The 57,171-nt window shown below is 70.9% G+C and carries 52 protein-coding genes, 1 tRNA gene and 4 CRISPR repeat arrays (1 of these 57 only partly in view); of the genes, 35 read left to right on the top strand and 18 right to left on the bottom strand.

Going from position 1 to position 57,171, the window contains the following annotated elements; all coding sequences use genetic code 11:
• The 3 genes from ACH4PY_RS35985 to ACH4PY_RS35975 form a co-directional block, all read right to left on the bottom strand.
• Positions 1-899, bottom strand: the beginning of a protein-coding gene (locus tag ACH4PY_RS35985) for a lantibiotic dehydratase family protein (protein ID WP_398192728.1). 1,138 nt of this gene lie to the left of the window's left edge; only the first 899 of its 2,037 coding nucleotides appear in the window; its start codon is at positions 897-899; the stop codon falls past the left edge of the window.
• A gap of 74 nt (positions 900-973) precedes the next feature.
• Complete coding sequence (locus ACH4PY_RS35980) at positions 974-1,156, bottom strand: FxLD family lanthipeptide (RefSeq protein WP_031520580.1); 183 nt, start codon at positions 1,154-1,156, stop codon at positions 974-976.
• Positions 1,157-1,901: 745 nt separating this feature from the next.
• Positions 1,902-2,405: an ATP-binding protein gene (locus ACH4PY_RS35975; protein ID WP_398192727.1), complete on the bottom strand. Its 504-nt coding sequence runs from the start codon at positions 2,403-2,405 to the stop codon at positions 1,902-1,904.
• 265 nt (positions 2,406-2,670) lie between these two features.
• Between ACH4PY_RS35975 and ACH4PY_RS35970 the strand changes: the two genes are divergently transcribed.
• From ACH4PY_RS35970 to ACH4PY_RS35900, 15 genes are all read left to right on the top strand, one after another.
• Positions 2,671-3,561, top strand: coding sequence for a helix-turn-helix domain-containing protein (locus ACH4PY_RS35970; RefSeq protein WP_398192726.1), 891 nt, complete (start codon positions 2,671-2,673; stop codon positions 3,559-3,561).
• A gap of 7 nt (positions 3,562-3,568) precedes the next feature.
• Positions 3,569-3,808 carry a DUF397 domain-containing protein gene (locus tag ACH4PY_RS35965; RefSeq protein WP_398192739.1) on the top strand — a complete coding sequence of 80 codons (240 nt, stop codon included), beginning with the start codon at positions 3,569-3,571 and terminating at the stop codon, positions 3,806-3,808.
• A 161-nt stretch (positions 3,809-3,969) separates the two neighbouring features.
• Positions 3,970-4,791: direct repeats of the CRISPR family, unit length 29 nt; unit sequence CGGGACACCTCCGCTCCCGCGGAGAGGAC.
• A gap of 308 nt (positions 4,792-5,099) precedes the next feature.
• Positions 5,100-5,405, top strand: coding sequence for a MazG-like family protein (locus ACH4PY_RS35960; protein WP_398192725.1), 306 nt, complete (start codon positions 5,100-5,102; stop codon positions 5,403-5,405).
• A 373-nt stretch (positions 5,406-5,778) separates the two neighbouring features.
• Positions 5,779-6,207: a hypothetical protein gene (locus ACH4PY_RS35955; RefSeq protein WP_398192724.1), complete on the top strand. Its 429-nt coding sequence runs from the start codon at positions 5,779-5,781 to the stop codon at positions 6,205-6,207.
• Positions 6,208-6,221: 14 nt separating this feature from the next.
• Positions 6,222-7,208 (top strand): hypothetical protein, encoded by a 987-nt coding sequence (locus tag ACH4PY_RS35950; RefSeq protein ID WP_398192723.1) that lies wholly within the window; start codon positions 6,222-6,224, stop codon positions 7,206-7,208.
• A 249-nt stretch (positions 7,209-7,457) separates the two neighbouring features.
• Positions 7,458-7,985 carry a hypothetical protein gene (locus tag ACH4PY_RS35945; protein WP_398192722.1) on the top strand — a complete coding sequence of 176 codons (528 nt, stop codon included), beginning with the start codon at positions 7,458-7,460 and terminating at the stop codon, positions 7,983-7,985.
• Positions 7,982-8,785 (top strand): hypothetical protein, encoded by an 804-nt coding sequence (locus tag ACH4PY_RS35940; protein WP_398192721.1) that lies wholly within the window; start codon positions 7,982-7,984, stop codon positions 8,783-8,785. The genes ACH4PY_RS35945 and ACH4PY_RS35940 overlap by 4 nt, the downstream gene beginning before the upstream one ends.
• Positions 8,782-10,152, top strand: coding sequence for a CpaF family protein (locus tag ACH4PY_RS35935; RefSeq protein WP_398192720.1), 1,371 nt, complete (start codon positions 8,782-8,784; stop codon positions 10,150-10,152). The genes ACH4PY_RS35940 and ACH4PY_RS35935 overlap by 4 nt, the downstream gene beginning before the upstream one ends.
• Positions 10,149-11,012: a type II secretion system F family protein gene (locus ACH4PY_RS35930; protein ID WP_398192719.1), complete on the top strand. Its 864-nt coding sequence runs from the start codon at positions 10,149-10,151 to the stop codon at positions 11,010-11,012. Before ACH4PY_RS35935 ends, ACH4PY_RS35930 begins: the two co-directional genes overlap by 4 nt.
• A gap of 6 nt (positions 11,013-11,018) precedes the next feature.
• Complete coding sequence (locus ACH4PY_RS35925) at positions 11,019-11,918, top strand: type II secretion system F family protein (RefSeq protein WP_398192718.1); 900 nt, start codon at positions 11,019-11,021, stop codon at positions 11,916-11,918.
• 36 nt (positions 11,919-11,954) lie between these two features.
• Positions 11,955-12,140, top strand: coding sequence for a hypothetical protein (locus tag ACH4PY_RS35920; RefSeq protein WP_398192717.1), 186 nt, complete (start codon positions 11,955-11,957; stop codon positions 12,138-12,140).
• Positions 12,141-12,201: 61 nt separating this feature from the next.
• Entirely contained in the window at positions 12,202-12,564 is a 363-nt protein-coding gene (locus tag ACH4PY_RS35915; RefSeq protein WP_398192716.1) for a TadE/TadG family type IV pilus assembly protein, read from the top strand.
• On the top strand, positions 12,561-12,995 hold the full coding sequence (locus tag ACH4PY_RS35910) for a TadE/TadG family type IV pilus assembly protein (RefSeq protein ID WP_398192715.1): 435 nt from the start codon (positions 12,561-12,563) through the stop codon (positions 12,993-12,995). Before ACH4PY_RS35915 ends, ACH4PY_RS35910 begins: the two co-directional genes overlap by 4 nt.
• Complete coding sequence (locus ACH4PY_RS35905) at positions 12,992-13,420, top strand: pilus assembly protein TadG-related protein (protein ID WP_398192714.1); 429 nt, start codon at positions 12,992-12,994, stop codon at positions 13,418-13,420. Before ACH4PY_RS35910 ends, ACH4PY_RS35905 begins: the two co-directional genes overlap by 4 nt.
• 8 nt (positions 13,421-13,428) lie before the next feature.
• Positions 13,429-16,098, top strand: a complete 2,670-nt coding sequence (locus ACH4PY_RS35900) for a hypothetical protein (RefSeq protein ID WP_398192713.1) — start codon at positions 13,429-13,431, stop codon at positions 16,096-16,098.
• Here the strand turns inward: ACH4PY_RS35900 and ACH4PY_RS35895 are convergent.
• Together ACH4PY_RS35895 and ACH4PY_RS35890 are read right to left on the bottom strand one after the other, a co-directional pair.
• The gene (locus ACH4PY_RS35895) at positions 16,081-16,794 is read right to left on the bottom strand and encodes a hypothetical protein (protein WP_398192712.1); all 714 of its coding nucleotides are present in this window, start codon (positions 16,792-16,794) and stop codon (positions 16,081-16,083) included. The genes ACH4PY_RS35900 and ACH4PY_RS35895 overlap by 18 nt on opposite strands.
• 33 nt (positions 16,795-16,827) lie before the next feature.
• Entirely contained in the window at positions 16,828-17,340 is a 513-nt protein-coding gene (locus ACH4PY_RS35890; RefSeq protein WP_398192711.1) for a winged helix-turn-helix transcriptional regulator, read from the bottom strand.
• 587 nt (positions 17,341-17,927) lie between these two features.
• On the opposite strand from ACH4PY_RS35890, the gene ACH4PY_RS35885 reads away from it, so the two are divergent.
• The 8 genes from ACH4PY_RS35885 (at position 17,928) to ACH4PY_RS35850 (ending at position 24,188) form a co-directional block, all read left to right on the top strand.
• Positions 17,928-18,734: a hypothetical protein gene (locus tag ACH4PY_RS35885; RefSeq protein WP_398192710.1), complete on the top strand. Its 807-nt coding sequence runs from the start codon at positions 17,928-17,930 to the stop codon at positions 18,732-18,734.
• A gap of 415 nt (positions 18,735-19,149) precedes the next feature.
• Positions 19,150-19,524, top strand: coding sequence for a hypothetical protein (locus tag ACH4PY_RS35880; RefSeq protein WP_398192709.1), 375 nt, complete (start codon positions 19,150-19,152; stop codon positions 19,522-19,524).
• 220 nt (positions 19,525-19,744) lie between these two features.
• Positions 19,745-20,377, top strand: a complete 633-nt coding sequence (locus ACH4PY_RS35875) for a hypothetical protein (protein WP_398192708.1) — start codon at positions 19,745-19,747, stop codon at positions 20,375-20,377.
• A 346-nt stretch (positions 20,378-20,723) separates the two neighbouring features.
• Positions 20,724-21,302 (top strand): hypothetical protein, encoded by a 579-nt coding sequence (locus ACH4PY_RS35870; RefSeq protein WP_398192707.1) that lies wholly within the window; start codon positions 20,724-20,726, stop codon positions 21,300-21,302.
• 43 nt (positions 21,303-21,345) lie between these two features.
• Complete coding sequence (locus tag ACH4PY_RS35865) at positions 21,346-22,533, top strand: DUF932 domain-containing protein (protein WP_398192706.1); 1,188 nt, start codon at positions 21,346-21,348, stop codon at positions 22,531-22,533.
• A 73-nt stretch (positions 22,534-22,606) separates the two neighbouring features.
• Positions 22,607-23,122 carry a hypothetical protein gene (locus ACH4PY_RS35860; protein ID WP_398192705.1) on the top strand — a complete coding sequence of 172 codons (516 nt, stop codon included), beginning with the start codon at positions 22,607-22,609 and terminating at the stop codon, positions 23,120-23,122.
• The gene (locus ACH4PY_RS35855; protein WP_398192704.1) at positions 23,091-23,600 is read left to right on the top strand and encodes a hypothetical protein; all 510 of its coding nucleotides are present in this window, start codon (positions 23,091-23,093) and stop codon (positions 23,598-23,600) included. The genes ACH4PY_RS35860 and ACH4PY_RS35855 overlap by 32 nt, the downstream gene beginning before the upstream one ends.
• An 87-nt stretch (positions 23,601-23,687) precedes the next feature.
• Complete coding sequence (locus ACH4PY_RS35850; RefSeq protein ID WP_398192703.1) at positions 23,688-24,188, top strand: hypothetical protein; 501 nt, start codon at positions 23,688-23,690, stop codon at positions 24,186-24,188.
• Between the two features lie 194 nt (positions 24,189-24,382).
• On the opposite strand, the gene ACH4PY_RS35845 is transcribed toward ACH4PY_RS35850, so the two are convergent.
• Positions 24,383-25,003 carry a hypothetical protein gene (locus ACH4PY_RS35845; RefSeq protein WP_398192702.1) on the bottom strand — a complete coding sequence of 207 codons (621 nt, stop codon included), beginning with the start codon at positions 25,001-25,003 and terminating at the stop codon, positions 24,383-24,385.
• Between the two features lie 262 nt (positions 25,004-25,265).
• Positions 25,266-25,384 (bottom strand) — tRNA-OTHER (locus ACH4PY_RS35840).
• Positions 25,385-25,538: 154 nt separating this feature from the next.
• Positions 25,539-26,432: direct repeats of the CRISPR family, unit length 28 nt; unit sequence GGGACACCTCCGCTCGCGCGGAGAGGAC.
• 190 nt (positions 26,433-26,622) lie between these two features.
• Between ACH4PY_RS35840 and cas3 the strand changes: the two genes are divergently transcribed.
• The 10 genes from cas3 to ACH4PY_RS35790 all read left to right on the top strand — a co-directional run bounded on the left by cas3 (position 26,623) and on the right by ACH4PY_RS35790 (position 39,219).
• Positions 26,623-29,481, top strand: a complete 2,859-nt coding sequence (gene cas3, locus ACH4PY_RS35835) for a CRISPR-associated helicase Cas3' (protein ID WP_398192701.1) — start codon at positions 26,623-26,625, stop codon at positions 29,479-29,481.
• 347 nt (positions 29,482-29,828) lie between these two features.
• On the top strand, positions 29,829-31,382 hold the full coding sequence (gene casA, locus ACH4PY_RS35830) for a type I-E CRISPR-associated protein Cse1/CasA (RefSeq protein ID WP_398192738.1): 1,554 nt from the start codon (positions 29,829-29,831) through the stop codon (positions 31,380-31,382).
• A gap of 48 nt (positions 31,383-31,430) precedes the next feature.
• Complete coding sequence (casB, locus tag ACH4PY_RS35825; RefSeq protein WP_398192700.1) at positions 31,431-32,150, top strand: type I-E CRISPR-associated protein Cse2/CasB; 720 nt, start codon at positions 31,431-31,433, stop codon at positions 32,148-32,150.
• A 46-nt stretch (positions 32,151-32,196) separates the two neighbouring features.
• The gene (gene cas7e, locus ACH4PY_RS35820; RefSeq protein ID WP_398192699.1) at positions 32,197-33,399 is read left to right on the top strand and encodes a type I-E CRISPR-associated protein Cas7/Cse4/CasC; all 1,203 of its coding nucleotides are present in this window, start codon (positions 32,197-32,199) and stop codon (positions 33,397-33,399) included.
• Positions 33,400-33,437: 38 nt separating this feature from the next.
• Positions 33,438-34,268, top strand: a complete 831-nt coding sequence (gene cas5e / locus ACH4PY_RS35815; protein ID WP_398192737.1) for a type I-E CRISPR-associated protein Cas5/CasD — start codon at positions 33,438-33,440, stop codon at positions 34,266-34,268.
• On the top strand, positions 34,265-34,939 hold the full coding sequence (gene cas6e, locus ACH4PY_RS35810; protein WP_398192698.1) for a type I-E CRISPR-associated protein Cas6/Cse3/CasE: 675 nt from the start codon (positions 34,265-34,267) through the stop codon (positions 34,937-34,939). The genes cas5e and cas6e overlap by 4 nt, the downstream gene beginning before the upstream one ends.
• Positions 34,936-35,922 (top strand): type I-E CRISPR-associated endonuclease Cas1e, encoded by a 987-nt coding sequence (cas1e, locus tag ACH4PY_RS35805; RefSeq protein WP_398192697.1) that lies wholly within the window; start codon positions 34,936-34,938, stop codon positions 35,920-35,922. Before cas6e ends, cas1e begins: the two co-directional genes overlap by 4 nt.
• 24 nt (positions 35,923-35,946) lie before the next feature.
• Positions 35,947-36,258 carry a type I-E CRISPR-associated endoribonuclease Cas2e gene (gene cas2e / locus ACH4PY_RS35800; RefSeq protein WP_031520660.1) on the top strand — a complete coding sequence of 104 codons (312 nt, stop codon included), beginning with the start codon at positions 35,947-35,949 and terminating at the stop codon, positions 36,256-36,258.
• Between the two features lie 18 nt (positions 36,259-36,276).
• Positions 36,277-37,099: a CRISPR direct-repeat array (repeat unit 29 nt; unit sequence GTCCGCTCCGCGCGAGCGGAGGTAGCCCG).
• A gap of 167 nt (positions 37,100-37,266) precedes the next feature.
• On the top strand, positions 37,267-37,980 hold the full coding sequence (locus ACH4PY_RS35795; protein WP_398192696.1) for a hypothetical protein: 714 nt from the start codon (positions 37,267-37,269) through the stop codon (positions 37,978-37,980).
• Between the two features lie 57 nt (positions 37,981-38,037).
• Positions 38,038-39,219 carry an ISAs1 family transposase gene (locus ACH4PY_RS35790; protein ID WP_398192736.1) on the top strand — a complete coding sequence of 394 codons (1,182 nt, stop codon included), beginning with the start codon at positions 38,038-38,040 and terminating at the stop codon, positions 39,217-39,219.
• 188 nt (positions 39,220-39,407) lie between these two features.
• Here ACH4PY_RS35790 and ACH4PY_RS35785 read toward each other — a convergent pair whose 3' ends face one another.
• The 11 genes from ACH4PY_RS35785 to ACH4PY_RS35735 all read right to left on the bottom strand — a co-directional run bounded on the left by ACH4PY_RS35785 (position 39,408) and on the right by ACH4PY_RS35735 (position 52,618).
• Positions 39,408-40,748, bottom strand: coding sequence for a VanZ family protein (locus ACH4PY_RS35785; protein ID WP_398192695.1), 1,341 nt, complete (start codon positions 40,746-40,748; stop codon positions 39,408-39,410).
• A 66-nt stretch (positions 40,749-40,814) separates the two neighbouring features.
• Positions 40,815-41,243, bottom strand: coding sequence for a hypothetical protein (locus tag ACH4PY_RS35780; protein ID WP_398192694.1), 429 nt, complete (start codon positions 41,241-41,243; stop codon positions 40,815-40,817).
• 466 nt (positions 41,244-41,709) lie between these two features.
• Complete coding sequence (locus ACH4PY_RS35775; protein ID WP_398192693.1) at positions 41,710-42,615, bottom strand: NlpC/P60 family protein; 906 nt, start codon at positions 42,613-42,615, stop codon at positions 41,710-41,712.
• Positions 42,616-42,620: 5 nt separating this feature from the next.
• The gene (locus tag ACH4PY_RS35770) at positions 42,621-43,634 is read right to left on the bottom strand and encodes a replication-relaxation family protein (RefSeq protein ID WP_398192692.1); all 1,014 of its coding nucleotides are present in this window, start codon (positions 43,632-43,634) and stop codon (positions 42,621-42,623) included.
• 22 nt (positions 43,635-43,656) lie between these two features.
• Complete coding sequence (locus tag ACH4PY_RS35765; protein ID WP_398192691.1) at positions 43,657-46,089, bottom strand: type IV secretory system conjugative DNA transfer family protein; 2,433 nt, start codon at positions 46,087-46,089, stop codon at positions 43,657-43,659.
• A 14-nt stretch (positions 46,090-46,103) separates the two neighbouring features.
• Positions 46,104-46,865 (bottom strand): hypothetical protein, encoded by a 762-nt coding sequence (locus tag ACH4PY_RS35760; protein WP_398192690.1) that lies wholly within the window; start codon positions 46,863-46,865, stop codon positions 46,104-46,106.
• A 39-nt stretch (positions 46,866-46,904) separates the two neighbouring features.
• Positions 46,905-48,776 carry a VirB4 family type IV secretion system protein gene (locus ACH4PY_RS35755; RefSeq protein ID WP_398192689.1) on the bottom strand — a complete coding sequence of 624 codons (1,872 nt, stop codon included), beginning with the start codon at positions 48,774-48,776 and terminating at the stop codon, positions 46,905-46,907.
• On the bottom strand, positions 48,773-49,831 hold the full coding sequence (locus ACH4PY_RS35750; RefSeq protein ID WP_398192688.1) for a PrgI family protein: 1,059 nt from the start codon (positions 49,829-49,831) through the stop codon (positions 48,773-48,775). The genes ACH4PY_RS35755 and ACH4PY_RS35750 overlap by 4 nt, the downstream gene beginning before the upstream one ends.
• A complete protein-coding gene (locus tag ACH4PY_RS35745) occupies positions 49,828-51,543 on the bottom strand; it encodes a hypothetical protein (protein ID WP_398192687.1) in 1,716 nt (571 codons plus the stop codon). The genes ACH4PY_RS35750 and ACH4PY_RS35745 overlap by 4 nt, the downstream gene beginning before the upstream one ends.
• 56 nt (positions 51,544-51,599) lie before the next feature.
• On the bottom strand, positions 51,600-51,974 hold the full coding sequence (locus ACH4PY_RS35740) for a pilin (protein WP_398192686.1): 375 nt from the start codon (positions 51,972-51,974) through the stop codon (positions 51,600-51,602).
• Positions 51,968-52,618: a hypothetical protein gene (locus ACH4PY_RS35735; protein WP_398192685.1), complete on the bottom strand. Its 651-nt coding sequence runs from the start codon at positions 52,616-52,618 to the stop codon at positions 51,968-51,970. The genes ACH4PY_RS35740 and ACH4PY_RS35735 overlap by 7 nt, the downstream gene beginning before the upstream one ends.
• Between ACH4PY_RS35735 and ACH4PY_RS35730 the strand changes: the two genes are divergently transcribed.
• Entirely contained in the window at positions 52,608-52,859 is a 252-nt protein-coding gene (locus ACH4PY_RS35730; protein WP_398192684.1) for a hypothetical protein, read from the top strand. The two genes, ACH4PY_RS35735 and ACH4PY_RS35730, sit on opposite strands and share 11 nt — an antisense overlap.
• 324 nt (positions 52,860-53,183) lie before the next feature.
• Positions 53,184-56,130: direct repeats of the CRISPR family, unit length 25 nt; unit sequence CGGGACACCTCCGCTCGCGCGGAGA.
• 586 nt (positions 56,131-56,716) lie between these two features.
• Positions 56,717-57,031, top strand: coding sequence for a hypothetical protein (locus ACH4PY_RS35725; protein WP_398192683.1), 315 nt, complete (start codon positions 56,717-56,719; stop codon positions 57,029-57,031).
• Positions 57,032-57,171: the final 140 nt, after the last annotated feature.

Below are 57,171 nucleotides of genomic sequence, written 5' to 3'. Positions count from 1 at the left end.
GTGCCCGCCGGGTGCATCGCGAGCCGGGCGAGAAGCGTCGCGGCGGTCTCCGCCTCGGTGAGCACCGTCTCGGGTAACCGTACAGTCGCATCCAGCCGCAGATCCGCCGCGGATCGCCCGCGCCGAACCTCGTCGCGCAGGGCGGCCGGCAGCACGTCGGCCGGATCGACGACGGTCGCGGGAGCGCGCAGCGCGGAGCGCAGGAGCCGCACGTGGAGGAGCTGGGCGAGCAGCCGGGACCGAGCGGGCTCGGACGTGCGCGGGTACTCCGCGGCGAGCTTCTCCGCCAGGCCCGCACATCGGATCGGCGCCCGTGCAGCGTCGAGCACCAGGGCGACCGCGGGCGACATCACGAGCGAGATCTCCGCTGCCCCCTCGGAAGGGACGACGACGCGTCCGTCCTGCAGGCGGGCGAGGTTGTTGACGCACACCTCCACATCGGCCATTCGCTCGCTGCTTGCTTCCCACCTGCTGACGGCCTCGTCCAGAACCACCGGATCAGGACGGGCGACGGCCCGGTGCCGGTCCCCGACGCGCACCTCGGCCCCGGCGCCGAAGCGGAGCGGTGCGACCCCGGCGAACAGCCCGAACGGGGTGGAACGGCCGGTGTACCGGATCGCATACCGGGCGAGGGCCAGGGCCGCACGCCGCGCACGGCGTGTCGGCACCGAGTCCCCGGCGACAATCCCCTCGACCTTGCGCGTGAGGTCGGGGCTGGCACCGGTCACGGCCTGCCGGAAGGCGTCATCGCCCCACACCGCGGCCAGCCATGCACGCCAGTCGTCCACGGGAGCGTCAGCCGCCGGCCACGGCGGCACGGTCGGGCCGGCGACGCTCGCCGCGGCCCGCAGCATCCCGTCGGCCACGCCTCGGTAGGTCCTGGCTCGCGCGCGCGTCATCTGGAGCTTTCCTTCCTTGTACGAAGGTGCGTGCTGGGCGGAGGAACCCGCCCAGCACGCACAGACGGACCTTGCTACTCCACCGAGGAGCCGCCGCAGGCGCTCGGGCACGACGAGCCGCAGTTGTCGCCGGTGGTGCACATCAGCACCGACTCGCTGGCCGGGGTGTTCTCGATGAAGGTGATGTCGAGCTCGAACGGGTCGTCGGGGACCTGGGCGCTCGGCGCGGGAGCCGAGGCCTGGGTAGCAGTGGTCATCTGCATGTCCTTCCACTTGAGGTGCGGTGAACCTGGCCTGTGCCTGCTGGCGTGCAGGGCAGGGGCTCGGGGACCGGGCGTCGACGTTCGGACTCGACGCCCGGAGATCATCGGGGATGAAACACAGGAACGGGGTCGGCCACAGCGGGGCGGGGGCCGGCCCGTTGAGCCCGACGGAGCGGAGCGTCGGCGCCGCCGCGGGCCGCCTGATCACGGGGCCTGGGGCAAGGACGGGTCGTCCACCTCGAACGTGTGCCCACCCGGGTGTCCCGCGAATTCGCAACACGGCTCGCTGCCGTGGGCGGACGGGCTGACCGCGTCGCAGTCGTCCCGCACCTCCAGAACCACGGGAAGGTGCCCCTCGGCCCAACTGGTCCAGACGGCGCCGGTCTCGCACCCGTCGAGGTGGAGCACGAAGGCATGGTGGTCGCCGGTGGAGTGAGTGCCGAGAGGGCATCGGAGCTTCCGCTCGACGTCCTCCGCCTTCGCGCTTCCAGGAAGGGCGAAGGAGAGTGCCAGCGTTGCCAGGTGCCGGGGAAGGAGCGTGAGAGCTCCGCAGACGGGGACGCGGGGGTGGGACTGGCCACGGGAAGGTGCCGACATCGGGCTGGAGGGTCCTTATGGGGTTCGAAAGCTCGGCAGTGGTGAGGGGGCTGTCGCACCAGCCCACGGAGGCGGCAGGCCGCGAAGCCGGCGGCAGCGCGGCGGCAGATTCCGTCGGGCGGGGCTCGGATGGAGGCGGCGATCACGGCATGAGCTCTCCGTCCGTGGGGACGCGGGCAGCACACCAGGTTCGTGTGCCGTCCTGGCTGACGCCCCAGTCGTCCGCGAGGGCGTCCACCAGGAGCAGGCCACGGCCGCTCTCCGCATCGGAGTCCGCGGCGCGGATGCTCGGCCGGGTGGGAGACCCGTCCTCGACCTCGACGACGAGGAAGTCGCCGACCAGCACCATGCGGAACGCGATCTGCTGATCGGCCCCGTAACGCAGCCCGTTCGTGACCAGCTCGCTGATCAGCAACAGCGAGCTGTCGATCACCGACGGCAAGCCCCAGAGCGACAGCTTCGCGCGGGCAATTCTGCGCAGTCGAGGGACCCAGGCGGCCGTGGTCTCGGATACCTCGGCTCCCCCTAACAGCGGCTCACGGTCGACCGTCAACGAGAGCATCTGCCGTATGCCCGACAAGGCGGTTGCCGGGTTCCCCGCGCGCAGCTCGGCGAGGATCTCCAGACCGGGGGCAACAGCACCCATTTCCCCTCACCTCTCGGCAACTCACGGGCGACGGCGCGGCTCATGGGCCGCTGGCAGCCGACCCTTCGTCAGGTCTTGTGCGGGCCCAACTACGGTGGCGCAGCCCCTCGTAGAGTTGCAACTGGATCGCCACTGAAATTTCTGCGCAACTCAAAAAAGGACTATTCGTGAGGTTGCGCAGAAGGATGTGGCGGCGACGCAGAGGATGCGACACTCTGCGCACAGTGGTAGAGAGCATGCACAAGTGCTTGGGGGTAGTGCACACATGGCAGCGAAACGCGGTGCGAGCGGCAGGAGGCTGGAGCTCGGCATCCAGCTCAAGCAACTCCGGGAAAACTGCCCGCCCGTCGAGGAGGGCCGAGCCCGCGGGATGACCCGCAAGGCGGCGGTACGCGGCCTCAAGGCGCTCTCCGAGCCGAGCCTTGCCAGGATCGAGAACGGCGAGCTGAACTTTCGCCGGAACCCCGGGGACCTGAGGACGCTGCTGCGGCGGTACGGCGTCATCGACGAGTCGCTCGTCGAGCAGTTGCTGGAGCTGAACCGGGAGAGCGCGAACGACGAGTGGCTCACGCAGTACCGCAGCTTCATGCCGACCGGGATGCCGCACTACGTCGGCCTAGAAGCCGAGGCGATGATGATCAGCGCCTACCACCCGACGGTCGTGTACGGCCTGCTCCAGACCGAGGCGTACGCTCGGGCGCTCTTCGAAGTGCAGCGGCCCGTCGAGGACACCACGGCAGAGTTCGTACGGCGCAACGTGGAACTTCGGATGGAGCGCAAGCGCCGCGTCCTGGGGCGCGACGACTCGGTCCGGCTGCGCGTCATCCTCGGAGAAGCGGCGCTCAGGATTCCCGTCGGAGACGACGAGGTGATGCGCGAGCAGTACACCGAGATCGTCAAGCTGGCCCGGCAGGACCACGTCTCGATCCAGATACTGCCCTTCAAGCGCGGCTACCGGTCAAGCAACGACTTCACGATCCTCGACCTCGGTGAGCTGCCTGCGCGGGTGCAGACGGACAATGCTTGGGGCGCGGTGTCGACTTCGGACAAGCCCCGCGAGGTCGATCGGTTCACCCGCCGGTTCGACGCGATGGTGGGTGTGGCCCTGGGCCTCGAAGACACCATCGACTTCCTGGAAGAACTAGCAAGAAGGTAGTAGAGCCATTAACACTCACGTTCCGGCCAACGAACTGCTTCCCGACGAGGCCTGGCGCAAGTCGTCCTACAGCGACGGCACCGGCAACAACTGCGTCGAGTTCGCCGACGCGCTCGCTGTTCTCGGCGGCATCGGAGTACGCGACTCGAAGGACCCGAGCGGCCCGGCCCTTACCTTCAGCCCGGCCGCCTGGGCCGAGTTCGTCGACCTGATCCGCACAGGCCGGGCCGACTTCGGCACAGTCTGAGGCCCGACTGCGCTACGGGGCAGCGGCGCCGGGGAAGAGCGCCGCGCCGTACCCGCCGGTGGGGCAACAACCCCGTGCGCAGCCTCGGAGTCCGGGCCGCCGCCGGGGCCATCCCCGTCCTCGCCTCAACGGCCGGCGCCCCGGGCCGGGTGCCCAGGGGGTGGGGTGCCTCCGCTCGCGCGGAGAGGACGGCCCGACCAGCCAGGCCGGGGCCATCTACCCCGGGACACCTCCGCTCGCGCGGAGAGGACGGTGCGCTGGCCAGCCATGCCTCCACCTCCTCCGGGACACCTCCGCTCGCGCGGAGAGGACGCCGAGGCCCTCCTCGCCACCATCGCCGACATCGGGACACCTCCGCTCCCGCGGAGAGGACGACGTGCACATCAACAGCCCAGGCGGCGACGTCGGGACACCTCCGCTCCCGCGGAGAGGACTTCGAAGCGCCGTTGGCGGTGAAGCGGACGGCCGGGACACCTCCGCTCCCGCGGAGAGGACACCCGCACGCGACACCGGTCGCGATGGGAATGCGGGACACCTCCGCTCCCGCGGCGAGGACCCTTCGAAGGTGCGGCCGTGGCAGTGGCCATCCGGGACACCTCCGCTCCCGCGGAGAGGACGATACCCCTGTGAGACCTGACCGCAGCGAGACCGGGACACCCCCGCTCCCGCGGAGAGGACCTCGCCGAGCACGACGACGGGCTCGCCGGCGCCGGGACACCTCCGCTCCCGCGGAGAGGACACAGGCCGCCGGGATTCATACGTTCACCGCGCCGGGACACCTCCGCTCCCGCGGAGAGGACGGCGGAACCGCATGACCGTGTACTTGGCGCACCGGGACACCTCCGCTCGCGCGGAGAGGACGCGCCCGCGGCGTACACCGCGGGCGCCGGGACCGGGACACCTCCGCTCGCGCGGAGAGGACGGGAGCGGGGTGACAAGCAGGGGCGTGTCCAGCGGGACACCTCCGCTCGCGCGGAGAGGACACTTCGTGACCTGCGGCGTCAGAGGGGCTTTGCAATCTCTTTGCTCGGATCCAGCCGCGTCTGAGCGCTGCGGGCGCAGGCCGGGTCAGGTCGGTACATGGAACGTCAGCCTACGGCTGCGGAGGCCATCAGCACCACGCGGGCAGCTGCCGTAGTGAACCCGCGCGGCGGGTTCCCGCAATTGGCTTTCGGCCCTCATCGTCACCGGGCTGCGCACGACCGGTGACGGCTGACGCTTCCGCCCGGGGCTCCCGGACGGCGTCGCTAGGGCTGCGGGTCGCAGCCAACTCAGAGCCGCCGGAGGGGCCGTGGACATCGCAGAGGCGCAGAAGCTCGCCTGGGAGAACAAGAACGCCAAGGGTTTCAACACCACTAACGTGGCACTGGAGTTCGGCCTGCTCACCGCTGAGGTGGGGGAGGCGTTCACTGCGTGGCGTAAGCGGCTTCCTGACTTCGGCGAAGAGCTGGCGGACGTCGTGCTCTACGCTGCGGCGCTCGCCGAGATGAACGGGGTGGACCTCGACGCCGAGCTGGCGCGCAAGATCGAGAAGAACGTCCGCAGGACGTACGAGCGGAATGCGGACGGGGTGCCGATCAGGTCCAGCGACGACTGAACTCGTACGTTCCGGTTCCGGAGACCGCGCCTGCCGGATTCAGCCACGAAGGCTTCTGGAGCGCAGGCTTTTCGCCAAGTCGGCGTTCCCACACAAAAGTGGGAGCGTGCATAGCCCCGTTCCCACCTTGCAGCGGGAACGGGGCGGGGGGATAGGGATTGCTGACCGCAAGGTGAGCATCTCGACTACGCGTGAGGCGGGTGTGGCTATGGCGGTGCCCTCACGGGCCTTACGGCGCTGCCGGACGCCGTTGTTGATCGGTCTCACCGTGATCGCTGGGCTTGCCCTCGCCGACTGCAACTCCACCGAGGACTCGCCCCCGGCTGGCAAAGACGTGACGCGGGCACCGAGTTCGCCCGTCACCCGGTCGGCCGTGCCGACAGCTTCCGACGCCGCCGCCAGGCGTGCCGCCACCGCGGCATACCTGGGGATGTGGCAGGACATGGCCACCGCCGGCGGGACCTCGGACTGGAAGTCGCCGCTGCTCGCCCACCACGCCACCGGCGATGCCCTGTCGACGATTTCCCGGGGTCTGTACGCGGACCACCTCAACGGCCTGGTCAGCAAGGGCGCGCCGAAGGACGACCCCAAGGTGACCTCGGCCGTGCCCGCGACGGAGCCGACGACCGTGACGGTCTCCGACTGTGGGGACTCGACCGGGTGGCTCAAGTACCGCGAGGGCAGTAACAGCCCGGTCGGCGACAAGGGCGGTCGGCGAGCGATCACGGCCGAGGTCCAACGGCAGGCCGACGGCACATGGAAGGTCGCCCGGTTCGCGGTCGAGGGGCTGGGGTCGTGCTGAGGCGGGGTCTTGCCGTGGGCGCCGCTACGGCCGTGCTGCTCGGCATATCCGCCCTGCCCGCCGCCGCGGACGGGTGGGGGAGTGTCGACTGCACGCAGTCGACGTACGCGGGCTGCTCGCTCGGAGCTGGAACCGGTGGCTCCAGCAAAGGCGGCGACCACGGTGACGCGGGACACCCCCCGCGCGGACACAAGAAGGCCTCCGGAGGCAGCGCGCACACGAGGCCGAAGGACCCGAACCCCGACCTGAACCTCGCGGACTGTTCCTACCAGCGCAGCGACTACGTCCCGCCGCCCGGAGTCCTGCAGACCGGCTACAGCGGTGCCCGCAACGACGCAGTGCCCGCGGTCTACCGTCCTGCCCCACCGGCGAATGCCGTCCCCGTCGACGGCCCCAAGGCGGGCCGGCCGGGCGCCTGGTACGTGTACAAGTGCAGCGCGGACGGCGTACGGGACGCCTTCTACCGGCCGCCGGTGTGGATTCCCGACGCCCCGCGGCGACCGGCGCAGCCCGCCGCCCTCCCGGATCCGGCCGAGCTGGCGCGAGCGGCGTACGAGCAGCTGCGGTTGCCGTCGCCGACCGTGGAGTCGAGCCCGGCGGGCGAGCAACTGGTCGGCCTGCCGACGTGGCTCTGGCTGGACCGCGGCCGGTGGAAGTCGGTGTCGGCCACCGCGTCGGTACCGGGCGTCTCCGTGACGGCGGTGGCCCGGCCGGTCTCGGTGGTGTGGGAGCTGGGCGACGGCTCCACGGTGACGTGCTCGGGGGCGGGGGCGGCGTACAAGCCGTCCGCGGGGCCGAAGAGCGCGTCGCCGGACTGCGGGCACACGTACCGCACTTCGTCCGCCGAGCGTCCGGGCGGCGCGTACGCGGTGACGGCCACGGTGCACTGGACGGTGACGTGGTCCGGTGCGGGGGAGAACGGCGTGTTCCCCGACCTGACGACAGTGTCGGACTCGGCGTTCCGGGTCGCGGAGAGCCAGGGCTTGAACGACAGCGGTTGAGTAACGCGGCGGCCCAGCGCCGCCCCCCGATGACGCAGCCGCGGTGCAGGGAGCGCGGCGCGACGACCTCGTGCGCCCGGAAGGCGGTGTTCGGTGAGCACCTACGTACCTCCTCCACCTGCGGCCCCGGCGAACTCCCGGTCCCCCGGCGGGCTTCGGCGGCCCGTCGGAGTTACGCGGCGGCGGCGACTGCCCTATCTCCTGCTGGGCGTCCTGCTCGTGGCGGGGTGCTCTGCGGGTGGCGTCGTAGTGGCGTTGCAGCTCGGGCACCGCCAGCAGGTGCTCGCGCTGGCCCGGCCCGTGGTGGTCGGCCAGCAGCTCTCGGCCCGGGACCTGAAGGAAGTCAGCGTGCCGGGCGACACGGGGCTCCAGATCCTGCCCGCCGCTTCCAGGGCACGGGTCGAGGGCCGTCCGGCCGCTTACAGCCTGCCCGCGGGCACCTTGCTGACCAGCGCCCTGCTCGGCAGCGCCCGAGTGCCGCCGACCGGGCAGGCAGAAGCTGCCGTGGGGTTGAAAGCCGGGCAGTTCCCGCCGGGCCTCCAGCCAGGCAACCGGGTGGCCGTCGTGGTCGCGCCGCCCGCCGACGCCGCGAGCGGCACGGCGCCGAGCCCTTCCTCCTGGAGCGGTGTGGTCACCGGCGTCCGGAACGATGCGACCGAGCAGACGACCGTGGTCTCGATCCAGATGGCGCAGGCCGACGCGCAGGCGCTCGCCGCACAGCCCGCCGGGCAGATCAGCGTGGTCATCGTGCCGGAAGTGCCGGGAGGCGGACGGTGACGCTGGTCGCGCTGCTCAGTCTGAAGGGCTCGCCGGGGGTGACGACCACGGCGCTCGGTCTGGCGGTGTGCTGGCCTTCGGGGGAACAGCCGGTGGTCGTGGAGTGCGACGCGGCCGGCGGGGACCTGCTGGCCCGGTTCCGGCTGGAGCTCTCGCCGAGTCTGGTCAGCCTTGCCGCGGCAGCCCGGCACGGTGCGGACGCCGGACTGCTGTGGCAGCACACCCAGCGCCTTCCCGGCGGGCTGCCCGTGGTCGTGGGCCCGGCCGGCGGCGACCAGGCCCGTGCCGCCCTCGCCCAACTCGGTGCGGGAGCGGGAGAGGCCGATGTGCTGCGGCAGGCGGCCGACCGTGCCGGAACGGTCGTGATTGCGGACTGCGGTCGCTTCTCCGGCGACGAGGCCGTGATGCGGATCGTACGAGGCGCGGACGCCGTACTGCTGCTGTCGCACGCCCGGGACGACGCGCTCTCCCATCTCGCCACGCTGCTGGCCCGCGCGCCCTCGTGGCTGCGGGACCCGCTGTTCGTCCTCGCCGGTGACGGCTATCCCACACCGGAGGTCGCCGAGGCGCTGAACGTCACGGTGCTGGGAAGGCTGCCCGACGATCCCAGGGGAGCGGCGGCCCTGGCCGGTCGTCCGGTCCGCCGGCCGGCGCCCGAGAAGTCGCCACTGCTCCGGGCGCTTGCGCCGATCACCACATCCGTGGCGCACCGCGCGGACGCGTATCGGCGGCACCGCTCCCGCAGCGCGGCCGGCGCTGTGTCCGACCCGCGCACGGTATGGGGCGGGGCGAGCCGATGAGCCACGCCGAGTCGACGTACGCAGAGGGCTTCGACCCCCACCGCACCGCGCACAACGCCCCTGAGCAGTTGCGGCAGGAACTTCGCCGGAAGCTGTCGCAGGAGCTGTCCGACCGCATCCGCGCGGACGAGGCGGGCCACAGGCCGGCCATGACGGAGGCAGAACGTCGGGCGCTGGCCCGGCAGATCCTCACCGACGCAGCCGAGGCGCATACCCAGGCCATGCTCACCCACGGGCGTCCCGTCGTCGCACCGGAGGTCGAGGAGCTGGTCATCGCCTCCGTCATCGACGAAGTCTTCGGCCTGGCCGGGCTCGAACCGCTGCTGAAGGACCCGCAGATCGAGAACATCAACGTCACCGGGGACCGGGTCTTCGTACGGTACGCGGACGGCCGCCGCGAGCAGCTGCCGCCGGTGACGGCGTCGGACGCCGAGCTGGTGCAGCTGATCCGCGACCTCGCCGCCCGCTCGGGGGTGGAGGAACGCCGCTTCGACCGCGGGAACCCGGGCGTGGGCTTCCAGCTCCCGGGCGGGGAGCGGGCGTTCGCGGTGATGGCGGTAACGGCACGGCCGTCGCTGTCCATTCGCCGACACCGCTTCGCGCACGTCACCCTCGCGCAGTTGCGCGCGAACGGCACGGTCGACCCCGGCACGGAGCAGCTGCTGCGCGCGATGGTGCGCGCCCGTAAGAACATTCTGGTCACCGGCGGTACAGCCATCGGCAAGACGACCCTGCTCCGGGCCCTCGCCGCCGAGATCCCGCCCTGGGAGCGGCTGATCACCATCGAGGACGTCTTCGAGCTCGGCCTGGACCGCGACCCCGCGGCGCACCCGGACGTTGTCGCAATGCAGGCCCGCGAGGCGAACATCGAGGGCCAGGGGACCGTCAGCCAGGCGGAGTTGGTGCGGTGGGCGCTGCGCATGTCCGCCGACCGGGTCATCGTGGGCGAGGTCCGCGGGCCCGAGGTGATCCCGATGTGCAACGCCATGTCGCAGGGCAACGACGGCTCGATGGGCACGCTGCACTCCTCGACCAGCCGCGGCGCCTTCACCAAGCTCGCCGCTTACGCCGTGCAGGGGCCCGAGCGCCTGCCGTTGGAGGCGACGAACCTGCTGGTGGCGTCGGCGCTGGACTTCGTCGTCCACCTGGACAAGCCGCGCGGCGACCACGCCCGGCGCGTCGTGTCATCGGTCCGCGAGGTCGTCGACGCCGACGAGCGGCAGATCATCTCCAACGAGGTGCTGCGCCCCGGCCCCGACCTGCGCGCCGTGCCCGGTGCGCCGCTGCGCAGCACCACCGTCGACGACCTGACCGCCGCCGGCTTCGACCCCGACGCCTTCCACCGCGCCGGGTGGTGGCGTACGTGAACGGCTACGTGCCCCTGCTGGGCCTGCTCGGACTCGGCCTCGGCGCCGGGATCCTCGTGCTCCTCCGCGCGTGGCGCACCCCGGACGTCCCGGCGGAGCCGCCCCAGGCCCGCAAGCCGCGCCGGGCACACGTCGCGCGGTGGGCTGCTGCCTCCGCGGCTGGCGGCCTGCTCGCCGCCCTGTTGACGGGCTGGATCGTCGGTGGCCTGCTCGCGGTGCTCACTGTGTGGTCGCTGCCGCGCATGCTCGGAGCCGACGGTACGCGGGAGCGGACCACGCGGATCGAGGGCATCGCGGGATGGACGGAGATGCTGCGCGACACCCTCGCCGCCGCCGCAGGGCTGGAACAGACCGTCGTGGCGACGGCTGCGACCGCACCCGAATCCGTACGACCGCAGATCCTCGACCTTGCCGCGCGGCTGGAGTCGGGCGAGCGTCTTCCGAACGCTCTGCGGCAGCTCGCCCAGGAACTCGCCGACCCGACCGCGGATCTGGTCATCGCCGCACTCGTCCTGGCCTCGGGCCACGAGGCCCGCCGGATCTCCCCGCTGCTGGGGGAGTTGGCGGCAACGGCCCGCGCGCAGGTCGAGATGCACCAGCGGATCGATGCCAACCGGGCCCGTACGCGTACCACGACCCGGGTCGTCGTCGGGACGACGCTGTTCTTCTCCGGCGGGCTGATCGTGCTCAACCCCGCCTTCCTCAGTCCGTACGACACGGCGACCGGGCAGCTCGTGCTGCTGCTGATCGGCGGCCTGTTCTCCGCCGGCTTCGCGTGGCTGCACCGCATGGCGCACTTCGACGAGCCCGAGCGGTTCTTCACCGCGCTGGGCACGGCCCCGCAACCGAGCAGGAAATGAGCTGAGATGCTGCCGCTCCTCGTCCTGCTGGGCGCCGGACTCGGCTGCGGCCTGTGGGCGACGGCGGTATGGCTCGTACCGCCGCGGCCCCCACTCGCCGAACTCGTCTCCCGGCTCCGCACACCGCCCAAGCCGGCGCCCATCCTCCTCGGCACCGAAGGAGGCGGCTGGGCGGCACGTCTCGGCAGCCCGTTCACCGGCCTTCTGCGCGCGCTCGGACTGCCGGGGCACGGCATCGCCGGGGACCTGGCGATCACTGAGCGATCGCCGGAGGCCTTCCTCGCGGAGAAGGCCGCGCTCACCGTCGCGGGCCTGCTGCTGCCGGGCGCTGTCGAGGTGCTGCTGGTGCTGGGCGGCCGTCCGCTGCCGTGGCAGATGCCGCTGGCCGGCTGCCTTGCCCTCGCTGTCGGCGGGTTCCTCCTGCCGGACGTGACCGTACGGCAGGAGGCCGCCCGCCGCCGCGCCGCGTTCCGGCACGCGCTCGGCGCCTACCTCGACCTCATGCACGTCCTGCTCGCCGGTGGCGCCGGCGTCGACGGCGCCCTCACCGACGCGGCGGCCATCGGCGAAGGCTGGGCCTTCCGGCAACTTCGCCGGGCCCTCAACACCGCCCGCCTCACACGCTCGTCACCGTGGTCGGCGCTCGCGCAACTCGGCGCCGAGCTCCAGATCGCCGAGCTCTCCGAACTCGCCGCCGCGCTGTCCCTCGCCGGAACCGAGGGCGCTCGCGTCCGCGCCTCCCTCGCCGCGAAAGCCGCCGCCATGCGCCACCGTGCCGGCGCCGAAGCCGAGGGCGCGGCCAACGCCGCCACCGAGCGGATGGCACTGCCCGGGATGGTCATGGCCATCGGCTTCGTTGTCTTCGTCTTCTATCCCGCCCTCACCCAGATCACCGCCTCCCTGTGACCGGGGTAGGTCAGCTCAGCCGAAAGGACACCCGACGTGGACCTTCTGACCTCCCTGTGGACCCGACTCAACACCAGGCTGCACGGGCTCGCCGCGGACGACCGCGGGGTGACCACCGAACACGTCATCTGGATCGCCTTCCTGGCGGCCCTCGCACTCACCGTCACCGCGCTGTTCGGGCCCAAGATCCTGGACGCCGCCCGCAACATCAGCTTCGAGTAGGCGGCCGATGATGTCCCTCCACAGGCTGTGGACGTGCCTTCGCCGGGACGACGGAGGCTCGGTGACCGCGGAGACGCTGTTCGTCCTGCCAGTGCTGTTCACCCTGGTCCTCCTGCTGGCCCAGGTCACCGTGTGGTGGCACGCGACCCACATCGCGCAGGCCACCGCCGCCGATGCCTTGGCCGCCACGCGCGTCCAGGGGGGCACTGCCGCGGAGGGGCAGACCGAGGCCGACCGGGTCCTCGACCAACTCGGCCGCGGGCCGCTGCAATCCGTGCAGGTGAGCGTCAGCCGCGGGGCCGACAGCGCCCAGGTCCGTATCAGCGGCACCGCGAGCAGCGTCGTCCCCTTTGTCCACCTCCCTGTACGGGCCACGGCCGCCGGGCCCGTCGAACGCTTCCGCCCCGTGGTCGGCACGCGGTGAACCGCGGCGAAGGCGCGCGGGGGAGTTCGGGCTCGGCGACGGTCGAACTCGTCCTCGGCGTGCCCGTCCTCGTCCTGATGTTCTGGCTGCTCATCTACTGCGGCCGGGCCTCCGACACCCGGCTGCGCATCGAGGACGCGGCGCACCAGGGCGCCAGAGCGGCGACCTCGGACCGTACGGCGTCCGCCGCGGCAGCCGACGCCCGCGCGACCGCCACAGCCGCGCTGAGCGACGCTGGCATCACCTGCCGGTCCGTCACCGTGACCACCCGCGGCAGCCTCGCCCCGGGCTCGGCCGTGACCGTGACAGTGACCTGCACCGTCGGCCTGGAGGACCTCGTGCTGCTCCACCTCCCCGGCACCACCACCGTCACCGCGCACTTCACCGCGCCGGTGGACACCTACCGCTCGACGGGAGGAACGGCACCGTGAGAGCGGAGGATTCGTTGCGCGGCGACCGCGGGCAGGTGACGACGTTCGTGGTCGTCTTCGCCGCCGCCGTCGTGATGTTCGCCGGTCTCGTCCTGGACGGCGGCCTCGCGCTGGCGGCGAAAGTGCGCGCCCTCGGCGAGGCGCAGGAAGCAGCGAGGGCGGGCGCGCAAGCGCTGGACCTCGCCGCCTACCGGCGCGACGGCACTGTACGCCTCGTACCCGCCCAGGCCCGCGTGCTCGCCCTGCGCTACCTGGCCGCGACCGGCGACCAGGGGACGGTGACCGCCACCCCCGAGGCCGTGACGGTCACGGTCACTGCTCGCCAGCACACCCAACTGCTCAACGTGGCCGGCCTGCACACCCTGACCGTGACCGCCACGGGTTCCGCCCACCCCGTCCGCGGCATCAACGCTCCCGACTCGTGAGGCACGGCATGTCTGCTCAGCCCACTGCGTACGGCCGTCACCGCCTGGCCCTCCGACAGGCGGGCGGTGCGGTACGAGCGCTCCTCGCCGTCGCGTCCCTGACCGTCCTTGTCGCCGGGCTGCCGTACGGGCTGGCGCACTTCATCGGCTGGCCGCTGCCGCATGACGTGCCCACCCGGGAGGACGTGACGGTCGTACTCACCACGCCGATGAGCACGAGCTTCCTGGCCGACGTGCTGGCGTGCGTTCTGTGGCCCTGCTGGGCGCTGTTCGTGCTCGACGTCGCCCGCGCGGCAGTAGGGGCGGCCCGAGGGCTGCCGGTGTCCGTCCTGCCAACTGCCGGGCCGCTCCCGTCGCTTGCTGCCGCGCTCGTCGGGACCCTGGTGCTGTCGTTGCTCGTTCTTCGTCCCGCCGCATCCGTCTCCGCGGCACCCGCGCCGACACGAGCAGCGGCGACTGCTCCGGCCAAGCCCGGTATTACGCCGGTGACCATCGCCGATCGCCGGGGCGTCTCCGGTACCGTCGAGGTACGAGCGCCCCGCGACGGCTTCTACGACAGCCTCTGGCGCATAGCCGACCGCGAGCTCGGCGACGGAAGCCGCTGGCCCGAGATCTACGCCCTCAACCGCGGGCGCCCCCAGGCAGACGGCCGAACCCTCACCAGCCCCCACCTGATCCGCCCCGGCTGGATCCTGCGCCTTCCCACCACTTCGGCGCTACCGCCCCGTACGCCCACACGTCCGCCGGTCACCGCGGCCCCGTCGCCCCCTTCGAGGCCGAGCCCGCCGCCCTCGCCGACGAGGGCAGGAACGCCAGCTCCACATGAGAGCCGACACGATTCGCACGGCCCCGGAATCGCGTTGCCCAGCGGCGGCTTCGTCGGAGCAGCTCTGGCAGCGATCGCGGCGGGTGCCCTCGCCACCGTCCTCCTGCGCCGCCGCATCCATTACGAGCCCGGGAGCGGCGACCGGGACGACCTGGCCGTCGCGCCGGTCGTACGAGCGCTGCGGATCGCCCACGACCGGGCCGCTTCGGACAGCGCACCCGCTCTCCGCCCCGGTGCGCCGATGGCCACCCACACCGTCGGCGTTCGCGACGGACAAGCCCTCGCATGGGACCTGGCCGGGACCCGCGGGCTCGGGTTGATCGGCCCGGGCACCATCGACGCCGCACGCGCCCTGCTCGTATCGCTCCTCGCCGAGCAGGACGCAGGCATCGTGACTCCGCGCGCCGGCGCCGAACTCCTCCTCGACGGCGCGGCCTCGGCGGGCGTACCCGGCCTTCAGCTCGTCGAGGACCTGGACGCCGCCCTCGCGTTGCTGGAGAGCGAGCTGCTCAGCCGGACCCGAATGGCTGCCGACGGAGGCGACACTTCCGCGTCCCGGAAGCTCGTCCTGGTCGCGGCACCGAACACCACCACCCACCGGAGGCTCCAAGCCGTACTCGACAACGGCTCCAGCCTGAATCTCGCCGGTGTTCTCCTCGGCCAGTGGCTGCCCGGCGGCACCCTCCGAGTCCGCGCCGACGGCACCGTGACGGCGACGAGCCCGGACCTCGCCGCCACCTTCACCGGCGCCCGCCTCTTTCACCTGCCCGCCGCCGATGCCCGGGATCTGCTCGACCTCCTCATCCGGGCAGCGCCACCGACATCTCCGCAACCGCCCGCCCTCGCTGCCGTGACCGCTCCCCGCCCGTCGAACGGCCACCGCCCAGCGCCGTCCTACCCCGCCCCGCCGGAGGCGCGGCGGCCTCGGCGCAAGCTGGGTACGGGATCCCCGTCAGACGCCGCTCCCCAGCAGGCCCCAATCGTGTCGGGCCCGAGCCCGGAAGCCCCCGACGAGGGTGAGCCGACACCGGCCGCGGAAGAACCCGAGCCGGACGACGCGCGGCTCCCGCTCGAACTCACCTTCCTCGGCCGCGTCCGCCTCACCCACCACCTCCCCGACGGCGACACCCACGCCGACCTCACCTCATCCCTGACCCCCAAACACCGCGAACTCCTCACCTACCTGGCCCTCCACCCCGACGGCGTCCGCAGAGAAGCCCTCGGCGCGGCCATCTGGCCTGACGCGCCGCGCACCCGCCCTTACAACAGCTTCCACGCCACCCTGAGCCAACTGCGCAGCGCACTGCGGACCGCCACACACGACGAGCAGACCGACGTCACCCTCAACACGGACGGCGTCTACGCCCTGGACCCGCACCGCGCCTCGGTCGACCTCTGGGCCCTCAACGACGCCCTCCGCGCCGCCCGCATCGACGCACCCGCCCGGCGCCCGGCAGTGGAGCAGGCCCTCACCCTCTACACCGGCGATCTGGCCACCGACGTCGTAGCCGAGTGGATCGAAGCACCCCGCGAAGCCCTCCGCCGCGACCTGCTCGACGCCCTCAGCGCCCTGATCCGCGACGTCCGCCCCATGCACCCCGACGAAGCTCTCCGCCTCCTCGAACGCGCGCGGTCCCTCGACCCGTACAACGAGGCGGTCTACCGCGCGATCGCCCGCCTCCAGACCCGCCTCGGCCACCACGACGCCGTCCCCCGCACGGAGAGCCTCCTGGCCACAGTCCTCGCCGAAATCGACGAGCGCCCCTCCGCCGAGACCAGCACCCTCTTCACCGAGCTCCGTGCCCGGCAGAACCGAAAGCCGGCACCACCGACATCAGCCGTCGGATCCTGATGTCTCGCGCCGGTTCCCGCGGGAGCGGACGCCGCCCTGTTCCGGCACCGCGGAGTCAGGCCGGTGCGCGGGCGGGTTGGCCTCTTGCCGCGCAGCCATGAAGCGGCCCAGCAGGACCCACACCACAGCGCAGCTCTCCACGTACTCGATGGCGGAAATCCCCGAGATGTCGATCGAGTGGGCGGCACGGTTCCTGAGGGCGACCAGTTCGGCGATGAGATCGGCTACGTCGGCGTCCAGACCGGCCGCGACCAGGCGCTCCGCCCACCGTCGTGGGGTGATGGGGAAGACGCGGTAGGACGGCTCACCGCCGTACGGAGTGCTGTCCCCGACGATCTGCTGCGCCTCGGAGAGCCGTAGTTCGACGCGGCGCCACGCTGCCATGATCGCCGCTTCCGGGGCGGTGACGGCGACATCGCGAAGTGCGTCGAACGCGCTGGGCCGCTGAGCGTCACCGCCATGTGCGGCGTCGGAGCCCGTACCGGCGTGGTCGTCTTCGTCCGCGGCCTCGACGACCGCCTCGTGGAGCTGGTTCACGTCAGCGGCGAATTCGAGTTCGCCAGCAGGCGTGCTGATGACCCGGATTCTGTCAACGAGCCCGGTTAAATGATCACGTAGCAGGTAGATGAGAGTGACGGTGACAGCGGGCCAAGTGAGCGTCCTGATGTACGCCAGTACGATCTCGGCGATCTCCACGAGTTCATTGTGTCCAATCAGGTCACCCTGGCGCTACGGTACCGAGTTGTCGTCGTGACGGCGCTGTCTCACGCGTTCAACAAGGTCCCCGTGCTGCTCTGCCCACTTGACCAGGGCCTCCTCCGCGACCAGGAGGTTCCTTGCAGCGTCGGTGAGTTGATAGGTGGCGTGGTAGGGAAATTCGGGCTCTCGAATTCCCACGACCAGCTCGCTCTGTTCCAGCCTCCGCAGTGTGCGGTTGAGCGTGCTGTCGCGCAGGTGGCGGTGCTGACGGCCGGGCCAGCCGTCGTCGGTGGAACGCTTCTGGATGGCGTTGAGCAGTTCGGTGTATTGGGAGGGGCCGCGGTGCAGGACGACAAGCACGTCCCATACCCACTCCCCATTCGTCATGTGACGTACGTCAATGGAGCGTTGCAAATAGGTTTCTTCATCCGGAGGATATGATTCCGGTACTTCCCGGGGTTGGAGCCATCTGCCAATGTTGACGGAGCCGTTCTGACGTGTCGTGATGGTCGAATCGGAGCGTCTTCTCGCGCGTTTCGGCACGGCCGGATCCTCCAAGGGCTGAGGGGGCAATCGCCACGGTACGTCAGGTGTGTGGGTGGGCGAGACGTTTTTCGCGAACGTGCTTTGGTGGTGCAGGTGTTCGGACCCGGCGCGTGTGTCTGCGCGTCACCTGACTCGCGGTGCTCAACCTGATCATGCCTTGTCGTATACCGATACGCCTTCCTGTATGGGTTATTTTGTCGGTTCCCTCTGGACGGGAAGGGGGGAAAGGTGCTTTGTCGCTGGTGGGAGTGGTGGCGCCGGTGCTCAGGGCGCACGCAACTCGTCAGCCGCCAGGCGGGGTAATCAGACGGTGCGGCGCTGATGGCGGTGGTCAATATCGCCCGGCTGCGAACTTCATGTGATGTGATAGCTGCCCCTCGTTCACTTCTATTGTTTTTCGGTATGAAATGGCTATTCGCATGTGCGCTGGCGAGGGGGTGATTATCGGTCGCCATTGTGGAAATATTGGACTGTTGAATATCTTGGAATTCTTTGCCGCACTCCCTTGAAATGAGTGAATTGGATGGGATAATCGAATTTAAAGGGGTGGTGCTCAAGATGATCGCACCGCGGGACGATGGGAGATGGTGGTGGGAAGCGATTCGCGGAACCAGGGCCGGAGCGCGATCGATGCTCTTCCGGAGGAAATGAAGCACGTCACCGAGAACGACTTCCGTGAACTTCAGCGGATGGCCCGCGGGTACTGCCGGGCCGTCGACGCGACGCGTTCCCGGCGGCGCATGGACGGAAGCGCTACGGCGGTACGTGGCGGGCGTGCCCTTTACGGCACCGATGACGTGAGCGACGACGTCACGCAGGACGCCGTCCTGATGTTCGCCAAGCGGCTCCACAAGATCGTCACGACCTGCGAGGTGTCGGCGCTCCTGGTCGCCACCCGTCAGCCGTCGGCATGGCAGTACGTCCGGCGGGACGGTGACGTCATCGTGGTCAGCCGGTGGACCGTTGGGTATTGGGCCGTGCGGGATGCGGCGGCGCGGAACGGGTATCGGCTGGACGTCCGGCCCGACGTCGCTGACACGGTCCCGGGACTCCAGACGATGCGCGGCGTCCCGCACGCCGACAAGCTGCCGTCCCTCGCCCTGGCGCCGTACCTCGCCGGGCACTCCGAGACGATCTTCCGGACCGCGTGGGGTGACGGGACCAAGTTCCCCATCCTCGCGGACGTGCTCGACCAGGCCAGCACGGCGGACGATCTCGGTCGCGCCGGAATCATGGGGAAGACCGCGCAGAAGATCTTCGGCGGGCCCCGGAACTCCTCCTCGAAGGTGCAGCGAACCAGGGATGCGGCGCTCGCGGAGTGGCGCGACTTATCGGCGTCGCTGGACGCGGTGCGCGACGACATGGTGTTCCGGAGCGCGCAGTCGCAGTAGCGGACGCTGGGTGCAGGAGCGGCCGGATGTCGGTTCGGGAGCCGACCCGGTCGCTCTTTTTTTGCGCCCGAGAAGTTGCTGAAAAAAATCCTCATGATCGGTATTCGGGCCGGTTCCGGCGCCGTATTTAGGTGACAGCGAAAACGAACCGAGTCTTCGCCCGGATACGAGCGAAGGGGGGTTTTCGATGAGGGAACCTGAAACACCTGAAGAGGAAGAAGTTCGGTCCGACGTACTTCCGTGGATCGCCACGGTCGCAGTCTTCCTCATGTATCTGATCATCGCGCTCGCGGTATTCGTCGCGGGCTGATTCGCTGATCTGTCGCGTCGTATGGGCGGTAGCCCGGATTCGTGTCCGGGCTACCGTCCGTCCGTTGCAGCAACATGATCGCACAGGAGAGGGATTATGCGACTCATGTACAGCGAATCCGGCGACGTCATCCGTCCCGGAACGATGATCCACATGACGTCCGGCCCGTCGGCCGGGCAGGCTTGGCGGTTCGAGCGGATCATTCCGCACCAGGAAGGCCACCGGATCCATTGCACGCGCTCGCACCCGCGCACCGGCCGCCTTCACCGCGAATTCCACCCGCGGGTCTTCGGGTGCCACGTCGCGGCCGACATCTGCTGGTACCGCGACCGTGCCCGGATAGCCCGATGGATTTCCGTCCTGGTCACGCAGACCGTCGTCCTGACCATCGGCGGCGTGATCGCGTGGCTGGTCGCGGAGTACGGAAACGCGCAGTGGGGCGGGCTCCTCAGCGCGTTCGGCGTCCACCACACCCAGTAGCCCCGCGCCGAACCGACCCGTGCGGCCCGGGGCGTACTCCTGCACGCGGGGCCGCCAGTCAGCGCGGCACCGCTCCTTTGCCCGCACAGCCTCACCGGCAAGAACTCCCGCGCCCCGTCCAGCTCCCCTGGCGGGGCGCGGGGCCTTCGCACCGCACCGCACCGCCCCGCCGAGCCGACACGGCGCGCCCGGCGGGAACTCACATGAGAGGAGTCGTGCAGTGATCCCCGTCGACGCGTCCGAGCGGACGCGGGAGGAGTACGTGCAGAACATCATCGACGTCTGGCTGTTGGCGACACCTGAGCAGATGCGCCGCGGGCGGAGCTGGTATCGGACCGCGCACGAACTGGCCGAGAAGATCACCGACGGGAACGCCCGTACCGGCGCGGGGGTCATCGCCGCGCTGTCGGCGAACAAGTCCTGGCCGGAGAACTGCCGTCTGGCGCGCGCGGCCTGCGGCACGGAAGGGCTCGCGTCGGGCCACTTCGCCGATGCGCTGCGGAAGGCCGCGCGCATCTTGGCCGGGGCCGACCCCCAGGACGTGCTCCCGATGGAACGCAAGACCGGCCACTTCTTCCGCTGCATCGCCAGCCCCGAGGATCCTTCGGCTGTCGTGGTCGACCGGCACGCTCATGACGTGGCGGTGGGGGAGATCTACGGCAGCCGCGAGCGCGGCCTGTCGGCCGTCCGTCGGTACGAACTGCTCGCGTCGTGCTACCGGGAGGCCGCGCGACGACTCGGTGAACTGCCCAGCACCGTGCAGGCGGTGACCTGGGTCGTCCACACCGACCGGATCGCCGGTACGAGCACGCGCGGCCCGCGCCCCGACCAGCGCGCGCTGCTGGCAGCCTGACCCATCTTGCCGCTGATCGGCAATCGGGCACCCCCGCACCCCGTATCTGTACAGGCAGGCTGCCGCACGCCCTGCCCCGCCTATGGCAGCGCGTACCCCTGTACGCCCGGGCACCTCCGTCCCTCCCCCCTCACCCGGAGGTGCCCGGGTTCTCACCGGACATGGAGGAAGAACCATGTCGCGCACAAGGCGCGTACTGACGCGTACGGCCGACCCACCCGTGTGCAGCTGAGCGAGGGCGGCGTAGTCGGGAGGCGAGGGCGAGTGCGGGCACCTCCGCCCGCGCGGAGAGGACCGGCACGGGCGGACGAAGCGTACGACCCAATCGGAACTCCAGGAGGAGTTGATGAGCCAGTTCGAGCACTTCCAGTTCCTCGGCTACCGCTGGGACGTCACCCGCGCGAAGGCGATCGCCGCCGACCTGCCAGTCGGGGCCGTCGACGTCCGACCGTTCTTCGCGTCGCTCGACGTCGTCCGCATCGATGCCGATCACGTCCCCCACGTCGACCTCACCAAGCCGCTCATCCTGGTTCGCATCGCCGAGCTCGGCGGCGCGGCGTTGCTCATCGACGGCTGGCACCGCGTCGCCCGCGCCCGCCGCGACGGCGTCGCCGAGCTGCCCTGCGTTGTCCTCGACACGACGCAGGAGCGGACCGTCCGGCTCCTCGGCGGCACCGTCGAGAGCCCCACGTACGCGCCGTTCGCTGAACAGGACATCCGGGCCGCGGTACTCGGCGAGATCACCGACCACTTCACCGAGTGCCGCGAGGAGCAGCAGACGTACGCAGGCCTCGACATCACGGAGGTTACCCAGGAGCAGGACGGTGTCGTCGTCCACGGCTACGACCGCCGGTCGCGCCGCCGATTCACCGCCACGGCCACCGCTCGCGTCACCACCGAGCCGGGGCCCGCCCCCACCGCGTAGCCACCCGCACACCTTCCACCACCTGCACAGAAGGGAATTCCGCATGTCCATCGACGTGAACGAGGCGTTCGCCGCAGGGCGCGAGCGCCAATCCATCACCGCCCGCGACCGGCAGGGTGAACTCCGGGCGGGCGTCGAGGCCGGACGGCTGCGGCGGCTGCCGGACGGCCGGTACAAGGTCCTCACCGGGTTCGACGCCGGTGAGCTCCTCAGCCCGCGCGGGGAGCCGGTGCACGGCCTGGACGAGACGGCCGGGAGAGCGGTGGCGCTGTATTCCGCTGTTCCGGCCTGGCACCACCTGGGGCAGGTCGTCCCGGGCGGCACCACGGACATCGACACGGTCCTGTCCCTGGCCGGGATCGGCTTCGAGGTCGTGACCGTGCCCGCCTTCTACCTCTGGGAAGGCCGTTACGTCCCCCACGCCGGACAACGCCACACCGTACGGACCGACACGGGTAGGGCCCTCGGCATCGTCGGCCCGGACTACGCGGTGATCCAGAACCGGCGCTCGTTCGAGTTCCTCCAGGAACTCGTCAGTGACACCGACGCGGTGTGGGAGTCCGCCGGGTCCATGCGCGGCGGCTGCAAGGTCTTCGTCGCGCTGCGCGTGCCCGGACACGTCGTCGTCGACCCTGGCGGTCTCGACGACCGGATCGTCCCGTTCATCGTGGCGATCAACAGCCACGACGGCCGCTCTGCGTACGAGGTCGTCGCCACGCCGTGGCGGCCGGTCTGCGGCAACACCGAACGCCTCGCCGTCCAGCAGGCCGCCACCCAGTGGAAGGTCCGCCACACCCGCAACGCCACCGAGCACATTCACGAGGCGCGCCGCACGTTGCGGCTGACCAGCCGCTACTACGACACCTGGGCTGCGGAGGAGACGGCGCTGGCCCGTACGAACCTCGCCCTCGACGAATTCAACACGGTCATCGGCCAGTTGTGGCCGTTGGAAGGGGACGCGACGCTGCGGCAGCACCGCACCGCCGAGCAGCGGCGCGACCGCCTGCACGCCCTCTTCGAGGAGGAAGCGGCCCGTAGCGGGCGTACGGCCTACGCCGCCGAGCGCGCCGTCACCGACTACACGGACCACTTCGCCGCGATTCGGCCCAGCGCCGCCTCCGGGCTCAAGGGCAACGAGCCCGCCGCCCGTGGCCTGCGCCTGTTGGAGGGCACCGACGACGAGATCAAGTCCCGAGCCCACCAACGCCTGATGCTCCTGCGCCGCCGCTGAACCGCCAGCCCACCCGGAGGGTCCGGCCTTACGAGGCCGGACCCTCCCGCCATTTCGACAAGGAGGTCCCGCCATGACCCCGAACGCCCCCGACTCCTCCGACACGCCCCTGGACGGCACCTTCAAGGACCGGACCATCCGGGCCGTCACCCTGCTCTCCGACCTGACCGCCGCACTCGGCCCGGGCCGCCACACCGTCACGTGCTCCGCCACCCGGGTCGGCGAGAGTTTCAGCCTCTCCACCGAACTGCTGGCTGACGAGAACGGCGTCGACAACCTTGAGGTGATACCGGCGCTCGCCCTCGCCCTGGCCGAAGGCTTCCAGCCCGACTGCTCCAGCGGGTTGGTCGTCCGCACCCACCACCACGACGGGGGCCGCGACATCCTGCGCGGATGGGTGACCACCGACGCCGGGCTGCGCCCGCTGACCGCCAAGGAGATCGAGCACGCTTACAGCACCGACCCGTTCACCGGCCTGCCCGTCCCCCCGGACCCGGAGACCGTCTTCTACGACGGCTTTCCGCTCCGCGACCCCGACGACCAGGGGGAGGGGGGAGATGAGCGTGGCACCGCCCTTCACGATGGCTGAGGAAACCGCCCGGGCTTGGTTGACCGACGTGGTGGTGACGCACGAGCTGGCCGAATGCTTCGGCCAACTGCCCCTCGCGCAGGCCAAATCCCTCCCGATCGGGTTGACCTGGCACCCCGCTGGCATCGGCGAAGAGGAAACCACGAGCATCCTCGTGCGCGCCGCCCAGCGAGCAGGCATCGTCGCCGGGCCCGACCACGCCGAGCTGACCTTCGAATACATCGACGACGGCGACGCCGGCCGCTACCGATGGCTCCTCGATTTGACCGCACCGACGCCGCTCAAACTCTCGACCCTTTCGGAGTCGCTGTCCCTCCTCGGCCGACCCGATGCCACGGGAGTCGCGGCAGCGCTCGCAGTCCTGCGCGAGGCCGTCGAGGCGGCTAACCTCCTCCTGCACCAGTTGTCCGGCTACGTACGGGCCAGCACCATGTCGCCGGACGGCGAACCTGGAGCAGAAGGACAAGGCCGAGCCTGAGCACACCGCCCGGGAGGCGATGCGGATGGACACCCGCCGGAGCACACGCCGCGGCGCCGCCGCACCCCTCCCGCGCCGGGCGGCACGGTGAACCACGACACCGAAACGCTGATGTTCGGCGCCACCGACCGTGTCCAGCAGGCCATCCTCGACCGCGAGGCCCCCGCCATCGCCGTCCTCCAGGGCGACCGCCTCCTGGTCATGTCCGACTACGACTACCACCGAGACCGCGACACCGCCGCCACCTTCGAACGCCGCGCCGCCGCCCAGGCCCAGGAGATTCACGCCGTCCGCTTCGTCTTCGCCGTCCCCCAGATCTGGGAGCCGACCAAGTCCGGCATCAACGCCGGCCCCGTCTCCAACACCCCCTTGCGCGAGGGCGAACAAGAGGTCATCGCCTGGCTCGCCTACGACACCACCGACGGCGTCGACTACGGCCACGTCCCCTACACCCGCCGCCGCAACGGCGCCCCCGTATTCGACGACCCCGAGGTCTTCACGAACCCCGTCCGGCCGTACGACCGCTACCCGGGCTGGTTGCTGCTGCGGCTGCTGCTGGAAGCGGACGACGGGCTGCTCGGTAACTAAGGCTGAGCTTCTGCGCTTGCCGGTCGCTCTTGGGACGTGTGGCTGAACAGACCTCCGCTTGCGCGGAGAGGACACCGTCCAGGTGGAGCCGGCAGCCCGCTCGACCGGGACACCTCCACTCGCGCGGAGAGTAGTGAAGGGCTCGCATGTTGAGGTGTCGCGTACGGACGGGAGGGCGGTCCAATTGGTCACAGTCAGTGATCTCCTGGAGGGCTCTGGCCGCGCTTGACCACCTCGTCGAGTGCATTTCTTGCCGCAGTAAGAAATTCATTGCGCTGGGCAAGAAATGCCATACCGTCATCATGGACGGCGAGGCCCAGGCCAGCAAGTTCTTCACGCGAGGCAGCGTGTGCCTCCGCGTATCGCTGAACATCTTGCACGAGTGAGGAGAACTGATCGATCAGACAGCGGGCTAACTCTGCTACGGTTTCGGGGCCTTCTAACAGCACCAAGAGTCCGGCATCCTCGGCATCCTTGAACATCTGTCTGATCTCAGCGACGCACGCTTCGTTGAGCGGCGCCGCCGAGCGTGCGGCTTGCAGCTTTCGGAAGAGGGCTTGGTTGCTGCGGTCAGCAGCCCCTAAAGCCGTCAAGAAGGACAGGTAGACAGCCTGTCGGCGTTCACGGCGCCAGCGCTGATGCTCAACCTGCAACTCCTGCACCTGCGTCCGTCTTTGTATCTGTTCCTGGAGTACCTGCTGTCGCTCAAGGGCCGCATCACTGCGCTGTTGCGAGCGGGCGGTGATGAAGGCCGTGAGGGCTGCCCCGACGAGAGTTCCCAGCACACCCACGAACGAGACGATGATGGCAGTCATACCTGAAGGTGCCTCCCGGTGAGGATGCCCACGCGTACTGCTCGAACCAGGTCGCATCCGCACTCGCCTGGTGTCGAGTGGAAGACGTCATCCAGCTCGCCTGTGCCTGCTCAAGACAGAATGTCGCAGGTTATGCGCCCAGTGAATGGCTTTCCCGGCCACCTCCGCTCGCGCAGATGCTGGATTCCTCGGTTCTGGCTCAACGCTTGTGGACCTGGACGGACGTCACGGTGCTTGTCCTGGACAAGATGCAGGTCGGCTGCGGTGCCGACGGGATTCGAACCCGCGGACGGATAGGGGCAGGCCCGCCCCGTCTCCATCAGTCGCTGTGAGCCGGACCTCGCTCACAGCGATTGCAATGGGCCGCTCTGCCACGGCACCGCAACCTGCGAGAAAGCGCGCCATCCCGCTCCAGCTCAAGGTAGGGGATCGCTCTGCGGGCGGCGAGCCGTTATCCAGCACCCGGCAGCCGCTACAGCAGGACCACATAAGTTGGGCCAGAACTTATTCCTCCTTCAGGATGTCCGCGAGTTCGGGGACACCTCCGCTCGCGCGGAGAGGACCGGATCCACTTCTGCCAGGCGTCGGGCCAGGACGGGACACCTCCGCTCGCGCGGAGAGGACGACGACGGCCGCGGCTACGAGGACGGGGAGGGGACACCTCCGCTCGCGCGGAGAGGACGGCGGCCTGCAGATCGTCAACACGTTCGGCGACGGGACACCTCCGCTCGCGCGGAGAGGACGATGTCCCCGGCGGCCGGGGTGCTTGGCAGGTGGCGGGCCTCGAAGCCGGGACACCTCCGCTCGCGCGGAGAGGACGCTTTGAACTTTGCGAACTGCTCCGGGGTGATCGGGACACCTCCGCTCGCGCGGAGAGGACCCTAGGTCCATTTGGGCTGACGGTCACTGGGTCGGGACACCTCCGCTCGCGCGGAGAGGACACGAAGGTGCGTCTCTAGGCGTCGCTGACATCCGGGACACCTCCGCTCGCGCGGAGAGGACGGGCCCAGCGCCGTCATCAGGCCTGCGATGGGCGGGACACCTCCGCTCGCGCGGAGAGGACCTGAACAAGCTGACGCCTGAGGCGCGTGACCTCGGGACACCTCCGCTCGCGCGGAGAGGACTTCGCCCGTATCCCTGAGCGGCAGCGGACCGCCGGGACACCTCCGCTCGCGCGGAGAGGACAGGCCCCCAGGTCAGCGCACCCGTTGTTGCCCCGGGACACCTCCGCTCGCGCGGAGAGGACCGGCAGATTGCTGAGCGCCTGGTGGGCATGGGCGGGACACCTCCGCTCGCGCGGAGAGGACGCCGCGGCCGCGGTCTCCGGGGCGAACGGGTCCGGGACACCTCCGCTCGCGCGGAGAGGACATCACGGGCCTGCTGTTCTGCCGCAGGTTGTCCGGGACACCTCCGCTCGCGCGGAGAGGACACTTTCTGACCTGCGGCGTTAGAGGGGCTTTGCAATCCCTTTGCTGTCTTGGTCGCGCAGGCCCGGAAGCTGGTCGGCTTCCGAGGAGTCGTCGTTGAGCACGTGGTGAGTATAGGGCGACGAGTCGCGGCTTGGAGTCATTTGCCCAGGTCAGCCCGCATTGTCAGAGGGGGGTGGTAGCTCTGGGGGTATGGAAGCGAGCGATTACGGTACGGCGGCGGGCGGCAGCGGCCTGGACTGCCGGTTATGGGGCAAGGAGAAGGGGCTGCCTCGGCCCTACCCGGTGGTGTGTCACATGCTGGATGCCGCCGCGGTGTTCTCCGTGCTCTGGGACGACCTCCTGGGAGCGGAGCTGCGATCCCGTATCGCGGCGGCGCTGGGGCTGAGTGACGCGGACGCCCGGTCGGTGGTGGCCTTCTGGGCAGGGCTGCACGACCTGGGGAAGATCACTCCGCCTTTTCAAGTGCAGGTGAAGGAAGAGTTCGCCAAGCTGCGGCAGGATCCGGCGTACGCCTTCGCGCGGGGCGCCGAGCGCGAGGTGGAGTTTCGACACGAAGTGGCTACGCACTGGGCGTTGGCCGGGCTCTTCGCTGATGCAGGATATCCCGCCGGGACCGGCAGAAGGCTGCTGGACGCGGTCAGCCACCAGATCGCCCAGCTGCTCGGCGGTCATCACGGAAGTGTCGGGTCGGCGCTGATCCGGCACGAGGTCGAGCGGGCCGCCGCGTACAAGCCCGGTCTCGGCGGCGCTGGTTGGGCCGACCAGCGGCGCGCGCACTTTCTGGAGCTGCGCCGCATCACCGGCGGGACCGCCGTTCCGACCGAACTGCTGCCCGCCGAGCTGGCCGTGATCGTTCTCGGCCTGGTCGTCCTCGCGGACTGGCTCGCCAGTAGCGCCGAGCACATCCGAGGGCTCATGCCACCCGCCGGGTGGAGCGAAACTCCGGACGAGCTGGACGCGCACTGGAAGCGGACGAACGTCGCAGCAGCCGACCAGGTGCGCAACGCGCGGATCGGCAAGGTGACCTTCGACGCCCAGGCCTTCGACGAGATGTTCCCCTTCGTGCCCAACCCCCTCCAGCAGGACATCGCCACGCACCTCCCCGCGCTCGTCACAGGCCGCCGCGGGGGATTGGTCCTGGTCACCGCGCCCACCGGCGACGGCAAGACGGAAGCCGCCCTGCACGCCACCTCGATCCTCGGCCGGGCCTCCGGCGCTCGCGGCTTCTACTTCGCGCTGCCCACCATGGCGACCGCCGACGGCATGTTCCCCCGGGTACGTGATTTCGCCGGCAAGGCTCTCGGTGGCGAACGGGCCCTGGCCCTCGTCCACTCGATGTCGTGGCTGAGCCCCCTCTATGCCGCCCCGGCTGAAGACGAAGCAGGAGCGGACGCAACCCTCAGCGCAGACGGCCCGACCGCTCTGGAAGCCGACGCCTGGCTCCGCGGGCCACGAAGGGCCCTGCTCGCGCCCCTGGGCGTCGGCACCATCGATCAGGCCCTCGCCGGCGTCCTCCCGCTGCGGTACAACGCCCTGCGCCTGTTCGGCCTCAACGACAAGGTCTTCGTCGTCGACGAGGCGCACGCGTACGGGCCCTGGATGCACAAGCTGCTGACCGTCCTGCTCGAATGGCTGGGTGCCTTCCGCGCCCCCGTCGTGCTGCTGTCGGCCACTCTGACGGGCCGGACGGCCGCTTCCCTGGTCGACGCCTACCGCCGCGGCACAGGATTTGCCGAGCCTGCGAGGATTGCCCCCTCCTACCCGGGGTGGCTGTACGTCGACGCGGCCGGCGGCGCCGTCCACCAGCCGCGCCACACCCCGAGCGCACGCGAACGCGTCCTCGATGTCCAGCTGCGAACGGTCCGCTGGGACGCGATGAGCGATCCCGCCCTTTCGCCGCGGCGCGGCGGCCGCCGTGCCGAACTGCGGAAGCTGCTCGCGCCGGTCGCAGAAGGGGGCGGCACCGCCCTGGTGTGCTGCACGACCGTCGCCGAGGCCCAGAGCACCTACCGCGACCTCGTCGCCGCCTTCCCCGAACTCGCCACGTCCGACGGCGGAATCCGGCTGCTCCACTCCCGCTACCCCGCTTACGTCCGCCAGCGCATCAGCGCCTCCTGCGAAACCGCCTACGGCAAGCCGGCCAGTCCGCAGGAGGCTTCCGCAGGGCCGCGACCCGCCTCGATTCTGGTCGCAACGCAGGTGGTCGAGCAGTCCCTCGACCTGGACTTCGACCTAGTCGTCAGCGACCTCGCCCCCCTCGCGCAGCTCCTCCAACGCGCCGGCCGCGCCCGCCGTCACGCCCGAGGCTCCGCGGGACGTCCCGCTTGGGCCGCCCAGGAGGACCGGCCGCAACTCGTCGTCCTGGAACCGATCAACGAGGAGGGCCGCACCGCACCGCCGGTGACCTGGGGGACGGTGTACCCCCACTCGCTCCTCGTGCGGACAGCACAACTCCTGCGCTCGCGGACCGGCGGCATCAGCGTGCCGGGGGAAGTCCAGGAGATCGTCGACGAGGTCTACGCCGAGGAGTTCGTCGACCGGCTGGACGCCAGCGTGCAGGCTGAGCTGCGTGCGATGGATGCGCAGCACCAGGCCGAGGAGCATGCCGAGACCCACCTCGCCGACATCGTCAGCATCCCTGCTCCGGCCGACTTCCGCGGTGACCTCCACCCGCTCAGCCGCCGCGAGGCCGGCGTGACCGAAGAGCTGCTGACGACGCGGCTGGGCGCGGACACCGGTCGGCTCCTGTGCCTGTACGAGCAGCCGGACGGCGCTCTCACCCTCGACGCCGATGGTGATGCCCCGCTGCCGAAGGGCACCTCGCGGGCTGCTCTGAGGCAGATCGTGTCGCACGTCGCGCCGGTCCCGGGGCGGTGGCTGAGAGGCGAGGGCGAGGAGGGGCTGGTCCCGGCGTCGTGGCGCAAGCACTCGCTGCTGCGGGATCTGGTGCCGCTCCGTGTGCGGCCGGAGGGCGCTGGCGTGTGGTTCGGGCGACATGACGGTCAAACGATCAGTGTGTCGGCCGAGGTGGGACTTGAGGCCCGATGACTGCCGGACCGCTCAATCACCGACAGCTGCTGGCTTCGCCTAGTCCCCAACAGCTGCTGGCTTCAACAAAATTTGGTGGCGAGCCGTCAGGTGAGATAACGTCAGTTTGGCCACAGCGACCGCGCAGGCGCTCACCCCGCGCGGGCGCTGTGGTCACCGCCCGCTCGCGCGGGCCTTGGCAGAACTCTGCCCATTCCCCCGCCGCTGCTGGCGGGTCACCTCCGCACGAGCGGAGCGCGCCGACTTCCGCGTCGGCTGGCACCCGGATACCCGGGGCTCCTCCGCTTATGCGGAGTGCTGAACCCTCATTGTGACGCACACGAAGGATGCCGCCCACCGTGCCCAGCATGTTCAACCTCCTCACCGAGCCCTGGATCCCCGTCCGCTGGGCTCAACCCGCCCCCTCCGACGACGACCCCCCCGACCGCGTCGGCCTGCGGACCGCGCTCGTCGACGCCCACCGCATCCAGCAGCTCACCCCGTCCCAACCCCACGTCCACGCCGCCCTCCTCCGCATCCTCTACGCGCTCACCGCCCGCGTGACCGGGCTGGACGAGCAGGGAGCGGCAGGCGACTGGCTGGAGCGGCAGGAGGAGGTCATCGACGCCGGGCAGCTCTCCAGCGCAGCCGTCGACGCGTACTTCGGCCGCTTCCCCGAGCGCTTCTTCCTCTACGACGAGGACGGCGGGCGCCCGTGGATGCAGGACGCGCGGCTGGCCCGGCAGTGCGACCCGGCCAACACCGCGGGCGTCAACAAGCTGGTCATGACGCGGCCCTCGGGCAACAACCACGCGTGGTTCCGGCACGGCGGGGACGGCGCCCCCGACCTCCCCTCGTCGGCGGACGCGGCCCTGCACCTCCTGACGTGGCACTACTACGGCCCGTCCGGCCGTTGTTCCTCCCGCGAGGTCAACGGCGTGAAGTCGGCCAGTACCACCGCGGGCCCGCTGCGTACGGCCCTCTCGTACCACCCCGAGGGCGAGAACCTCTTCCAGACGCTGCTCGCGGGGCAGGTCCCGCCCAGCTTCACCGTGCGCCGCGACGAGGACCTCTGCCCGTGGGAGTGGGAGAAGCTCCCCGACCCGGAGAAGGCGCCGGATGCCCCGACCGGGCCCTGTGCGCGGCTGACGGCGTGCTCGCAGCATGCGGTGCTGCTCGTGCCCGGCGGTGAGAAGGGCGAGCTGGCGGCGGACGCGTACATCACGTGGGCGTACCGGGAGGGCCGTATCCAGCGTGACGACCCGTATCTGATCTGGCAGATCAGCCAGCAGGGCAACCGCTACCCGCGACCCGCCGACTCCTCGCGGGCGCTGTGGCGGGACGTGGACACGCTGCTTGAGCACCGTGTCAGCGACTCGGACGGACCGCAGCCGCCCCTGGTCTTCGAGACCGCCCGTGGGCTGTGGCCGCACATGCGCGTGCGCGCGCTCGGCTTCGAGCAGGAAGGGCAGGCCAAGAACGTCCAGTTCGTCGAAGGAGTGACGCCGTACATCCTCGGCAAGGAGGAGCTGGTGGAGCCGTCCACCCGCCCGAAGGTGGCTCGGCTGCGGCAGTTGGGCCAAAGGTACGGCCAGCGCCTGGACCGTGCCGTACGGAGGGCCTACCGGACGTACCTCGACGACAAGAAGGCCGATGCCGGTGCCTGGTCGGCCGACGCGGCGGCGCGCTACTGGCCCGCGGCGGAACGCGAGTTCTGGGCCCGCTTCCGTCCACTGCAGCCCAAGGAGGACGGTGCTCCGGAAGGCGCTGACTTCGACTTCGACGCCACCCGCTCGGCCTTCCTGCGGATCGCGGAGCAGGCGTACGACGTCGTCACCGAGCGGGCGGGCCGCACCCTGCGCGGCGCGCAGGCCGTCTCCGACGCGCGCATCGAGCTGTACGGCGGCCCCCGCCGTCGCTGACCACGCCGAGTTCGGACCCCGTACCCACCCTCACCGAGAAGGCCCCGCATGACGACGATCTCCGAGCCCGCGCGCTCCACCGACCGCCTCACCCGCTACCAGGCGTACGTGCGGTGGGTCGAATCCACCTGCGGCAGGGATCCCGGCGCACGCACGACGCTGCGCAAGGGACTCGGCCGCGGCCTGGACGACATCCGCTACGTCCGCGGTATGCACCGGCTCATCGCGCGCTGGCTGCCGCAGGGCACCGAAACGTCCGACGCCGAGCAGCGGGCGTACTACTCCGTCGCCTCGCTGATCGCCGCCCAGCCCCGGCACAGCTTCGCCAAGGACGAGCCGGAGCCGGGCCCGGACGCGCCCGAGGACGTCGCGCCCCCCGCCGACCCGGAGGACGAGCCGGAGGCCGCCTCCCCCGGGAAGGCGTACGGCGACAGCCTGGGCGTCGCCTTCGCCGAGGCCGTCCTCACCGGCGGCGGCAACCGCGAGATGCGCCTGTCCACTGCCGAAACGCGGCTGCACCTGCTCACGCGGCAGAGCCTGGACGGTCTGCACCGCCATCTCCCTTCCACCGTACGGTTCCTGCGCGACGCCGACGCGAAGATCGACTACGCCCGGCTCATGGCCGACCTGACGGACTGGCCCGCCCGGCAGGGGCGGATCTCGCGCCGCTGGCTCCAGGACTTCTACTCGCGCTACGCGAAGAGCAAGAACGAGGCCGCGAGCGCCGCTGACGCCGACGAGGCCCAGGACCCCGACGCGGGCCAGTAGCCCGCCACCCAGCCGTACCCCACCACCCTCACCACGGAGTCACACCATGAGCAGCACCGATCCCGCCCGCTTCATCGACATCCACATCCTCCAGTCCGTGCCCTTCTCCAACCTCAACCGCGACGACACCAACTCCGTCAAGACGGTGCAGTACGGCAACGCGCTGCGCACCCGCGTCAGCAGCCAGTCCTGGAAGCGGGCGGGCCGCGAGAGGTTCGAGGAACTGACCGGGCACCGCACCCTCCGCACCCGCCGGATCGGCGAGCGCGTCACCCGCGAACTCGTCGTGAAGGGCTGGCCGGACGCGCTGGCCCAGCGCGCGGGAGCACATGTCGCCGCGGGCAGCAGCATCAAGTTCGAGCTGGGCACCGACCGCGAGAAGAAGGTCATCACGAACAGGGTGCTGACCAACGCGATGATCTACCTGCCGGACTCCGCCGTCGACGAGCTCGTCGCGCTCGCCGAGGAGCACCGGGCCGAGCTGGAGGCGGCCAAGGACATCAAGAAGACCGGCGACAAGAGCGTGCTGCCCAAGAAGCGCATCGAGGAGTTGCTGCGCGCCCGCAACGCGGTCATCAACCTCTTCGGCCGGATGCTCGCCGAGGTGGACGACGCGGGCGTCGACGGCGCCGTGCAGGTCGCGCACGCGCTGACCACCCACCGCTCGGACGTCGAGCTCGACTACTTCTCCGCCGTCGACGACATCACCGACTCCTGGAACGACGCCACCGGCAGCGGTCACATGGGCAACGCCGAGTTCAGCGCCGGCACCTTCTACCGCTACGCGACGATCGACCTGCGCGACCTGGCCGCGAACATCGGGCCCGACCCTGAGAACCAGACCGCCCGCGAGCTGGCCGAGGCGTTCCTGAGCTCGTTCATCACCTCCCTGCCACAGGCGAAGAAGAACGCCACCGCCCCGCACACCATCCCCGACCTCGTGCACGTCGCCGTCCGCTCGGACCGTCCCCTGTCCTACGCCGCCGCCTTCGAAAAGCCCGTCGCCGCCACCGCGGAGGGCGGCTACGTCCAGCCGTCCGTCCGGAAGCTCGCCGTCTACGCGCACGCCGCCAACACGCTGCTGGGCCAGGACAGGGTGCTGTCCGCCGCCTGGGCCGGGCTGCCCGCGGGCGATGTCACCGCCGCCGACCTGACCGGGCTCGGTCAGCGCAAAGCGGCCTTCGACGCCCTCGTGCGCGGCGCCGTCGAGAGCGCCCTGGGCGGCAGCCCGGCGGAGGCGTCCGAGTGACCACCGACACCCTTCCCGCCACCGCGGCCGCCGAGGGCATCCCGCCCGCGGCCGTACCGGAAGCGGGCCTGCTGCTGCGGCTGACCGGGCCCCTCCAGTCCTGGGGCGAGCACAGCCACTTCAACGACCGCGACACCGCCGCCTTCCCGACCCGCTCCGGCATTCTCGGACTGCTCGCCGCGGCCCTGGGCCGCCTGCGTACGGAACCGGTCGACGATCTCGCGCGGCTGTCGGTGACCATCCGGATGGACCGGCCCGGCGTGTACCTGCGCGACCTGCACACCGTCGGCGGCGGCCTGCCCGCGGACCGGACCGTCACCACGGCCGACGGCGGCAAGCGCCCCGGCGACACCGGCACGCTGCTCAGCCACCGCCACTACCTCGCCGACGCCGCCTTCACCGTCGCCGTCACCGCTCCCTCCGCGGACGGCGACCTGCTGGACCGGTACGCCGACGCCCTGCGCACCCCGCGCTGGCCGCTCTTCCTCGGCCGCCGGGCCTGTCCGCCCGAAGGGCCCCTGCTGCTCGGCCGCAGCAGCGACGCCCTGCGCCACCTCGTTCGCCTGCCGCTGTCCGCCCGCACCCCGCGTGGTGACGGGCGCCCCGCCGTGGAGTTCCTGTCCGACCGGCCGTTGGACCGGCTGCCCGTTCCCGCCACGGCGACCGCCCCGCGCAGCAACGACGGCGTCCACCCGGAGTCCGAAGTCAGCGACGACCCGGTGTCCTTCGCCCCGCGCGACCGCGCGTACCGCTCGCGGCCGCTCTACCGCCGCAGTGTGCTGCTGCCCGACACCGAGTACGCCGGCCTGGGCGCCGATGCCCTCCACAGCCTCGCCCGCTACCTCGACGGTGAAGGGGGCCTGCGGTGAACGTCTGGCTCACCCGCGTCATCCCCGACCCGCGCAACCGCGCCGCCGCCTTCGACCTCGGCGGCGCCGGCTCGGCGGTGAACCTGCACCGTAGGCTGATGTCCCTCTTCCCCGACGGCATCGGCTCGGACGCGCGCGCCAAGCTCGGCGTCCTCTTCCGTGCCGAGGACACGCCCACCGGCACGCACCTGCTGCTCCAGTCCACGTACCAGCCCGACGTCGGCCGTCTCCCCGACGGCTACGGCACCGCCGTCTCCCGCCCGCTGGACCCGCTGCTCGACGCGCTGCGCCCCGGACTGGCCATCCGCTACCGGTGCGTCGCCAGCCCCGTCCGCAAACCCGGCGCCACCACGCGTGCCGCCTACGGCCTGCCCGCCGTCGTCGCCCTGAGCGGCGCCGCGGCCGACGAGTGGTGGGCGCGCCAGTCCGAGGCGTCCGGGCTGCGCACCCTCACCCTCACCTCGCAGCAGCTGGACGGCATCCGGGGCCAGCGCGGCAAGAGCGGCCCCGCCGCCCAGCAGCGCATCAGCCACAACCGCACCCGCTTCGACGGCACCGCGCTCATCACCGACGCCGAGCTGCTGCGCACGAAGCTCGTCGAAGGCATCGGGCGGGCGAAGGCGTACGGCTGCGGCCTGCTGTCCATCGCGCCTGCCAGGACGCCCGGATGAGCGCGCCCGTCCGCCGCCGCCCGCCCGGACCCGGTGACGCGCGGCGCAAACTCGCGGCCCCGACGGTCGCGATGCTGCCGCGCGTCGCCGACTCGCTGTCGTTCCTCTACCTCGACATCGTCCGTATCCACCAGGACGACACCGGCGTCTGCGCGGAAGTCACCAGCCAGCAGCGCGGCACCGAGACCCTCTACCTGCCCACCGCAGCCCTCACCTGCGTCCTGCTCGGCCCCGGCACGTCCATCACGGCCCGCGCCCTGGCCACCTTCGCCCGCAACGGCACCACCGTCCTGATCACCGGCTCCGGCGGCGTGCGCTGCTACGCCGCCACCCTCCCGGACTCCCTCACCACCACCTGGCTCGAACGCCAGGTCCGCACCTGGGCCGACGACACGCAACGCCTGAGCATTGCCACGGCGATGTACGAACAGCGGTTCGGCGCCGGCACGGTCCCGGCGGGCACCACCCTCGCCCAGCTGCGCGGCATGGAGGGCCAGCGTGTCCGCGCCCACTATCAACTCCTCGCCCGCCAGTACAAGATCGGCCGCTTCCGCCGCGCCTACGACCCCGAGTCCTGGGACACCCAGGACCCCGTCAACCTCGCCCTCTCCGCCGCGAACACCTGCCTGTACGGCATCGTCCACGCCGCGATCCTCGCCCTGGGCTGCTCACCCGCCCTCGGCTACGTCCACCACGGCAACCAGCAGGCGTTCGTCTACGACGTCGCCGACCTCTACAAGGCCGACCTCACCATCCCCCTCGCGTTCTCCCTCAACGCCTCCACCAACCCTGAGGCCGAGGCCCGCCGCTCCTTCCGCGACGCGCTGCGCCTCTTCCGCCTCCTCCCGCGCATCGTCACCGACATCCAGTACCTCCTCGACCCCACGACCGACCACGAAGTCCCCGACCCGGAGGAACACCTCGTCGACCTCTGGGACCCCGTCACCGGCCCCATCCCCGGCGGCACCAACCACGCCACCTGACCCCTACGCGGGAGGCCCCGCACCATGCCCTCCATGACCGTCATCGCCGCCACCGCCGTCCCCGACCACCTCCGTGGCGCCCTCACCCGCTGGCTCCTCGAAGTCACCCCCGAGCTCTACGTCGGCTCCGTCTCAGCCAAGGTCCGCGAAGAACTCTGGTCCGCCGTCTCCGCCTCCACGGCCGCTGGCACGGCGGTCCTGGCCCACCCCGCCGACAACGAACAGGGCTTCACCCTCCGTACGGCCGGCACCCAGCGGCGAGAGCCGCTGGACTTCGACGGAATGACGCTGATCGCGTTTAGGAGGGAGGGTCAAGGGATGGCAAAGGCCCTCTAACGGTCCAGGTCAGGAAGAGTCCGCTCCGCGCGAGCGGAGGTAGCCCGGGGTCCGGCGGCGTGAAGCAGCTCGGCAAGACGTCCGCTCCGCGCGAGCGGAGGTAGCCCGAAGAAGGGCAAGAAGGGCCGTCAGGGGGCGGTGTCCGCTCCGCGCGAGCGGAGGTAGCCCGTGGCACAACGTTTCCGCAGGTCAGAGGAGTAGGTCCGCTCCGCGCGAGCGGAGGTAGCCCGCAGCTCGTGTACGCGGGCCCCCAGATCGTGAACGTCCGCTCCGCGCGAGCGGAGGTAGCCCGGGGCGCAGGGTCACGCAGTTCTCGTTCGCCTAGTCCGCTCCGCGCGAGCGGAGGTAGCCCGCCAGCCGGAGACCTCGTTGGGGTCCTGCGTCGGTCCGCTCCGCGCGAGCGGAGGTAGCCCGCGGTCCGTGCCGTCGATACGCAGGTGGTGGGCGTCCGCTCCGCGCGAGCGGAGGTAGCCCGTCCTCGCCCCCGGCGGCCTCGCCCGCTACCAGGTCCGCTCCGCGCGAGCGGAGGTAGCCCGGTGCCGGAGACCTCGAACGCGGGCACGGCCTGGTCCGCTCCGCGCGAGCGGAGGTAGCCCAAAACCTGCGGTCGCGACGCCGGTAGCGATCGGGTCCGCTCCGCGCGAGCGGAGGTAGCCCGGGCCTGCGTGTCCACGTCCTCACCGGCAAGACGTCCGCTCCGCGCGAGCGGAGGTAGCCCGACGTATCTCGGCACGCCGCTGGCCGATCCGGAGTCCGCTCCGCGCGAGCGGAGGTAGCCCGGCGCGGGCGCCGCTGGGAGCCGTGTGGACGGCGTCCGCTCCGCGCGAGCGGAGGTAGCCCGACCGGCGGGGCTTCGGCGTAGTCCGCGGGCATCCGTTTTGTAATGACTTGAGCTGATATGAGCGCAAGTGGACAGTTCCTTCCCCAGGTCTGCGCACCTCGGTGGCCTCGTGCCTCCCCGCACTGTCAGGTGGAGCTCGCCGGCTGCCCTGGGGGATGATCCCCTGCGTGAGTGAAGAGACAGGTGCAGGCGCGGACGACGCTCGTGCGTGGGATGAGCGGCTGGGCTGGGCATTCGGGCTGATAGCGGATGATCCGGCCACGAGAACGGCGGCGCTTGTTTGTCTGGCTGAGGCCCAGCGGAAGGTCGCGGAAGCACTCGGCCGGTCCAACGAGATGTGGCTGCTGACGCGGCCTCTGGGAGTGGACGAGCAGTACCAGGAGCCCGCCTTTCTGCGGGCGCGACAGAAGTATCAGCAGGCCCAGAAGGGCTCACTGCCTGATGGGGTGTGGAGTAGCCCTGTGAGTGGAGATCTGGCGACGTGGCCAGGGCTGCCCTATGCGCTGCTCTTCTTGGAATGGGAGGCGAGGTACCCGCACGAGTGGACCCGGCATGCGAAGTCGTGGGGTACGAAGCAGAGCCTGATCCGGGATGTGGCCCGCGCCCACCAGGACGAGGCGGTCAAGGCGAAGCTCACCGACATGGTCGAGATCGTCGTCCGCCGCGCGTATCGCTGCAAAGACCGCGAATATGTGCGGGTTGCCCGAGCCGTCGACAGCGCCGACTTGCGCGGCAGGCTCGATCGCGCCGTCGATTCGGACAGCCCGTGGGCCCGGTGCCAGGCCGGGTATGTTCTCTGGCTCCTTGACCACCCCGATCTGCCGAATACCCGTCATGTCTGGCGGGCCTGGGTGGCGGGTCAGGCCGCCGCGTTGATCTGACCGGGAACGGTCCCGTGATCACGGAGTGCTCTACGCACCGTGACCCGCCTGGAAATCGTGCCCGCCGACGCATCAAAGCCGATCCCGCCCGCCTTTGACCAGCTCCGCGAGGAGCCCGACGTCGCGCCCGCAGAGGTGCCCGATCTACTGGAGCGGCTGGCCCAGGTACCCGACCCGCGTGATCCGCGCGGAGTGCGGCACGCGCTCGCCGTCGTCCTCGCCCTGACTGCGTGCGCAGTGCTGGCCGGGGCGACCTCCCTGCTCGCGGTCGGCGAGTGGATCGCCGACACCCCGCCGCACGTGCTGGATCGGCTGGGCGTGCGCTCTGACCCGGTGCTGCCACAGCGGCTGGTCCCGGCCGAGACGACGGTCCGCCGACTGCTCGCGCGCATCGACGGCGATGCCCTGGACCGGGCAGTGGGCGGATGGCTCGCCGACCGCCAGCCGGCTGGAGCCGGGCCGCGCGGCCTGTCCGTGGACGGCAAGTCCTTGCGCGGTGCGGCGAAGGCCCGAGGGCGGAAGATCCACCTGCTCGCCGCGGTGGAGCACACCACCGGGCTGGTCCTGGCCCAGCTCGATGTCGGCGAGAAGACCGGAGAGACCAGCCGCTTCCAGCCGCTGCTGGACAGCGTCACCGACCTCGCCGGGACGGTCGTCACCAGCGACGCGCTCCACACCCAGCGCGAGCACGCCGCCTACCTCCTCGGTCGCCAGGCCCACTACATCGCGATCGTCAAAGGCAATCAGAAGAAGCTGCGCAAGCAGCTGAAGTCTTTGCCCTGGAAGGACATTCCGCTCCAGGGTCGCAGCCGGGGAGCCGGCCACGGCCGTGCCGAGATCCGCCGCATCAAGGTCGCCACCGTCAACAACCTGCTCTTCCCCGGCGCACGCCAGGCCGTCCAGATCAAGCGCCGCCGCACCGCCCGCAAAACCGGCAAGACCACCATCACCACCGTCTACGCGGTGACCAGCCTCGCCGCCGAGCAGGCCACCCCCGCCCGGCTCGCACAGCTGATCCGGGACCACTGGAAGATCGAGGCCCTGCACCACATCCGCGACACCACCTTCGCCGAGGACGCCTCTCAACTGCGGACAGGCAACGCTCCGCGCGCAATGGCGACCTGGCGCAACCTCGCGGTCGGCGCCCTCCGGCTGAGCGGCGTCAAGAACATCGCCGCCGGCCTCCGCCGCAACGCTCGCGACGCCCGCCGGCCCCTCGAACTCCTCGGCCTCGCGTGATCACGAAACGGACGTCGCTCGACTACGCCGAAGCCCTGGCCCGACCGGGGGGCCGGGCAGAGCGTGGATGGGCGTGTCTGCTCCGCGTGAGCGGAGGTAGCCGGACACGACATGTGACCGTACCGCCCGCCCTCGGCCCGCTTTGCACCGGCGGCTGAGCGTGCTTGGCGTGAGGGGACGCCGTTTCGCTATTCAGAATTAGTTGTTCCCGTCGTCGCGTCGACGTAACTGACTGACTGCGCCTCATCTCCGCTGGGGGTGATGTAAGAAACAACGTACTCGGTGCGCCACTTTCCTCCCCGGTCCATGGCCCGAAGTGAAACATTCGCTACTTTAAATTTCTGGCCATCGTGCAGGAGATTCGCGATTGACTGCCTAGCTTTCTCCACGGCGTCGGCCTTTGCTACTCTCACGGGAGGGAGATCGATCGGATCGCTGATATCTGCGCTGACCATCTGTGATATGCGCCCGGCTCGATTGATCTCAACGTCGAGTCGCATGGGCATGAGGATGCCGTCCGCACTCACTCGCCGCCAGCTAGCCATCCACCCCAGCTTCGCATCTGGGTCCACCTGGGTGACTGTGCTTTGGGAGGAGACAAGTGCATCGGGGTGGTATTGGCGCGCATATTTCGTAGCAATGGCAAGCGCTTCTTGTCCCGTCTTCGGGGCCGCTTCTGCTCCAGCAACGGGGAAGCTTTCATTTGTGATAGTATCGGAATTCTCAAACGACACGGTGAGTGTCTGGTTTTCGGGCCAAGTCAGTGAAGCATTTGCCTGTCCATTGTCCAGTACCATTGCGATGGTTCCTTGGCCGCTACCACCGCCTACCGGTGGCTGGTACTGGATCCTGGTTATTCTGTACTTGTCGCCAAATGATGCATGCAAAGCTTTCTGTGCGGCGTCTTTCTGCTTCCCGTTGGCGAATTGAATTCCGGTGGCATCCATTGAAAGAAACTGGATGCTGGTGGTAGACACGATCGCAACTACGACAACTGCGGCAGCGAATCCGTAGGCGGTGGGGCGCCAGTGTCGTTCCAGGGGCGGGCGGGTACTTGGGTTATCCAGTATGACGTATGCGACGGCGGCGCCGATAACAGCGCCAGCTGTGTTCATGGTCAGGTCGCTGCTGTCGCAATTGCGACCGATGCCGGGTACGGCTGCTTGGGCCAGTTCTGTGAACATCGAGAGGGCTACGGATCCTGCGACGGTCGGCAGTACGGATCGGGTCGCCAGCACGCCGGTCAGGCCGATGGGGATGAACATCAAAAGGTTGAACAACCCTTGGTCGGTCAGTAGCGACCCAAAGACGTTCCGGTTGATGATGCAGGTGTGACTCGTATAGCCCCCGTTAGGCATGAGTAGCGTCACGGAAATTTCCGCTACCAAGAAGGCGGTGAGGCTAGCGAACTCCCATGGCCGAACCCCGTGTCGTTGCGCCAGGGAAAACGCACCACATGCCAGTAATAATGCAATGATGCAAGCGCAGAAGAGGAACCATGACTGGCCATGGAATACAGCTGAAAACACAATTCTCCGTTTATTTTATTGGGTGTGCCGCCCCTGTGGGCGGCACACCCTAAAATTTCTGTTCGATCAGCAGGACGCCGGCGGCGTCTGGTAAGTTCCGGTGCTCGCCTTCAGGAGGCCGACGGTCGACGTGCAGTACGCGACGCCCGACCAGCTGGAGTCGAGCGTCTGGCCCGAACTGACAGTCTTGGAGGCAGCGTACACGGTGGAAGAGCCCTTTCCGTATCCGACGGCCGCGCTGACCGCGGAACCCCCCTTCTTGTAGTACGCCGTCTCTGCGATGTCGTTGGTGTACTTGTAGTGCTGAAGCACGCCATTGGAAAGCGAGGTGCACGTGAAGTAATGCTCGATGTACCCGCTACCGGGGCAGCCGGTGGTTCCACCGATCCGCGGGGAGGCGGTGGCCGCTTCCGAAGCGGCTCCTGTGCCCAACGCCACCACGGTCAAGCAGGCGATTGCCGCAATGCGAGAAATTTTGCTCTGAACAAGCTTCATGTTTTACCCCTCTGCGGGAAGAGTCGTGAGAGGTGAGGTAACGCATACTGCCTACACGCTGGCGCGCCCCCCTCGGAGACGGCATTTTGCCACCCCGCGATCGACCCTACGTAACCGTAGGGCTACGGACAACCACCGTATTTGAGTCACGCGTGTGACTACTTTGAGCGGTTGTCGACACACGTAAATACATGTAGAGGCGATCCGGCGGGAGCGGCCAATGTGTGACCTCTAGCGGCTGTTTTTGCCATGGAAGCGGCCGTTCCGGAGTGGAGTGGTCGTTCGCTTTGCGCAATGGCTCAGTCCGCGCCCGTAGAACTGAGCCAAGGTATGGTTATTGGGAGCACTGTCATCCTCTTGCGGCCAGGCGTTGCTGCGCGCCAACTGCCATCCTCCGTGGTGGCCGTGACGATGGCCGACTCGGGCCTCGGCTGAGGACTCTGCGTCCGTCGGCGAGGACGAGCGGTCAAGCAGGCCTGACTGCGCCCACGTAGTCGTCGCCCTCGTAGCGGTACAGCTCGATACGGATGGTGGCTCCGGTGTGCGGCGCGTCGATTATCTGGCCTCCGCCGATGTAGAGGCCCACGTGGTGGATGTGGGTCGGGGTGCCGTAGAAGACGAGGTCGCCGGGCAGCAGGGGCGAGCCCGCGGGGAGGTGGGGGCCGCGGTGGTACTGCTCCTGGGCCGTGCGGGGGAGGACGATGCCGGCGGCTGCGTAGGCGGATTGGGTGAGGCCGGAGCAGTCGAAGCTCGTGGGGCCCGTGGCGCCCCAGGCGTAGGGGAGGCCGAGTTGGCCCTGGGCGTAGTTGAGGGCTTCGAGGGCGGCGGGGGCGGTCGACGCGGGGGCGCCGAGGGATGACGAGCTGGTGTAAAGGGCTGCCTGGGTGAGGACTTGGGAGACGTACCACTCGACGTGGTTGTAGGCGTAGACGGCTTGGTGGAGGTCGGTGGGGGCGCCGGAGCGGCAGAGGTAGGTGGCCGCTGCGTAGATCGCGTCGTGGGGGTCGTAAGGGGAAGGGGCAGGGCCTCCCGGCGAACGGGCGGTCACCGAGGTGAAGGTCGCCGGGAGGAACTGCATCGGGCCCTCCGCCCCGGCGGAGTTGGCACCTGTGCGGACACCGGGCAGGCCTGAGCGGCCGTGGTCGCTCTCGATCTTGCCGATGGCGGCGAGCACGGTCCAGTCCAGCCCCGGGCAGGTCCGAGCCGCGTCGACGTAGAGGGCGAGGTAGTCGGGCGGGATGTCGGACAGCGCGGTGGCGCTCGCCATGCTCGCTGTGCCGGTGAAGGGGGCGAGCAGGGACGTCGCACCGGCCGAGGTCAGTGCGACGAGGAGGGTGAAGCAGGCCAGCGCTGCCGCGACTGCCTTCGCCATGGACGTCAGCCGCCCGTGCGTACGGAGGCAGGCGGGGGCGTGGGCGACGGGGGGAGGAGTCCGCTCGGGCCAGGCGCGGCCACACCGCCGCTGCCAACCGGTGTGACCTGCGGCCATGCGGCGAGGAGCCCTGCGAGGCGAAGCCGGCCCGGCGCCGGGCGGTGCGCCTGGAGGGGGAGCCAGTGCTCGCCCGCCGGGTTGCCGTCGACGGCGAGGTGGTCGGCAGACGCCGTGGCCACGGGAAGCCGGGCGGGCTGGTCGAGTTCGGCGAGCGCAGCCGTCAGGGCGCGGCGGACGGCCGCTTCGCGGCGGGCGGTGGGGAGCCAGAGCAGGAGCGGTGTGGTGATGCCCGTAGTCGTGGCGAGCTTGGCGTACGCGGGGAGCTTCGCGGCGACGCGGTCGGGGCGTTCTGTGGCGAGGTCGTACTCCAGGAACCACTCCACAGTGGAACTGGCCTCCTGCCAGCGGGCGTACGCGTCGGGGCGGACGATGTCGCCGAAGTGGCGGGCGCAGCGGGCCTCGGACCACCAGGTGGTCAGCTGCCCGCTTCCGCCGCGCCTCGCGCACGCGATCAAGGTGGTGAAGACCTCGTTGGTGCCGACGGTGTGGGCCAGGCGCAGCGAGTGGGCGATGCCGATGGCGCGTTCGTGGCGGTAGCCGAGGTCGCGCGGGTCGAGGCCGTCCTCGTGGGCGAGGATCGCGGCGCCCGCGGCGTCGAGGACGTAGTGCATGGGCGCGGAGCCGGACGGCGCGTACGGCTGGAAGCGGTCGACGACGCGCCAGGTGAACAGCTCGCGCAGCCGCATGTTCGCCACGCGCTGCGAGGGCCAGGCCATGGCGGCGAGCTGGGTACTGGTGAGGACCTTGTGCTCGTGGAGCATGCGGGCGACCCAGCGGTCGCGGGCGGTCAGCCGGGAGGCGAGGCGGGCGATGTACTCGCCGGTCGCCGCCGCGCGGGGGGTCGGCCGGGGCGGGCGGTGGGCGCGCAGGGCGCGCTGCGGGGTGGGTTTGGTGATCACGGGCGGGTGCACCTCCGAGGCGTCAGGTACTGCGGCGAGGGTCCGCTCCCGGCTCGGCCGGCCCGGGTGTGGCGTCGGCCGCGGGCAGGGCGTTGCGGCGGGCCGCGGCGCGGATGCGGCGGGCGCGGCCGGGGACGGGCGGCGGGAGCTTCTCGGTGACGGCGGTGAAGGCGGGGGCTTCGGCGCCGTGGAGGACGGGGCGGACGACGGCGTGGAAGGCGTCGAGGTTGGACAGGTCGTGGGCGGTGAGGCGGGGTTCGGTGTGCCGGGCGAGGCGGTGGGCGTCCTCGGGGGAGGCGTTGAAGAAGATCTTGGTGCGGGCGTTGGTGCTGATGCCCTCTTCGAGTTCCTTCGGCAGTTGGCGCAGGTGCTGGTGGGCGAGGGTCATGGACAGCCGGTAGGCGCGGGCCTCGGCGAGCATGTCCTCTAGGGCGTAGGGGAGGTTGAGGAAATTGTGGGCCTCGTCGAGGTAGAGGCCGGCGTCGTGGCGGCGGGGCTGCGGGATGTGGGCGCGGCGGGTGGCGGCCTGCCAGGTGGCGGCGACGGCGATGGAGCCCATGAGGTGCGCGGTCTCCGTGCCCAGGGCGTCCTTGGCGATACGGACCAGGCAGATGCCCCCGTCGAGGACGGCGTCCATGCTCACGGTGGAGGGGCCGCCGGCGAGGGCTGCGCGGACGAAGGGGCGCAGCAGGAAGCCGCGGAGCTTGTTCATCAGCGGGGCGGTGACCTGGGCGCGGGCGGGCGCGGACAGGTCGTCGTACCAGGACCAGAAGCCGCGCAGGATGTCGTCGTGGATCTGCGCGGTGGCGCGCTGCCGGAAGGCGGGGGAGGTCAGGAGCTGGGGCAGGTCGCTGAGCAGCGGGGTGCCGGGGAGGGCGCGCAGCGTGAGCAGGCCCGCGCGCAGGATGTCGTCGGTGCGCGGGCCCCAGGACGCGGAGTAGACGCGGGAGAAGATCGACACCAGGTTGTCGACGGTCGCGGCGGAGTCCTCGCCCTGGAGCGGGTTGAGGACCGGCGGGCGGGCCTTGCTGCCCGCGTCGAAGAGGATCACCTTGTCGCCGACGTCCTCGGGCAGCCGCATCAGGATGTCGGTGATCAGGTCGCCCTTGGGGTCGACGACGACCAGACCCCGTCCGGCCTCGGCGTCGGCGAGGATCATGCGGGCGAGCAGCTCGGACTTGCCGGAGCCGGTGGCGCCCAGGACGTGCAGGTGGTGGCGGGCGTCGGGGACGCGCAGGCCGACGGGTCGGGAGTGGCCGGAGTCGGTGAGGCCGATGGGGCGGACGGCCGCGCTCGTGGTGGGTACGCCGGGCGGGGGCGGGACGGCCCGCGCTCCGGCGCGCTGCAGAGCGGGGACGGCGTCGTCCCAGGGTAGGTGCGCGAGCACGGCGAGCTCCGGGACGGACAGCAGGTCGCCGCGGTCGAGGCGGCGTTCGTCGACGCGCGCCCGTGCGCGGCGCAACCGGACGCGGCGGTAGTAGTTGTGCTCGGTGTACGCCGAGAACGCCGCCGCAAGGGCGTGCGCCCGCCCGCGCAGCGCCGCCTGCTGGGACGGGCTCCGCTCGGCGTTCCCGGCGGCGGTGACGGCGTAACGGATACGGGTCTCGTACGACGCCCCGCGCTGCTTGACCACGACCGCGCGGTCCTCCGCGGCAGTCGCGAGCGCGTCCTGCCGCTCCTGGACCGGGCGGGACGGGCGGGCCGGACGGTTCGCACCGGGGGTGAGCAGGTCCAGCAGCCGGGCGACTACGCGGGCCGAGGCCCCGGCGCCGGTGCGGCGGGCGCGTTTCACCCGGCGGCCGGTGACCGGCCGCGCCAGGACCTGCACGATGGCCTGCTCGTCCGCGCCGAGCCCTGCCGGAGCGCCGAGGAGCGCCCGGATCGGGTCGGCGGGGAAGTCTGTGCGGATCGGCAGCGCTTCGATGCGGGCGAGCCGCAGCTCGCCGCCCGCGGCCTCCACCGTGCCCTTCCCCGCAAGGAGCCCGCTTCTCGCGGACGTCGTCCGGGTACGTGCGCCGGGCCAGGCCGCCTCGATCGCCCGCTCCACCATGCCTGGCGGGATGACGCCGGGCACCCACATCCGTATGTGGATCGTCTCGCGGTCGAAGACGTACTCCCAGGCCAGGTGCGGCTGCCCGGTCCAGTAGCGGCGCGATGCCGGACGGAGCAGGCCCAGTAGGTTCGCCCAGAGCGCCGCGGCGCCGGCCGGGTCGGCGCCGGGCGGGGGCAGGATGCCGACCAGCCGGGCGCCTGCGGCCATGCGGCGGCGGAGCCTGCGGCGCCACCACCGGCGGCCCCACGCGGCCGAGCCGAGTACGGCCGCGAGCGCCGGGGCAGCGACCGGCGCCCACGCGGTGGCCGTCACGAAGCTCTGCTGGAGGACCGAGTGCAGCGTGCCGCCCGGGTCGACGAGGAAGCGGCCCAGCAAGGAGGCGCTTACGGTCGGGTTCGTCATGGCGGCTCCCGAGATCAAGCCGCGCGCCGGGACGAAGGCGCGGCGCCGGCCCCGCGGCGCTCGGCGTCCACCTCGGCCTGCCAGGAGCGGAAGGTCCTGGTGCCGAGGCGCTTGAGGTAGTGCGGGATGCGGTTGGCGGGGATCCCGACCAGCCGTGGGCCGAGGACGGCCAGCAGGTCGTTGGCCTCCTGGGAGTTCCAGCCCGCGTCGTGGACGGCCTGCTCGTCGGGGAAGACGTCGGCGACGCGGTCGCGGGCGACGTCCAGGGCCACGTCCTGGGTGCCGCCGAAGCTGTAGACCCACAGGAAGTTGTCGGGCGGGTCGGGCTCGACCAGGGCGCGGAAGCGGGCGACTTCCTTGGTGTAGGCGTAGAAGCCGGTCGCGTCGCGGACGCGTATGACGCGCAGCCAGGCCAGCAGGTAGGCGTCGGAGAAGAAGTCGCCGCTGTCGTGGATCCGCACCCACGCGCCGTGGAAGCGGCGGGCGCCGAGTTCGGCGACCATCGCACGCTCCCACCCCGGCAGGTCGTCGAGGACGAAGGTGAGGTTCGCATGGTGCTTGGCGCGGACCTTCGGCCAGCGGTAGGTGCCGTTGCGGGCGTAGCAGACGTGGCGGCAGATCCCGGCGGACGGGCACGTGTTGTACGTGCGCCCGTCGGGCAGCCGTCCGGCCCAGGCGGGGAGCGTCCAGTTCCAGACGCCGATGGCCCGCATCTCGCGGTTCTGCGTCAGGAGCCGTGCGGGTCGGTCGGAGGAGGGGCAGGGCGCTGGAGGCATGGTGAGCCCTTCGCAGCAGAGGCAGGGGGAGCGCGCCGGTCAGCCGGCGCCGAGGTCGAGGTAGCCGTCGTCGTCCTCCGCGAGCCCGTACGTCCCGTCGGCGTCCTCGTCGACGTCGAGGGAGAAGTCGTCCCGTGCGGCGTCGAAGGCGGCCAGCTCGGCCGGATCGGTGGTGACGAGGGCGTGCTCGGCGGGGGAGGCGACGGCCTGGAAGGCGACGCGTTGCGTGCCGGTGGACAGCAGCCCCTGTCCGCGGTCGGCCGAGAGCAGGAACTGGCGCTCGCCGTCGGACAGGTTGAAGGTCGCGGTGATCTCGTCGATGGCCTGCGGTGCCTGCCGCAGCAGGATTTGCGTGGCGGCGTTGGCGACGACGGCTTTGCCGAGGTCGGAGCCGAGGACGTCGGCGGTGTCCTGGGTGGCGACGGTCAGTCCGGCCCAGCGCTTGCGGCCGGCCTTGGCCATCCGGAAGAGGAAGTCTGCCCCGGCGGGCTCCCGCATCAGCAGCCACGCCTCGTCGACGACGACGAGCCGCGGGCGGCGCAGCGCGGGATCGGAGACCTTGCGCCAGACGGCATCGAGGGTGAGCAGCGTGCCGATGGGCTTGAGCTCGTCGGCCAGGTCGCGCAGCGAGTACACGACCAGGTGCCCCTCGGGCCGGGTGGTGGTGGGCCCGTCGAACAGCCCGGAGAAGGCACCCTCGACGTACGGGTGCAGGCGCGCGGCCAGATCGTCGGCCGTACGGTCCCCGGCCCGGCTCAGGACGTCGGCGAGGTCGGCGAGCAGCGGTGCCGGACGGGCCCAGGTACGCGGGTCGCCGGTGATCCCGGCCCGCTGGTAGGTCGCGGTGATCGCGCGGTCCAGCACCGCCCTCTCGGCGGGGGCCGGTTCGGCGCCCAGCAGGACGACGAGCGCGGTGTGGAGGAACAGCGAGCGACGCAGCAGGGCGTCGCGCGGCGCGCTGCGGCGGCCGCCGGGGCGGGTGTGCAGCGGCAGGTCGAAGGGGTTGATGCGTACGCCCTGGTCGCCGAGGTGGACGTACGTGCCGCCGACCGCGGCGGCGAGGCGGGCGTACTCGTCCTCGGGGTCGACGACGTGGACCTCGATGCCGCGGTAGAGCGACCGGAGCAGTTCGAGCTTGACCAGGTACGACTTCCCGGCGCCGGAGCGGCCCAGGACCACGGAGTTGTGGTTGTCGAGGGCGAAGCGGTCCCAGTGGACCAGGCCTTGGGAGCCGATGTTGTAGCCGTAGAGCACGCCGCTGGGCGCGGTCGTGGCGGCCGGGTCGGGCGGCGGCAGGTCGGGGTTGGTGAAGGGGAAGCTCGCCGCAAGCGCGGCGGTGTCGAAGGTGCGGCGCATCCGGATCGGGTCCAGCCCGAGCGGCAGGCATGTGACCCAGCCCTGGAGGCTGCGGTACGTGGTCGGTTTGGCGTCCATCAGCAGGCTCGCGGCCAGCGAGCGCACCGCGGTGACCTCGTCGGCCAGGGCTTCGGCGGTGTCGGCGTGGACGGTCAGGTAGAGGCCGACACGGTAGAGCTTGCCCTCGCCGCGGGCGACACGGGCGGACAGCTCGTACGCGTCCTCGGTCGCCGCCTCGACGTGCGGGTCCAGGAGCCTTCCGTGCTCCTGGGTGTGGCGGCGGCCGGACTCCATCTTGGCCAGCTGGCGCTTGAGGCGGTTCGCGGCGGTGACGGGGTCGATGGGCTCGACGTGCAGGGCGACGTCGACCCGGCCGGGATAGGTCAGCAGCGGCTGGAGCCAGCCCGGGTGGACCTCGCGCGGGTAGCCGGTGACGGCGAAGGACGCGACATGGTCGGTGCCGACCTCCAGCCGACGGGGCGTGACAGCGAGGGTGTCGGGGGCGAAGGGGCTCGCGGTGCGCTGCCGTGCCGGGGTGCGGGCCTTCTTGCTCATGACCGGTCCTCTTCGCCGTCGGGCCACGCTCCGGTGATGACGTCCTGCGGGCCGACGAGTTCGGCGGACGGCGGGAGGAGGCTGTCCGGGTTGCAGGCCGCGGCCAGGACGGCGGAGGCCTGGCCGGCGTCCAACGGCGTGACGGTGATGCCGGTCGGGCCCAGCAACTCGGCCGCCTCGCTCAGCCGCCGTGCCAGCCGGTTCTCCGCAGCGCGCAGGGCGGCTTCGGTGACCGGGCCCGAGCGGCGTCCCGCCCGCAGTTGGGCGAGCGCGGCGAGCGGTGAGGCACCGCCGAGGCCGTCCGTGGGAGGCGCCGCGCCGAGCGGCTCACGCAGGACGAGCAGGACCTGGCGGCGCAGCAGGACCGACGAACGCCCCAGCTCGACAAGGTAGTCGGCGTGCTCGCGGGCCGCGTTCTCCAGCGCGGGGTGCGGCAAGCCCGCCGCCTGGGCGTGGAGTTCGGCGATCTGCGCGGACAGGTCCAGGCGCTCGGCTCGTACCAGGACCTGCACGGGGGCGGTGAGCGAGTGCAGGTAGCGGCCGAACGCCGCGACGAGAGCTTCCTGCTCGGTCGGGGTGCGCAGCGCGAAGTTGACCGTGCCGCACGCCGCGACCGCGGCAAGACCGTCGGAGCCGAGGTCGATCACTCCTGCCTCGTCCACTCCGCTGACGGGGAGGCTCGGCGGACCGGCCGCTTTCCCGAGGTGCTCGGTGCCTGATGTGACGCGGGCAGCCAGCCAGGCGGGTGCCTGGTCGGTCCCTTCCGGGGCGGCGATCTGCAGACGAGCGGCGGCGCGTTGCCGTACCGCGGCCAGGACCAGCCGATCCATCGACAAGCCGTCGCGCCGCCCCAGCGCGAGGAAAGCCGCCGCTCCCGCGACCGGGACGGCGCCCAGCAGGAAGACCGCTGCGGGGACGAAGCCCCGGCTCAGGGACCAGACGCCGTACAGGACGGTTCCCGTGACGGCGAGGATGAGCAGCTGCCGTGCGGTGAGGTTCGCGACGACGGTGTCCTCGCGGTCGACGTCGGCCGGGATGCGTACGGGCTGGCTCACCGGCGATCACCTCCGGGCGGTGTGCGGCGGGGCGGTGGGGGTACTTGGGCGGCGCCAGCCCGGGGGCGCGGCTCGCGGAAGGTGGCGGGCGGGGGCGGCGCAGTCACCCGCCGGGGCTGCACCGGATTTGCGGGGACCGGCTGTCGGAAGAGCGGCTGCCGGGGCGGAGGGCCCACCGGCCGGGCGCCGGGCCGTACTCGGGCAGGTGCAGCCGGAGCCCGGAACGTCGGCATCCCCGGCGGTTGCGCGGGCCGCGGTACAGGGGCGGGAGTCCCAGGGGCGCCCGGAGCCTGGAACGTCGGCATGGGCGGCGGACCGGCCGCCCGACGCGGAGATGCCGCGGCCTGCGGGCTCTGCCCCGGCGAACGGAAAAGGGGCTGCCCGGGCGGCCGCCGACGCGCGACGGGTGCGGCTGCCGCCGGGTTGACGGCCCGGCGCGGTGCCACCGGGACAGGCCCACCGCCCGGCCGCCGTGGTGCCCCGCCTCCGTTCGGCCCGCTGCGGACAGCGGCCCTCGTGTTCCCGGCGCCGCGCAGCATCCCCAGCGTCTGGTACATCAGGTACGCCCGCACCGCCCGCCCCGCGAACGACCGGCCCTGGCCGACCCGCACCGACCCCAGGATCCAGAACGGGATCTTGAACAGGATGTACGTCAGCGCCAGCGTCACCAGCAGGTTGACCAGCCCGCTGGACACCCCGCCGAACAGCCCCTTCCCGGCGAGCCCGCCGGAGTTCAGGAAGACGCGGATCCCCGTGATGAGCGTCAGCGACTGCGCCACCTGGATCGCGAGCACCCCGCCGAACGTCCGCCACCACCACCGGGCGATCCCGTCCGTCTGCGGCAGCGCGTGGCACATCAGCGCCAGCGGCGCGCCCGCCACGAGGATCACCGTCAGCGCGACCCGTACGACGTACGTGATCAGCAGCGCCACCAGCACGCCGATGACGACGACCCACATGATGTCCGTGAAGAGGTCCGCTCCCGGCACGAAGCTGCTCAGCACGAACGTCGCCAGTGTGTTGCCTGCGCCTTCGCCCTCCGCTCCGGCGCCCATCACCGCGTGCGAGAGCGCGTTGGCCAGGTCGACCGCCTTGCCCGCCAGAAACAGCGACAGCCCGGCGGCCAGCAGCCCGACGGGGATCCGCGGGGCGATCTCCTTGACCGAGTAGCGGCTCTGCAAGGACTCGTACGACATCAGCACGATCCCGGCGAGCGCGATGAGGATGCCGTAGACCGCGAGCACGATTTCCCACGAGTTCTGCCACAGCTCCCCGACCCGCGGGAGCGACGACAGGCTCGGCGTGGCCAGCAGGGTGTCGCCGAGCAACTTCAGCAGCGGGTTCAGCGCCGCGGTGATGATCGTCTTGAAGAAGGCGCCGATCGCGGCGTTGATGCCCTTCGTGATCCACCCGGTGATCCCGCCGGGACCGCCGCCCGCGTCCGGCGGCGGGGACGTGACTCCCGGCGCCGGGGCCTCGGTGGGTGCCGAACTGCCCGGCTGCGGGATGCAGTCCTGCGGCGCGCACGACGGCGGGGCGGGCGTGGGGGCGGCGCTCGTACCGGGCGGCGCGGACGTCGCCGGCGGGGCCGTTGCCGGCGGGGCCGTTGCCGTCGTCGTGGTGGTCGGGCCGGGTGACGGTACGGGGTCGGCACGCGCGGGCAGTCCGCCCACGACGACGACCGCCACCGTGACGGCGACGGCAGCCGCCACCGCGCGACGCCGGGAGCCGCGCCGGGCACGACGGCCCGGCGCGGCAGACGCGGTGGTCACTGCGCGCCCACGATGCCCTTGAGGATCTGCACGATGAGGGGCGCGAGCGCGGCCAGGCCGTAGCCCCACCCGGCGCTCTTGAACGCGGTCTTGGCCTTCTCGACCTCGCCGGGGTCACCGCCCGCCATCAGGTAGCGGACGCCGCCGATCGACAGGAACACGGTCGCCAGACCGGCGAGGATGCCCATGATCCAGTTGCGGATGTTGTTCAGCACGGTGCCGACCGACGTGGCGAGCGCCAGCACCTGCGACGGCTCGGCGGCCGTGGCCGCCGGCACGCCGACAGCGCACAGCACGAGAACAGCGGCGGTGACCGTCAGCGCGCGGCGTCGGACGTGGCGGCGGGAGGAACGGGCAGCGGGTATCAGCATCGGTGGCCTTCCCGGGACATAGGGCGGGTCGGGGCGGGCGAGGTGCTCCCGCGCTTCCCAAGGCCCGCATCCGCGCCCGTTTTGGACACGCTGTCCCGGCTCTTCCGTGGTTGGCCCGGAAGCCGGTCCAGTGCGGCTGTGGCCGCGGGATCGTCCGGATCAGCCGCCCGGCACTCGTCCCGGATGAAGGCGACGAGCCGGGCCTCCGCGCGGCTGCGCGCCTTGTACGCCGCCCCCACCGTCGTCCCGTGCCCGTCCGCCCACGCGGACACCGGGACCTCCTCCAACCGGGTCGTGCCGATCAGCTCCGCCTCGCCCCGCGACACGACCGCTGCCCGCACCGCCCGGGCCAGCACCAGATCCGGATGCCCGACCGGCGACCGCGGCGCGACCGACCGGAACCCGCTCCCGCTCACCGGCACCGGCGCGTCGAGCGCCTCCATCAACGCGGCGTACCCCTGCCGGTACGCCGCCCACCGCAACCGCGGCAGCACGTGCGGACGCCCCAGGTCCACCGTCGCCAGCCCGCCCAGAAACCCGGCCAGCACCTCGGCGTGCACGTCGAACACGTCCCCCGGAAACCGCGCACCCAGCCACCGCGCCACCCCACTCAGTGCGGGCAACGCCATCCCGGTGCACGCCACCGTCCAGGCCGCCCCCTCCCGCCGCGACCGCCGCACCAGATACGACCACACCGCATCCCTGGTGGCGGCCGAGCACCGCCGCCGCAACATCCGCTCCCTGACCTCGTCCAGCGCCACCCGCCGGTTGGGCAGCCCGCTGAACCTCCGCCCGTTCAACGCCAACGGCGCCGGCCCGGCCACCAACAACGCGAACGACGCCCTCGCACTGTCCAGCGGCAACGAATCCCGCAACCCCTGCTGATCGCTTCCCACACGTCGAGCACCCATGACGCGGCGCCTCCTCGATCGACGACGAGCTGACGCCCATCACCGAGCCAGACCTACGCCAAGAAACCGCCACGGCGAGGCCAGGACGGTTTTCTTTAGGCGATCAGCAGGACGAGCTCATGCCGCGCTGCGGACAGTGGAATTGCTGCAGGGGGAGCGGTTCCCGGCAAGCCGCCGAGGCCCACGAACTGGCCTCTTGTCGATTTGGTAGCTCCATCGTCACCATCGAGCGCTAGAGCTGAACGCTGGCCAGGAGGGGGCCGGATCCCGTACCAGCGCAGGAAGGTGCGCCCAGGGGCACCTCCGCGGACGCGGAGAGGACTGCCACCCGCGACTGGCGAGCGCGACGAGGCACGGGACACCTCCGCTCGCGCGGAGAGGACGTCGAGTACCGCACCAGCACCTGGTCGACCAGCGGGACACCTCCGCTCGCGCGGAGAGGACTACGTGCGTCCGGAGACGGTCAGGGAGAAGTCCGGGACACCTCCGCTCGCGCGGAGAGGACGCGGCGGAGTTCGGCGCGGTCACGGTCGACAGCGGGACACCTCCGCTCGCGCGGAGAGGACGCCGTGCTCACGCCGGGGCCGCTCACGAAGATCGGGACACCTCCGCTCGCGCGGAGAGGACGGGGCTCTCCACGCGCACCGGCATGCCCTCAGCGGGACACCTCCGCTCGCGCGGAGAGGACGGTGAACTGCTGGCTGTCGTCGCCCGGGTGAGCGGGACACCTCCGCTCGCGCGGAGAGGACGTGAGCACCCGAGACACCTGCACCGCCCGATTCGGGACACCTCCGCTCGCGCGGAGAGGACGCCGACGGTTCCGAGCACCTGATGTGGCGCTACGGGACACCTCCGCTCGCGCGGAGAGGACGGGGGCGGGGGCGTCTGCTGGATGATGTCGACCGGGACACCTCCGCTCGCGCGGAAAGGACGGGGAAGCCGTGAGCGAGCGCGCCAGCATCCGCGGGACACCTCGCGCGGAGAGGACACCGCCCTGATATCAACACCCTCCCCCAGCACCGGGACACCTCCGCTCGCGCGGAGAGGACCGGCGAGTGGATCCCCAACGCCTGCTTGATCGCGGGACACCTCCGCTCGCGCGGAGAGGACGTCCCTCCCCGGCGGTCCGGATCGCAGATGATCGGGACACCTCCGCTCGCGCGGAGAGGACCTGGCGTCGAACAGTTGGGCCAGGTCTTCGGGCGGGACACCTCCGCTCGCGCGGAGAGGACAGTCCGGAGCTACCAACTCCGGGCCTCGGGGGCGGGACACCTCCGCTCGCGCGGAGAGGACAGTCCGGAGCTACCAACTCCGGGCCTCGGGGGCGGGACACCTCCGCTCACGCGGAGAGGACATCTCCCGGATCATCTGGCGCAGCGCCATGTTCGGGACACCTCCGCTCGCGCGGAGAGGACTGCAAGGCGGCGTGCAAGGGACTGTGCTGCCGCGGGACACCTCCGCTCGCGCGGAGAGGACTGGATGTCCATGCCGTGCTCGAACGCACGGATCGGGATACCTCCGCTCGCGCGGAGAGGACAGGCAGGCGATCAGGTTGGGGCGGAGTGCGTCCGGGATACCTCCGCTCGCGTGGAGAGGACATCCAGGCCGGTCCCACCGACCACATGGCGCGCGGGATACCTCCGCTCGCGCGGAGAGGACAAGGTCAAGGGCGGCAAGTACGCCCGTGGCGGCGGGATACCTCCGCTCGCGCGGAGAGGATCTGCACGGCCGTTTCCAGGGACAGCACACCGCCGGGATACCTCCGCTCGCGCGGAGAGGACGGCGAGGCGGCGGCGCTGGCCGGGTGGCTCGCCGGGACACCTCCGCTCGCGCGGAGAGGACACGGTGTCGAGGAACGGGGCGCCCTCCGGCCCCGGGACACCTCCGCTCGCGCGGAGAGGACGACTCAATGTTGTAGAGACCGGCCGTTAGATCCGGGACACCTCCGCTCGCGCGGAGAGGACGAGCCCTGCGAGTGCCACCACCTCCGCCTGGTCGGGACACCTCCGCTCGCGCGGAGAGGACGTGACCAGCGAGCGTCAGGGGGCGGCGTCCGCCGGGACACCTCCGCTCGCGCGGAGAGGACAGGGCGGCGGCGGCCGACACCTCGGGGTGGTACGGGACACCTCCGCTCGCGCGGAGAGGACGTGCCGGTGTCCTCCAGCGCCAAGCCGGGGAACGGGACACCTCCGCTCGCGCGGAGAGGACCGCCGCCACCGCGGCGGCACGCAGGCGCGCGAAGGGACACCTCCGCTCGCGCGGAGAGGACTTCACCGCGGTCATCGTCGGGCCCGTGAGGTTCGGGACACCTCCGCTCGCGCGGAGAGGACGGCGCCGCCCGCAACCGCCGCGCCATCGAGGTCGGGACACCTCCGCTCGCGCGGAGAGGACGCGAGGATCGAACGGGGGTCCGCGCAGGCCGCCGGGACACCTCCGCTCGCGCGGAGAGGAGGCCGTGTGCCGCAGCACGTGTGGATGGAAGTCCGGGACACCTCCGCTCGCGCGGAGAGGACAACCAGCGCACGTGCCCGGCCGCCAGGGACTCCGGGACACCTCCGCTCGCGCGGAGAGGACACCTTGGCGAAGTCGTCGTCCTCGTACTCGCGCGGGACACCTCCGCTCGCGCGGAGAGGACGAGAAGCTGTAGCCCCCGAACTTGATGCACTCCGGGACACCTCCGCTCGCGCGGAGAGGACTCGTCCTGCTGCTCGGCGCTCATGTCGCGTTCCGGGACACCTCCGCTCGCGCGGAGAGGACCCACGCGGTCCGGGCGGCCGCGCGGTCGCCGGCGGGACACCTCCGCTCGCGCGGAGAGGACGCGATCGCCTTGTCGAAGTGCTCCCGTAGCCGCGGGACACCTCCGCTCGCGCGGAGAGGACAGATCCCGAAGGTCTGACCACCCCCTCTACCCCGGGACACCTCCGCTCGCGCGGAGAGGACAAGGGCATGGGCATCCACGCCGACGAAACCGGCGGGACACCTCCGCTCGCGCGGAGAGGACCTCGTCGGGGTGCAGGCCGGAGACCTGGTGTACGGGACACCTCCGCTCGCGCGGAGAGGACGGGGAGGTGCTGGCAGGCATCGTGGACGACTACGGGACACCTCCGCTCGCGCGGAGAGGACCGCATGGGGAGCAACTGCCGGATCAGGTTCGTCGGGACACCTCCGCTCGCGCGGAGAGGACAAGAAGGGCCTGAAGGAACTCGGGATCGAGGCCGGGACACCTCCGCTCGCGCGGAGAGGACACTTTCTGACCTGCGGCGTTAGGAGGGCTTTGCAGTTTCTTTGCTCGGCTTCAGTCGGCTCTGAGCCCCGCGCGCGGGGGGCGAGTCAGGGCGGTCCATAGAACGTGAGTCTAGAGGTCCGCGTTGCTGCGGGGCGTGGTCCTCTGCGCGCATGGCGATGCGGATGTGCCGTCTTTCGGAAGTCGCCGTGTCCAACCGTGGACGGCAGGCGGGCCTTGGAGTTGTCAGGTGCTGACTGCCCGAGCCCGGAGGGATCGTCATGTCGTGCAGCCGAGGTTCCGTACGCTCTCTCTTTCAGCTGGCGAGCCCACACGCGATCTTCGTGTCGGCCGAGTCCGCCTCAGCGGTGACGCATGCGGCGTCGTCGCGAGAAGCTGGCACTGGCACGGTCCCCTGCGGCGACCGGTCGTCTTCCTCTACGCGGCATTTGCTGCACAGAGCCGGGAGTTTCGAGAGCAGCACAAGCTCGGTGATCTTCCACGACATCCGCGTAACTTGCCTGACCGAGACGGAATTCGGTAGCGGCCAGTGCGTTCTCGTCTCGGTCGGATCACGCTCGGCTCTCTCGGAATGTGGGAGGTGAGGCATGGCGGGTGCCGAGAACAGGGCCGATTCCGCCGCCATGAACGGCGAGACCGTCTCGCCGTGGAAACGGCAGGAGGATGGCCCTCCGACCGAGACCGATTCATGCTCCGAGCAGCCCAATTGGTCGTACACTGGCCGCAGTGAGCGCGGCCGTGCCCGCCATTTCACCGGGCACGTGACCACCCTCGGCGGCGCCGCAGGGGAGCGCTTGCGGGGCGAGTTGGCTATCGCGGTGCGCGAATTGCTGCGGTGGGCGGCCGAAGCCCGCATAGCCGCCGGGGAATCCTCTGGGAAACACGAGGACACCTCGGTATGACCACCGACAAGTACCTGGAGCCTTTCGACAAACCACTCGACCGGCCAGGGCGGCGTCGTTCATTGAGTCTGTCCGGTTTGATCATGTGATGCCGAGGGTGGCCAGAGGTCGGGTGGCGTTGCGCGCGTGGTAGCGGAGGC

It is taken from the genome of Streptomyces sp. NPDC021224, from assembly GCF_044332905.1.
In the GTDB taxonomy this organism is placed as follows: Bacteria; Actinomycetota; Actinomycetes; order Streptomycetales; family Streptomycetaceae; genus Actinacidiphila.
The sequence above is the reverse complement of the archived record's forward strand: the minus strand, read 5'-3'. Positions and strand labels throughout refer to the sequence as shown.

What these genes read in the sequence shown, in the direction of transcription:
- ACH4PY_RS35980 (WP_031520580.1), bottom strand. Translation starts at nt 1,156, where the DNA reads ATGACCACTGCTACCCAGGCCTCGGCTCCCGCGCCGAGCGCCCAGGTC.
- ACH4PY_RS35975 (WP_398192727.1), bottom strand. Translation starts at nt 2,405, where the DNA reads ATGGGTGCTGTTGCCCCCGGTCTGGAGATCCTCGCCGAGCTGCGCGCG.
- ACH4PY_RS35970 (WP_398192726.1), top strand. Translation starts at nt 2,671, where the DNA reads ATGGCAGCGAAACGCGGTGCGAGCGGCAGGAGGCTGGAGCTCGGCATC.
- ACH4PY_RS35935 (WP_398192720.1), top strand. Translation starts at nt 8,782, where the DNA reads ATGAGCCACGCCGAGTCGACGTACGCAGAGGGCTTCGACCCCCACCGC.
- ACH4PY_RS35925 (WP_398192718.1), top strand. Translation starts at nt 11,019, where the DNA reads ATGCTGCCGCTCCTCGTCCTGCTGGGCGCCGGACTCGGCTGCGGCCTG.
- ACH4PY_RS35900 (WP_398192713.1), top strand. Translation starts at nt 13,429, where the DNA reads ATGTCTGCTCAGCCCACTGCGTACGGCCGTCACCGCCTGGCCCTCCGA.
- ACH4PY_RS35885 (WP_398192710.1), top strand. Translation starts at nt 17,928, where the DNA reads ATGGTGGTGGGAAGCGATTCGCGGAACCAGGGCCGGAGCGCGATCGAT.
- ACH4PY_RS35880 (WP_398192709.1), top strand. Translation starts at nt 19,150, where the DNA reads ATGTACAGCGAATCCGGCGACGTCATCCGTCCCGGAACGATGATCCAC.
- ACH4PY_RS35870 (WP_398192707.1), top strand. Translation starts at nt 20,724, where the DNA reads ATGAGCCAGTTCGAGCACTTCCAGTTCCTCGGCTACCGCTGGGACGTC.
- ACH4PY_RS35865 (WP_398192706.1), top strand. Translation starts at nt 21,346, where the DNA reads ATGTCCATCGACGTGAACGAGGCGTTCGCCGCAGGGCGCGAGCGCCAA.
- ACH4PY_RS35860 (WP_398192705.1), top strand. Translation starts at nt 22,607, where the DNA reads ATGACCCCGAACGCCCCCGACTCCTCCGACACGCCCCTGGACGGCACC.
- ACH4PY_RS35855 (WP_398192704.1), top strand. Translation starts at nt 23,091, where the DNA reads ATGAGCGTGGCACCGCCCTTCACGATGGCTGAGGAAACCGCCCGGGCT.
- ACH4PY_RS35845 (WP_398192702.1), bottom strand. Translation starts at nt 25,003, where the DNA reads ATGACTGCCATCATCGTCTCGTTCGTGGGTGTGCTGGGAACTCTCGTC.
- cas3 (WP_398192701.1), top strand. Translation starts at nt 26,623, where the DNA reads ATGGAAGCGAGCGATTACGGTACGGCGGCGGGCGGCAGCGGCCTGGAC.
- casA (WP_398192738.1), top strand. Translation starts at nt 29,829, where the DNA reads ATGTTCAACCTCCTCACCGAGCCCTGGATCCCCGTCCGCTGGGCTCAA.
- casB (WP_398192700.1), top strand. Translation starts at nt 31,431, where the DNA reads ATGACGACGATCTCCGAGCCCGCGCGCTCCACCGACCGCCTCACCCGC.
- cas7e (WP_398192699.1), top strand. Translation starts at nt 32,197, where the DNA reads ATGAGCAGCACCGATCCCGCCCGCTTCATCGACATCCACATCCTCCAG.
- cas1e (WP_398192697.1), top strand. Translation starts at nt 34,936, where the DNA reads ATGAGCGCGCCCGTCCGCCGCCGCCCGCCCGGACCCGGTGACGCGCGG.
- cas2e (WP_031520660.1), top strand. Translation starts at nt 35,947, where the DNA reads ATGCCCTCCATGACCGTCATCGCCGCCACCGCCGTCCCCGACCACCTC.
- ACH4PY_RS35780 (WP_398192694.1), bottom strand. Translation starts at nt 41,243, where the DNA reads ATGAAGCTTGTTCAGAGCAAAATTTCTCGCATTGCGGCAATCGCCTGC.
- ACH4PY_RS35775 (WP_398192693.1), bottom strand. Translation starts at nt 42,615, where the DNA reads ATGGCGAAGGCAGTCGCGGCAGCGCTGGCCTGCTTCACCCTCCTCGTC.
- ACH4PY_RS35765 (WP_398192691.1), bottom strand. Translation starts at nt 46,089, where the DNA reads ATGACGAACCCGACCGTAAGCGCCTCCTTGCTGGGCCGCTTCCTCGTC.
- ACH4PY_RS35760 (WP_398192690.1), bottom strand. Translation starts at nt 46,865, where the DNA reads ATGCCTCCAGCGCCCTGCCCCTCCTCCGACCGACCCGCACGGCTCCTG.
- ACH4PY_RS35755 (WP_398192689.1), bottom strand. Translation starts at nt 48,776, where the DNA reads ATGAGCAAGAAGGCCCGCACCCCGGCACGGCAGCGCACCGCGAGCCCC.
- ACH4PY_RS35740 (WP_398192686.1), bottom strand. Translation starts at nt 51,974, where the DNA reads ATGCTGATACCCGCTGCCCGTTCCTCCCGCCGCCACGTCCGACGCCGC.
- ACH4PY_RS35725 (WP_398192683.1), top strand. Translation starts at nt 56,717, where the DNA reads ATGGCGGGTGCCGAGAACAGGGCCGATTCCGCCGCCATGAACGGCGAG.